The 50,864-nt window shown below is 63.3% G+C and carries 73 protein-coding genes, 1 tRNA gene and 1 other RNA gene (2 of these 75 only partly in view); 16 read left to right on the top strand and 59 right to left on the bottom strand.

The features are described from left to right. Positions 1-278 carry the 3' portion of a pilus assembly protein TadG-related protein gene (locus ASC66_RS01385; protein WP_235496623.1) on the top strand. 163 nt of this gene lie to the left of the window's left edge, so the window shows 278 of its 441 coding nt (coding positions 164-441); its start codon lies off the left edge, out of view; the stop codon is at positions 276-278. Here the strand turns inward: ASC66_RS01385 and ASC66_RS01380 are convergent. Further along, entirely contained in the window at positions 275-1,558 is a 1,284-nt protein-coding gene (locus ASC66_RS01380; protein WP_055833697.1) for an MFS transporter, read from the bottom strand. The two genes, ASC66_RS01385 and ASC66_RS01380, sit on opposite strands and share 4 nt — an antisense overlap. Before the next feature lie 110 nt (positions 1,559-1,668). On the opposite strand from ASC66_RS01380, the gene prfB reads away from it, so the two are divergent. From prfB to ASC66_RS01345, 7 genes are all read left to right on the top strand, one after another. Beyond that, positions 1,669-2,772, top strand: coding sequence for a peptide chain release factor 2 (gene prfB / locus ASC66_RS01375; RefSeq protein WP_055833694.1), 1,104 nt, complete (start codon positions 1,669-1,671; stop codon positions 2,770-2,772). A 49-nt stretch (positions 2,773-2,821) separates the two neighbouring features. Further along, positions 2,822-3,895: a cell division ATP-binding protein FtsE gene (gene ftsE / locus ASC66_RS01370; RefSeq protein ID WP_055833691.1), complete on the top strand. Its 1,074-nt coding sequence runs from the start codon at positions 2,822-2,824 to the stop codon at positions 3,893-3,895. Then, positions 3,892-4,806, top strand: a complete 915-nt coding sequence (gene ftsX / locus ASC66_RS01365; RefSeq protein ID WP_055833688.1) for a permease-like cell division protein FtsX — start codon at positions 3,892-3,894, stop codon at positions 4,804-4,806. The genes ftsE and ftsX overlap by 4 nt, the downstream gene beginning before the upstream one ends. A gap of 50 nt (positions 4,807-4,856) precedes the next feature. After that, positions 4,857-7,847 carry a hypothetical protein gene (locus tag ASC66_RS01360; RefSeq protein WP_157509593.1) on the top strand — a complete coding sequence of 997 codons (2,991 nt, stop codon included), beginning with the start codon at positions 4,857-4,859 and terminating at the stop codon, positions 7,845-7,847. Next, a complete protein-coding gene (locus tag ASC66_RS01355) occupies positions 7,831-8,484 on the top strand; it encodes an ATP-binding cassette domain-containing protein (RefSeq protein WP_055833682.1) in 654 nt (217 codons plus the stop codon). Before ASC66_RS01360 ends, ASC66_RS01355 begins: the two co-directional genes overlap by 17 nt. Positions 8,485-8,587: 103 nt before the next feature. Continuing rightward, the gene (smpB, locus tag ASC66_RS01350) at positions 8,588-9,064 is read left to right on the top strand and encodes an SsrA-binding protein SmpB (RefSeq protein ID WP_055833679.1); all 477 of its coding nucleotides are present in this window, start codon (positions 8,588-8,590) and stop codon (positions 9,062-9,064) included. A gap of 2 nt (positions 9,065-9,066) precedes the next feature. Continuing rightward, positions 9,067-9,807, top strand: a complete 741-nt coding sequence (locus ASC66_RS01345; RefSeq protein ID WP_055833676.1) for a tyrosine-protein phosphatase — start codon at positions 9,067-9,069, stop codon at positions 9,805-9,807. Between the two features lie 33 nt (positions 9,808-9,840). On the opposite strand, the gene ASC66_RS01340 is transcribed toward ASC66_RS01345, so the two are convergent. After that, the gene (locus ASC66_RS01340; protein WP_055833673.1) at positions 9,841-10,506 is read right to left on the bottom strand and encodes an SIMPL domain-containing protein; all 666 of its coding nucleotides are present in this window, start codon (positions 10,504-10,506) and stop codon (positions 9,841-9,843) included. 159 nt (positions 10,507-10,665) lie between these two features. Here ASC66_RS01340 and ssrA point away from each other — a divergent pair. Further along, positions 10,666-11,041, top strand: a transfer-messenger RNA (tmRNA) gene (ssrA, locus tag ASC66_RS17730). A gap of 92 nt (positions 11,042-11,133) precedes the next feature. Here ssrA and ASC66_RS01335 read toward each other — a convergent pair. After that, complete coding sequence (locus ASC66_RS01335; protein ID WP_162243460.1) at positions 11,134-11,658, bottom strand: septum formation family protein; 525 nt, start codon at positions 11,656-11,658, stop codon at positions 11,134-11,136. Between the two features lie 95 nt (positions 11,659-11,753). Then, positions 11,754-12,548, bottom strand: a complete 795-nt coding sequence (gene hisN / locus ASC66_RS01330; RefSeq protein WP_055836082.1) for a histidinol-phosphatase — start codon at positions 12,546-12,548, stop codon at positions 11,754-11,756. 139 nt (positions 12,549-12,687) lie between these two features. Between hisN and ASC66_RS01325 the strand changes: the two genes are divergently transcribed. Both ASC66_RS01325 and ASC66_RS17990 read left to right on the top strand, forming a co-directional pair. Beyond that, a tRNA-Lys gene (locus ASC66_RS01325) sits at positions 12,688-12,760 on the top strand. 152 nt (positions 12,761-12,912) lie between these two features. Continuing rightward, the gene (locus tag ASC66_RS17990; RefSeq protein ID WP_157509592.1) at positions 12,913-13,071 is read left to right on the top strand and encodes a hypothetical protein; all 159 of its coding nucleotides are present in this window, start codon (positions 12,913-12,915) and stop codon (positions 13,069-13,071) included. Here ASC66_RS17990 and ASC66_RS01320 read toward each other — a convergent pair. Then, positions 13,059-13,253: a hypothetical protein gene (locus tag ASC66_RS01320; protein ID WP_157509591.1), complete on the bottom strand. Its 195-nt coding sequence runs from the start codon at positions 13,251-13,253 to the stop codon at positions 13,059-13,061. The two genes, ASC66_RS17990 and ASC66_RS01320, sit on opposite strands and share 13 nt — an antisense overlap. A 512-nt stretch (positions 13,254-13,765) precedes the next feature. Between ASC66_RS01320 and ASC66_RS01315 the strand changes: the two genes are divergently transcribed. Beyond that, positions 13,766-14,086: a hypothetical protein gene (locus ASC66_RS01315; RefSeq protein WP_157509590.1), complete on the top strand. Its 321-nt coding sequence runs from the start codon at positions 13,766-13,768 to the stop codon at positions 14,084-14,086. Between the two features lie 87 nt (positions 14,087-14,173). Here the strand turns inward: ASC66_RS01315 and ASC66_RS01310 are convergent, their stop codons facing one another. From ASC66_RS01310 to ASC66_RS01300, 3 genes are read right to left on the bottom strand one after another with little or no spacing between them, the layout of a single operon-like run. Continuing rightward, complete coding sequence (locus ASC66_RS01310; RefSeq protein ID WP_055833661.1) at positions 14,174-14,449, bottom strand: hypothetical protein; 276 nt, start codon at positions 14,447-14,449, stop codon at positions 14,174-14,176. A gap of 8 nt (positions 14,450-14,457) precedes the next feature. Then, a complete protein-coding gene (locus ASC66_RS01305) occupies positions 14,458-14,739 on the bottom strand; it encodes a hypothetical protein (RefSeq protein ID WP_055833658.1) in 282 nt (93 codons plus the stop codon). A 27-nt stretch (positions 14,740-14,766) separates the two neighbouring features. Continuing rightward, positions 14,767-15,429 carry a M23 family metallopeptidase gene (locus ASC66_RS01300; protein WP_157509589.1) on the bottom strand — a complete coding sequence of 221 codons (663 nt, stop codon included), beginning with the start codon at positions 15,427-15,429 and terminating at the stop codon, positions 14,767-14,769. Positions 15,430-15,460: 31 nt separating this feature from the next. On the opposite strand from ASC66_RS01300, the gene ASC66_RS17985 reads away from it, so the two are divergent. Both ASC66_RS17985 and ASC66_RS01295 read left to right on the top strand, forming a co-directional pair. Continuing rightward, positions 15,461-15,607, top strand: coding sequence for a hypothetical protein (locus ASC66_RS17985; RefSeq protein ID WP_157509588.1), 147 nt, complete (start codon positions 15,461-15,463; stop codon positions 15,605-15,607). 32 nt (positions 15,608-15,639) lie between these two features. Further along, positions 15,640-15,927 (top strand): hypothetical protein, encoded by a 288-nt coding sequence (locus ASC66_RS01295; RefSeq protein ID WP_055833653.1) that lies wholly within the window; start codon positions 15,640-15,642, stop codon positions 15,925-15,927. A 213-nt stretch (positions 15,928-16,140) separates the two neighbouring features. Here ASC66_RS01295 and ASC66_RS01290 read toward each other — a convergent pair whose 3' ends face one another. The 23 genes from ASC66_RS01290 to ASC66_RS17965 form a co-directional block, all read right to left on the bottom strand. Then, the gene (locus ASC66_RS01290) at positions 16,141-18,063 is read right to left on the bottom strand and encodes an SGNH/GDSL hydrolase family protein (protein ID WP_082491927.1); all 1,923 of its coding nucleotides are present in this window, start codon (positions 18,061-18,063) and stop codon (positions 16,141-16,143) included. A gap of 3 nt (positions 18,064-18,066) precedes the next feature. After that, complete coding sequence (locus ASC66_RS01285; protein WP_055833647.1) at positions 18,067-18,534, bottom strand: hypothetical protein; 468 nt, start codon at positions 18,532-18,534, stop codon at positions 18,067-18,069. A gap of 58 nt (positions 18,535-18,592) precedes the next feature. After that, the gene (locus tag ASC66_RS01280; RefSeq protein WP_055833645.1) at positions 18,593-19,684 is read right to left on the bottom strand and encodes a hypothetical protein; all 1,092 of its coding nucleotides are present in this window, start codon (positions 19,682-19,684) and stop codon (positions 18,593-18,595) included. Continuing rightward, on the bottom strand, positions 19,684-20,802 hold the full coding sequence (locus tag ASC66_RS01275; RefSeq protein ID WP_157509587.1) for a hypothetical protein: 1,119 nt from the start codon (positions 20,800-20,802) through the stop codon (positions 19,684-19,686). Before ASC66_RS01275 ends, ASC66_RS01280 begins: the two co-directional genes overlap by 1 nt. An 8-nt stretch (positions 20,803-20,810) precedes the next feature. Beyond that, entirely contained in the window at positions 20,811-21,590 is a 780-nt protein-coding gene (locus ASC66_RS01270) for a hypothetical protein (protein ID WP_055833639.1), read from the bottom strand. Further along, the gene (locus ASC66_RS01265; protein WP_055833636.1) at positions 21,590-23,356 is read right to left on the bottom strand and encodes a tape measure protein; all 1,767 of its coding nucleotides are present in this window, start codon (positions 23,354-23,356) and stop codon (positions 21,590-21,592) included. The genes ASC66_RS01270 and ASC66_RS01265 overlap by 1 nt, the downstream gene beginning before the upstream one ends. Before the next feature lie 15 nt (positions 23,357-23,371). After that, the gene (locus tag ASC66_RS18605; RefSeq protein WP_353612506.1) at positions 23,372-23,737 is read right to left on the bottom strand and encodes a DUF5361 domain-containing protein; all 366 of its coding nucleotides are present in this window, start codon (positions 23,735-23,737) and stop codon (positions 23,372-23,374) included. Positions 23,738-23,754: 17 nt separating this feature from the next. Then, positions 23,755-24,090 carry a hypothetical protein gene (locus ASC66_RS01260; RefSeq protein WP_157509586.1) on the bottom strand — a complete coding sequence of 112 codons (336 nt, stop codon included), beginning with the start codon at positions 24,088-24,090 and terminating at the stop codon, positions 23,755-23,757. After that, complete coding sequence (locus tag ASC66_RS17980; RefSeq protein WP_157509585.1) at positions 24,087-24,551, bottom strand: hypothetical protein; 465 nt, start codon at positions 24,549-24,551, stop codon at positions 24,087-24,089. Before ASC66_RS17980 ends, ASC66_RS01260 begins: the two co-directional genes overlap by 4 nt. A gap of 94 nt (positions 24,552-24,645) precedes the next feature. After that, positions 24,646-25,476 (bottom strand): phage tail tube protein, encoded by an 831-nt coding sequence (locus ASC66_RS01255; protein ID WP_055833629.1) that lies wholly within the window; start codon positions 25,474-25,476, stop codon positions 24,646-24,648. 85 nt (positions 25,477-25,561) lie between these two features. After that, positions 25,562-25,930, bottom strand: a complete 369-nt coding sequence (locus tag ASC66_RS01250) for a phage tail termination protein (RefSeq protein WP_055833627.1) — start codon at positions 25,928-25,930, stop codon at positions 25,562-25,564. Then, positions 25,927-26,172, bottom strand: a complete 246-nt coding sequence (locus ASC66_RS01245; protein WP_055833621.1) for a hypothetical protein — start codon at positions 26,170-26,172, stop codon at positions 25,927-25,929. Before ASC66_RS01245 ends, ASC66_RS01250 begins: the two co-directional genes overlap by 4 nt. A gap of 336 nt (positions 26,173-26,508) precedes the next feature. Next, complete coding sequence (locus ASC66_RS01240) at positions 26,509-26,931, bottom strand: Gp19/Gp15/Gp42 family protein (protein WP_055833618.1); 423 nt, start codon at positions 26,929-26,931, stop codon at positions 26,509-26,511. Positions 26,932-26,997: 66 nt separating this feature from the next. Beyond that, complete coding sequence (locus ASC66_RS01235) at positions 26,998-28,200, bottom strand: SU10 major capsid protein (protein WP_055833616.1); 1,203 nt, start codon at positions 28,198-28,200, stop codon at positions 26,998-27,000. A 3-nt stretch (positions 28,201-28,203) separates the two neighbouring features. Next, complete coding sequence (locus ASC66_RS01230) at positions 28,204-28,755, bottom strand: hypothetical protein (protein WP_055833613.1); 552 nt, start codon at positions 28,753-28,755, stop codon at positions 28,204-28,206. Positions 28,756-28,845: 90 nt separating this feature from the next. Then, a complete protein-coding gene (locus tag ASC66_RS01225) occupies positions 28,846-29,574 on the bottom strand; it encodes a VG15 protein (protein ID WP_055833606.1) in 729 nt (242 codons plus the stop codon). Then, on the bottom strand, positions 29,574-31,031 hold the full coding sequence (locus ASC66_RS01220) for a phage portal protein (protein WP_055833603.1): 1,458 nt from the start codon (positions 31,029-31,031) through the stop codon (positions 29,574-29,576). Before ASC66_RS01220 ends, ASC66_RS01225 begins: the two co-directional genes overlap by 1 nt. Further along, positions 31,028-32,551, bottom strand: a complete 1,524-nt coding sequence (locus ASC66_RS01215) for a terminase (RefSeq protein WP_157509582.1) — start codon at positions 32,549-32,551, stop codon at positions 31,028-31,030. The genes ASC66_RS01220 and ASC66_RS01215 overlap by 4 nt, the downstream gene beginning before the upstream one ends. After that, complete coding sequence (locus ASC66_RS01210) at positions 32,514-32,759, bottom strand: hypothetical protein (protein WP_055833596.1); 246 nt, start codon at positions 32,757-32,759, stop codon at positions 32,514-32,516. The genes ASC66_RS01215 and ASC66_RS01210 overlap by 38 nt, the downstream gene beginning before the upstream one ends. 87 nt (positions 32,760-32,846) lie before the next feature. Next, positions 32,847-33,287 (bottom strand): HNH endonuclease, encoded by a 441-nt coding sequence (locus ASC66_RS18600; RefSeq protein ID WP_353612514.1) that lies wholly within the window; start codon positions 33,285-33,287, stop codon positions 32,847-32,849. Between the two features lie 878 nt (positions 33,288-34,165). Further along, on the bottom strand, positions 34,166-34,303 hold the full coding sequence (locus tag ASC66_RS17975; protein WP_157509580.1) for a hypothetical protein: 138 nt from the start codon (positions 34,301-34,303) through the stop codon (positions 34,166-34,168). Continuing rightward, on the bottom strand, positions 34,300-34,461 hold the full coding sequence (locus ASC66_RS17970; protein ID WP_157509579.1) for a hypothetical protein: 162 nt from the start codon (positions 34,459-34,461) through the stop codon (positions 34,300-34,302). Before ASC66_RS17970 ends, ASC66_RS17975 begins: the two co-directional genes overlap by 4 nt. 227 nt (positions 34,462-34,688) lie before the next feature. Further along, the gene (locus tag ASC66_RS17965) at positions 34,689-34,841 is read right to left on the bottom strand and encodes a hypothetical protein (protein WP_157509578.1); all 153 of its coding nucleotides are present in this window, start codon (positions 34,839-34,841) and stop codon (positions 34,689-34,691) included. A 56-nt stretch (positions 34,842-34,897) separates the two neighbouring features. On the opposite strand from ASC66_RS17965, the gene ASC66_RS01205 reads away from it, so the two are divergent. Beyond that, positions 34,898-35,101: a hypothetical protein gene (locus ASC66_RS01205; protein WP_157509577.1), complete on the top strand. Its 204-nt coding sequence runs from the start codon at positions 34,898-34,900 to the stop codon at positions 35,099-35,101. A gap of 409 nt (positions 35,102-35,510) precedes the next feature. On the opposite strand, the gene ASC66_RS01200 is transcribed toward ASC66_RS01205, so the two are convergent. From ASC66_RS01200 to ASC66_RS01070, 28 genes are all read right to left on the bottom strand, one after another. Next, positions 35,511-36,758: a metallophosphoesterase family protein gene (locus ASC66_RS01200; RefSeq protein WP_055833592.1), complete on the bottom strand. Its 1,248-nt coding sequence runs from the start codon at positions 36,756-36,758 to the stop codon at positions 35,511-35,513. Between the two features lie 241 nt (positions 36,759-36,999). After that, positions 37,000-37,755: a DUF7340 domain-containing protein gene (locus tag ASC66_RS01195; protein ID WP_055833590.1), complete on the bottom strand. Its 756-nt coding sequence runs from the start codon at positions 37,753-37,755 to the stop codon at positions 37,000-37,002. Continuing rightward, positions 37,748-37,999, bottom strand: coding sequence for a hypothetical protein (locus tag ASC66_RS01190; protein ID WP_055833588.1), 252 nt, complete (start codon positions 37,997-37,999; stop codon positions 37,748-37,750). The genes ASC66_RS01195 and ASC66_RS01190 overlap by 8 nt, the downstream gene beginning before the upstream one ends. A gap of 135 nt (positions 38,000-38,134) precedes the next feature. Next, positions 38,135-38,464: a hypothetical protein gene (locus ASC66_RS01185; RefSeq protein ID WP_055833584.1), complete on the bottom strand. Its 330-nt coding sequence runs from the start codon at positions 38,462-38,464 to the stop codon at positions 38,135-38,137. Between the two features lie 230 nt (positions 38,465-38,694). Continuing rightward, on the bottom strand, positions 38,695-39,141 hold the full coding sequence (locus ASC66_RS01175) for a hypothetical protein (protein WP_055833578.1): 447 nt from the start codon (positions 39,139-39,141) through the stop codon (positions 38,695-38,697). 81 nt (positions 39,142-39,222) lie between these two features. Then, complete coding sequence (locus tag ASC66_RS01170; protein WP_055833575.1) at positions 39,223-39,534, bottom strand: hypothetical protein; 312 nt, start codon at positions 39,532-39,534, stop codon at positions 39,223-39,225. A gap of 167 nt (positions 39,535-39,701) precedes the next feature. Next, on the bottom strand, positions 39,702-40,181 hold the full coding sequence (locus ASC66_RS01165; protein ID WP_055833571.1) for a single-stranded DNA-binding protein: 480 nt from the start codon (positions 40,179-40,181) through the stop codon (positions 39,702-39,704). Next, a complete protein-coding gene (locus ASC66_RS01160) occupies positions 40,182-40,469 on the bottom strand; it encodes a hypothetical protein (protein ID WP_055833568.1) in 288 nt (95 codons plus the stop codon). Beyond that, a complete protein-coding gene (locus tag ASC66_RS01155) occupies positions 40,466-40,903 on the bottom strand; it encodes a hypothetical protein (RefSeq protein WP_055833565.1) in 438 nt (145 codons plus the stop codon). The genes ASC66_RS01160 and ASC66_RS01155 overlap by 4 nt, the downstream gene beginning before the upstream one ends. Beyond that, on the bottom strand, positions 40,890-41,714 hold the full coding sequence (locus tag ASC66_RS17960; RefSeq protein WP_157509576.1) for a hypothetical protein: 825 nt from the start codon (positions 41,712-41,714) through the stop codon (positions 40,890-40,892). The genes ASC66_RS01155 and ASC66_RS17960 overlap by 14 nt, the downstream gene beginning before the upstream one ends. After that, positions 41,689-41,910, bottom strand: a complete 222-nt coding sequence (locus ASC66_RS01145; RefSeq protein ID WP_055833559.1) for a hypothetical protein — start codon at positions 41,908-41,910, stop codon at positions 41,689-41,691. The genes ASC66_RS17960 and ASC66_RS01145 overlap by 26 nt, the downstream gene beginning before the upstream one ends. Before the next feature lie 188 nt (positions 41,911-42,098). Continuing rightward, positions 42,099-42,686, bottom strand: a complete 588-nt coding sequence (locus ASC66_RS01140; protein ID WP_157509575.1) for a hypothetical protein — start codon at positions 42,684-42,686, stop codon at positions 42,099-42,101. Next, positions 42,683-43,534, bottom strand: a complete 852-nt coding sequence (locus ASC66_RS01135) for a PD-(D/E)XK nuclease-like domain-containing protein (RefSeq protein ID WP_055833555.1) — start codon at positions 43,532-43,534, stop codon at positions 42,683-42,685. The genes ASC66_RS01140 and ASC66_RS01135 overlap by 4 nt, the downstream gene beginning before the upstream one ends. A 102-nt stretch (positions 43,535-43,636) precedes the next feature. Next, positions 43,637-44,374, bottom strand: a complete 738-nt coding sequence (locus ASC66_RS01130; RefSeq protein WP_055833552.1) for a DNA methyltransferase — start codon at positions 44,372-44,374, stop codon at positions 43,637-43,639. Further along, a complete protein-coding gene (locus ASC66_RS17955; protein ID WP_157509574.1) occupies positions 44,371-44,778 on the bottom strand; it encodes a RusA family crossover junction endodeoxyribonuclease in 408 nt (135 codons plus the stop codon). Before ASC66_RS17955 ends, ASC66_RS01130 begins: the two co-directional genes overlap by 4 nt. After that, positions 44,775-45,038 (bottom strand): hypothetical protein, encoded by a 264-nt coding sequence (locus tag ASC66_RS01125; protein WP_055833550.1) that lies wholly within the window; start codon positions 45,036-45,038, stop codon positions 44,775-44,777. Before ASC66_RS01125 ends, ASC66_RS17955 begins: the two co-directional genes overlap by 4 nt. After that, the gene (locus ASC66_RS01120) at positions 45,035-45,283 is read right to left on the bottom strand and encodes a hypothetical protein (protein WP_055833546.1); all 249 of its coding nucleotides are present in this window, start codon (positions 45,281-45,283) and stop codon (positions 45,035-45,037) included. The genes ASC66_RS01125 and ASC66_RS01120 overlap by 4 nt, the downstream gene beginning before the upstream one ends. Next, on the bottom strand, positions 45,280-45,696 hold the full coding sequence (locus ASC66_RS01115; RefSeq protein WP_055833543.1) for a hypothetical protein: 417 nt from the start codon (positions 45,694-45,696) through the stop codon (positions 45,280-45,282). The genes ASC66_RS01120 and ASC66_RS01115 overlap by 4 nt, the downstream gene beginning before the upstream one ends. Then, positions 45,693-45,878: a hypothetical protein gene (locus ASC66_RS01110; protein ID WP_055833540.1), complete on the bottom strand. Its 186-nt coding sequence runs from the start codon at positions 45,876-45,878 to the stop codon at positions 45,693-45,695. The genes ASC66_RS01115 and ASC66_RS01110 overlap by 4 nt, the downstream gene beginning before the upstream one ends. After that, positions 45,875-46,081: a hypothetical protein gene (locus ASC66_RS01105; protein WP_055833537.1), complete on the bottom strand. Its 207-nt coding sequence runs from the start codon at positions 46,079-46,081 to the stop codon at positions 45,875-45,877. The genes ASC66_RS01110 and ASC66_RS01105 overlap by 4 nt, the downstream gene beginning before the upstream one ends. Continuing rightward, complete coding sequence (locus ASC66_RS18300) at positions 46,078-46,545, bottom strand: hypothetical protein (protein WP_200944667.1); 468 nt, start codon at positions 46,543-46,545, stop codon at positions 46,078-46,080. The genes ASC66_RS01105 and ASC66_RS18300 overlap by 4 nt, the downstream gene beginning before the upstream one ends. Further along, a complete protein-coding gene (locus ASC66_RS01095) occupies positions 46,542-46,988 on the bottom strand; it encodes a hypothetical protein (RefSeq protein WP_055833533.1) in 447 nt (148 codons plus the stop codon). Before ASC66_RS01095 ends, ASC66_RS18300 begins: the two co-directional genes overlap by 4 nt. Positions 46,989-47,441: 453 nt before the next feature. Beyond that, positions 47,442-47,708 carry a hypothetical protein gene (locus tag ASC66_RS01090; protein ID WP_055833530.1) on the bottom strand — a complete coding sequence of 89 codons (267 nt, stop codon included), beginning with the start codon at positions 47,706-47,708 and terminating at the stop codon, positions 47,442-47,444. Between the two features lie 429 nt (positions 47,709-48,137). Then, entirely contained in the window at positions 48,138-48,545 is a 408-nt protein-coding gene (locus ASC66_RS01085) for a hypothetical protein (RefSeq protein WP_055833526.1), read from the bottom strand. 112 nt (positions 48,546-48,657) lie between these two features. Further along, positions 48,658-48,948, bottom strand: a complete 291-nt coding sequence (locus tag ASC66_RS01080) for a hypothetical protein (protein ID WP_055833523.1) — start codon at positions 48,946-48,948, stop codon at positions 48,658-48,660. Between the two features lie 24 nt (positions 48,949-48,972). Next, positions 48,973-49,149, bottom strand: coding sequence for a hypothetical protein (locus ASC66_RS17950; protein ID WP_157509573.1), 177 nt, complete (start codon positions 49,147-49,149; stop codon positions 48,973-48,975). Between the two features lie 405 nt (positions 49,150-49,554). Further along, positions 49,555-49,863 carry a hypothetical protein gene (locus ASC66_RS01075; RefSeq protein WP_055833521.1) on the bottom strand — a complete coding sequence of 103 codons (309 nt, stop codon included), beginning with the start codon at positions 49,861-49,863 and terminating at the stop codon, positions 49,555-49,557. Beyond that, positions 49,860-50,573, bottom strand: coding sequence for a phage antirepressor (locus ASC66_RS01070; protein WP_055833518.1), 714 nt, complete (start codon positions 50,571-50,573; stop codon positions 49,860-49,862). Before ASC66_RS01070 ends, ASC66_RS01075 begins: the two co-directional genes overlap by 4 nt. A gap of 26 nt (positions 50,574-50,599) precedes the next feature. On the opposite strand from ASC66_RS01070, the gene ASC66_RS01065 reads away from it, so the two are divergent. Next, on the top strand, positions 50,600-50,864 hold the 5' portion of the coding sequence (locus ASC66_RS01065) for a hypothetical protein (protein ID WP_055833515.1). The gene runs 44 nt beyond the window's last position; the window shows 265 of its 309 coding nt (coding positions 1-265); the start codon lies at positions 50,600-50,602; the stop codon falls past the right edge of the window.

The raw sequence follows: 50,864 nt of genomic DNA, 5'->3' as shown, positions 1-50,864 counted from the left end.
GGGCCGAGGCGTTCGAACTCTCGGCGGTGAGCACGGCGGGGGAGGGCTTCACCGTCGCCCTTGAGGATGCCGCGGTTCACCAGGCGGTGCTGGAGCACCTCGCGGCCGTGCCGCGCGGCACGCTGGAAGAACTCGTGGTCGAGAGTGCCGGCACCCCGGATGGCGTCTCGGCCGAGGTGACGCTGAGCGCCTGGTGGCGGCCGCCGGTGCTCACGATGTTCGTGCCGGCCGGCATCCGCATCGAGGTGACCGCGACCGCGCGCTCGGTGCTGCGCTAGCGCGCTGTGCCGCCCGCCGTGCTGGCAGCGGGCTTCGGCGGGCGCGGCACGTAGCGGGGGATGTAGCGGGCGAGGATGCCGGCGCCGATGAGCCCAGCGATGCCCGCCACCCCGCTGGCCAACGCGAGTGACGCCAGTGCTGTGATGGCGGCGATCACGAGCGGCGCGGTCGCAGCGCCCAGGTCGCCTGCGAAGCGCCAGGCGCCGAGGAACGGAGCCGGGTCGTCGTGCGGTGCGAGGTCGGCGCCGAGCGTCATCATGATGCCGCTGCCGATCCCGTTCGCGACGGAGAGGAGCATCGCGACGCCGATGAACCACTGCACATTCGTCGGCAGATCGTGGGTGAATGACAGGATCAGCAGCCCAGAGCCGAGGCCGAGCATTGATGGCAGCGCGCTCCACAGGCGCCCGTGCCGGTCCATGATCTGGCCACTCACGTAGAACAGGGCGAAGTCAACCGCGCCGGCGATGCCGACGATCACCGCGGTGTCCGTCGTGCCAAGGCCGATACTCACGGCCCAGAGCGGCATGATGACGATGCGGGCCGCCCGCATGGCGCCGATCAGGCCGACGCCCGTACCGAGCCGGATGAGCACGCCCCGGTACTGCCACAGGGTTCTGAACAGGCCGCTGGTCTCCCGCTCCGCCTCTTCCTCTCCCTCGTTCCGCGTGCTGTCGGCCCGGTGCTGGGCCGGACCGAGGGTTTTCGCCGGATCGGCCAGCACCAGCAGAACGGCTGCGGCAGCCAGGCAGCACACGATGAAGATCCAGAAGACGGCCTGGGTGCCTCCGGTCAGCTGGATCACCGCCGCCGAGAGGAACGGCCCGACGAAGAAGCCGGCGCGGAAGACGCCGCCGAGCGTGGAGAGCGCCCGCGCGCGGTAGGCGAGCGGGACGTAGCTGGTCAGGAAGGCGTGCCTGGCGAGGGCGAAGACGGCGGTCGCGAGACCGACGATGAAGATCCCGACGCCGAGCACCCACTCGTTCGGCGCCGCGACGCAGATCAACACGGCGATGACCGAGAGCAGCGAGGCCCAGATCATTGCGTTGCGTTCGCCGATACGGCTGACGATGACACCGCTCGGGATGTCGCCGACGACGGTTCCGAGCATCACGAGAGCGCCGAGCAGGCCGGCGGTCGCGAGCGACGCACCGAGGTCGTGGGCGACCAGCGGGATCAGCGGGATGATGGCGCCCTCGCCGATCGAGAACAGCAGGGTCGGCAGGAAGACGGCGAGTGCGATGGGGCGCAACGAGAAGGGGCGCTCTGCGACAGACATCGATTCGATCGTACGCCAGCACGGTGGGCCGGATCGGACATGCGCTCCGCTCCGCCGGCCGTGTGGCTCGGGTAGGTCACGACCGACATCGCCAGTAGGCTGGTGCCGACATGATTGAGCTCGATCTTTCCGACCAGATTGCCGCACTGCGGTCCACCTTCGGCGACATCCGCGCCGTGCTCGACGTCGATGCCATCACGGCCGACATCGCCCGGTTGAGTGAGGCCGCTGGTGCCCCAGACCTCTGGGATGACACGGACAACGCGCAGAAGGTCACGAGCGCGCTCAGCCACCGCCAGTCGGAGCTCGCCAAGATCGCCAGCATCACGAGTCGTCTCGACGACCTCGAGGTGCTCGTCGAGCTCGCCAACGAGGCCGGTGACGAAGACAGTGCCCAGGAGGCGCGCACCGAACTGGCCGGACTGCAGAAGCTCATGGGCGAGCTCGAGGTGCAGACCCTGCTCGACGGAGAGTTCGACCCGAACCCGGCCGTCGTCACGATTCGCGCCGGCGCCGGTGGCGTCGATGCCGCCGACTTCGCCGAGATGCTCATGCGCATGTACCTGCGCTGGGCCGAGAAGCACAAGTACCCGACGCGCGTGCTCGACACGAGCTACGCAGAAGAGGCCGGCATCAAGTCGACCACCTTCGAGATCGACGCCCCGTACGCCTTCGGAACGCTCAGCGTCGAGGCCGGGACTCACCGCCTCGTGCGAATGTCGCCGTTCGGCGCTGCAGGCAAGCGCCAGACCAGCTTCGCCGCCGTCGAGGTGGTGCCGCTGATCGAGCAGGCCGAATCGGTCGACGTTCCGGAAAGCGACATCCGCATCGACGTCTTCCGCTCCAGCGGACCCGGCGGCCAGTCGGTCAACACGACGGACTCCGCCGTGCGCATCACCCACCTCCCCACGGGAATCGTGGTGAGCTGCCAGAACGAGAAGAGCCAGATCCAGAACCGTGCGGCGGCTCTCCGCGTGTTGCAGTCCCGCCTGATGCTGTTGCAGCGCGAGCAGGAGGCGGCCACCAAGAAGGAGTTCGCCGGCAACATCACGGCGAGCTGGGGCGACCAGATGCGCAGCTACGTGCTCGCGCCGTACCAGATGGTCAAGGACCTCCGCACGGACTTCGAGGTCAACAACCCGAGCAACGTCTTCGACGGCGACCTCGACGGCTTCATCTCGGCCGGCATCCGCTGGCGCAAGGGCGCCCACTAGGCGCGTCGCTGCACCTTTTCGCCCGACCGCTGCCTAAGCTCGGAGAGCCATGATTCGCTTCGACCACGTCACCAAGCAATACCCGGGAACTTCGAGGCCTGCGCTTAACGCGATCGACCTTGAGATTCTCCGGGGTGAATTCGTCTTTCTCGTCGGGGCTTCAGGCTCGGGCAAATCGAGCTGCCTGCGGCTCGTTCTGAAGGAAGAGAAGCCGAGCACAGGCAGCATTCATGTGCTGGGCCAAGACCTCGGCTCCATCTCGAACCGCAAGATCCCCTACTTCCGCCGCAACCTCGGTGTCGTGTTCCAGGACTTCCGGCTGCTGCCGAACAAGACCGTCTACGACAACGTCGCCTTCACCCTCCAGGTGATCGGCAAGTCGCGCGGCTACATCCAGGAAGCGGTGCCTGACACCCTCAAGATGGTCGGCCTCGACGGCAAGGCGCAGCGTCTTCCGCACGAGCTCTCCGGTGGTGAGCAGCAGCGCGTCGCCATCGCCCGCGCCATCGTGAACAAACCGCAGATCCTCCTCGCCGATGAGCCGACGGGTAACCTCGATCCGACCACGAGCGCCGGCATCATGACGCTGCTCGAGCGCATCAACGCCGGCGGCACAACCGTGATGATGGCGACGCACGAGGCCGGAATCGTCGACCAGATGCAGCGCCGTGTGCTCGAGCTGAGCGCAGGCACGATCGTCCGCGACGAGCGCCACGGCGGCTACGCCACGAGCGCCGTGCCGATCCTCGCCGTCGCCCCTGCCGCGCAGGCCGCACACACCGTGCCAGTCGCCCAGACCACCTCGGTCACCCCGGCGGCACCTGCGACGCCGGTTGTCCCCGTTCCGACGGCGACGATGGCCCAGCCCCTCTACGTCGAGCCGGAGTTCAGCGATGAGGTGACGGATGCCGCGGCCGCCGTCACCGCCGCGGCCCAGGCCGCCCCGATTGCCCCGCCGGCGCCCGACCCGGCCCCGAAGACGGGAAACATGATCCGCCCGCTGCTGCCGGTCACCAAGCACGACGTTCCCGAACAGTTGGGACTCGCCGAGAAGCTCGGCCTGCGCGCCGCAGGCGACACCCCGAACGCTACGGGCGAGCAGGAAGTGGGGCCGAGCAAATGAGAATCGGTCTCGTGCTCGGCGAGGCGGCCAATGGCCTCCGCCGCAACGCCTCGATGGTCGTCTCCGTCGTTCTCGTCACCTTCATCTCGCTGACATTCGTCGGCGTTGCCGTGCTCATGCAGATGCAGATCATGCAGATGAAGAGCGTCTGGTACGACAAGGCCCAGGTCGCCATCTACCTCTGCACCGGCATCTCGCCCGGTGAGTCGTGCGCCGGCGGCGAGGCCACGCAGGAACAGATCGACGCCGTCGAGGCGCAGCTGAACTCCGATGTGCTCGCCCCATTCATCGACAAGTTCTACTTCGAGTCGCACGAAGAGGCGTTCACGAACTTCCAGAAGCAGTTCGAGGGCAACCCGGTGACCGAGTATGTCACCGCCGACCAGCTCAACCAGACCTTCTGGGTGAACCTGATCGACCCGTCCAACGCGGCGGTGCTCTCCGAGAGCCTGGGCTCCATGCCCGGAGTCGAGACGGTGACAGACCAACGACGCTATCTCGACCAGATATTCTCGGTTCTGAACGCGGCCAGTTACACCGCGATCGGCATTGCGGCGCTCATGCTGATCGCCGCCGTGCTCCTGATCGCGACGACGATCCGCCTCTCCGCCTTCTCACGGCGCAGGGAGATCGGCATCATGCGACTGGTTGGCGCCTCGAACAGGTTCATTCAAACGCCGTTCGTGCTTGAGGGCGTGTTCGCCGCCCTGCTCGGATCCCTGCTGGCCGGCGGAGCGGTCGTGGCGATCGTGCAATTCTTCGTGCAGGGCTATCTCGGCGACACATTGCAATTCACCAACTTCGTCGACGTGAAGGATGCACTCATCGTCGTGCCGATCCTGCTCGTCGTCGGCGCGGTGCTCGCCGCCTTCTCCGCCAACTTCGCGATTTCCCGGTATCTGAAGGTCTAGTGCCCTCGGCCCTCCGGCGGTTCCTGCGTGCACCAGCGCGGGTGGCCGCCGTGGGGTTGTTGGCGCTGACGCTGCTGGCCGCCTGCCTCGTGCAGGGCGGCGCAGCAGCAGTGCTGCGCCACAGCGTCGACGCCTCGGCACGCCCTCTCTACGACATCCTGGTGACCGCGGCGGATGCCGGGGCGACCCGGCCGACGGTGCTGCCACCGAACGCTCTCGGCGGCTCCGGCACGGCCATGAAGATGGCCGATGTGCAGGCGCTGCGCGCGCTGGCCGATGTGGAGGTGGCAGCGCCGATCGCCCAGCTCCTGCTCCCGGTCCAACAGGGCTGGCGGATGCAGCTGGCCGCGGCCGTCGATCCCGCGCAGTTGACGCCGTCGGGCGAGAGCTACCGGGCGACGCTGCGCCTCTTGAGCGACGACGGGCTGGGCGAGCGGCTGCTCAGCGAGGAGCGCTACATGGTGGCGCTCGACCAGTCGAACGCCCCGCTGGACGTCGCCGCCCCCGGGAGCGGCCCTGAGTCGGGCGCGATGTGCAACATCGGTGACGTCACCATCGACTGCTCGCTGTTCGAATGGGGATTCGAGCCGAACCGCACCGCTGCGTGGGTTCTGGGCAGCGGAGGGGACTTGTCGAGCGGGCAGAGCGACGGCAGTGTCGTGACGGTGTCTCTGCCCCTGGCTTTCGCCCTCGATCAGCGGATGACGCTCATCGACCCGGTGGCCGAACAAGCACTTCTCGGCGACGCCGGGTCTTTCCTCAACCCGCTCGTGGAGCTGGGCGGTGCGCGAGGGCGTTCGACAGAGGAGCTCGGTGCCTGGGGGAGCGCGAACACCGGTTCGATCGCCAAAGCACTGGCGGAGGCGGCCGAGAGTGAAGCCGCATTTCGTCTGAAGATGGAGCAGGGCCCCGCCTACCAGGAGTATCTCCGTGTCAAAACGGAGCGCGGCGAGCCGGCACGGCTCGCTGACTACTTCGGCGAAGCGCAGGAGATGTATCCCGTTCTCGTCGCCGAGGAGCCGACTCCCGCCCCGCTCCGCGCGGAGCTGAGCGTCGAGTCCTTCGGCCCGATGGCGCTGCCGGGCACCGATAGCTACGGCGAGATGCCGGCATTCTCGACACCGCTCCTGAACGACTCGGCTGGCACACCGGCCGGCACCGTCGTGCAGGACATCCCGGAACTGCTCGATGCGTCCTCCTACGCGGCCGTCCCTGTGTGGTGGCCGGGCACCGGCGCCCTACCCTCCAGCGACGGCGGGGAATCCTATGCGGGATACATCGGATTCGGAGGCGCGGTGCTCGTCGACGCGAGCCAGCCGAATGCCGTCCGGCGTGGCGCGGATGGCGCCTACACGGCGCAGCTCGACGGAGTGGGGTTCCGAACGATCGCCGTGCCGAGTGGCGGGAGCTCCGGCCTCTCGACCCGCGCAGATCCGAGTGTGCCAGGGGCCGAGTCCGCATACAGCGAGCCGCGCGCTGCCGAGCGGCCCCCTCTCGGTGAGGAGTTCGAGACCGGTGCGTCCGTTGGAAGCTTCAGCGCGGACGAGCTGAATGCCATCGCCGCCGTCGCCGATGGCATTCCGCTCGGTGCATATGAGCCGGTCGACGCCGTACTCGTCGAGGACGCCGACGGCGAGCCCGTCGCTCCGACGCCGATCACCCCGACGCTCAGCGGGTTCGGTTTGCTCGGCGCCCAGACCAGCATCATCGGCGACATCCGCAGGGCAGGCTGGCAGGACGACACGATCGTCGAAGCGGTCCGGGTACGCGTGGCCGGCGCCGAGCGCTACGACGGCGCCGGGATTGCCGCCGTCGCGGCCGCCGCCCGCGACATCGAGGAGCTCGGCTACACCGCCACCATCGTCGCCGGCAGCCACGGCGAGTCCGTGAAGGTGAGCGTCGACGGTTACGCCTTCGGCACCACGGATGCCGCGGGGGAGCAGCGCGTCGGCGAGCTCGGCGTCGTAGAGCAGCGCTGGACCGTGCTCGGGCCCGCTGCTGCGCTCTCCACCGCGGTCGGAACGGGCACGATGCTGTTGCTGAACACCGTGCTGCTGGCGGTTCTCGGGCTTCTCGCACTCACCGAGTTCGGGGCGACTCCCGCCCGACGGCGCGATGCAGCCACACTGCGGGGGCTGGGCTGGAACCGGCCCCGCATCGCTCGCTGGTTCGCCGGCGAGCAACTGGTCGGGCTGCTCCTCCTCCTGGGCGTCGCCGGGATCGCGCTCGTCGCCGCGCCGGAACCTGCCGTTGCCCTACCGATCGTCGCGGCGGGGTTCATCGGCGCCGCGCTCATCTGCGTGATCGCCACCGTGCGCGCGACGCGGCCGAGCGGGGTGCGTGTCATCAGCGCAGAAGCGATGGAGCGGTCATACGCGGTGGAGTACCGGCCGGAGGCGCGGATCGTCGGCGGCGCAACGCACAGCAACGACCCAAGCGGTCGGGGCGCGGCAGGCGCGGCATCCGCCACACGCGCGCAGCGCAGGCTGCCGATTTCTACGGTCTCCTGGGGCCTCCAGCGGGCCTGGCGGAGGCCGGTCGCCGCGCTCCCGATGGCCCTCGCCGTGCTCACCGCCATGGCGACGGTCGCCGCCTTCGCCCTGGCGATAGCCGAGATCTCGGGCCAGGGCGCGCAGGCGCCGGTGGGTGGCCAGGTCCTGGCCGCGGTGCCGCAACTGCTCTTGGCGCTCTGCGGAGCGGGTGTCGCCGGCGCGCTCGTGGTGCGCTCACGTGGGCAGTCCGCTCAGGACGGACGCCGCCTGCGGGCCGTGCTGGCGGCGACCGGTTGGCCGAACGAGGATCAGCGGCGGGCGACGCTCGCAGCATCGCTCGCGGTGACCCTCGCCAGCGTGCTGCTCGGCAGTTATCTGCTCTGGTTTGCGCTCGGGGCGCTCGGCGTCACATCCGAGAACGCCATCGTGAGCTCGGCCCTGGCCGCCGGCATCGTCGTCGCCGTGCTGATCCTCGTGCCGCTGCCCACATGGCGCGGCGCATCCCGCCTCATGAGAAAGGCCGTGCCCACCGATGGCGATGCTGCTTGAGCTGAGAGATGTCGCGATCGCCTTCACCGGTCGAGCGGATCGCGTGAGCGTCATCGCCGACCGCCTCGACATCGGGCTGCGGGCCGGTCGCATGCACTGCGTGACCGGCGGGCGCGGAACGGGCAAGACGAGCGTGCTGCGCGTCGCGACGGGACTCCTGCGCCCGACGGCAGGCAGCGTGATCTGGAACGGAGAAGAGCTCGGCACCCTGAGCGACGACGCGGTGAGCAGCAGGCGCGGTGGGCTGGTCGGTTACGTCGACCAGCAGGCCGCGCTGATCGACGAGCTCAGCGTGCTCGAAAACGTGCTCCTGCCCGCTGTTCCCCGGCGCGCTGCCGCCGCGCTCGGCCCCCGGGCGCTCGATCTCCTCGACGAGTACGGTGTCGCGGAGCTCGCCGCGCTTCGGCCGGCCGAGCTCACAGCGGGCGAGCGGGCGCGGGTGGCGGTGGTACGTTCGCTGTTGCTCGAGCCACCGATCCTCGTGCTCGACGAGCCGACCGCGAATCTGGATCGGGCGGGCGCGGACGAGCTGATTGCGCTGCTGCTGCGACTTCGCGCGAACGGCGCCGCAATCCTCGTGGCCTCCCAGGAGCAGGCATTGATCGATGCAGCAGACCACCGATCGACGCTTGGCTGAGCCGAAGCAGAAGAGCCGCGGATGCCGGGGCTGCGGCATCCGCTAGACTGAACGGCTGCCCGGCACCTGCCGTGGCACCTCACGAACACAGAAGGAGCCCGTCGTGCCCAGGGAACGTGGCGAGAAGGTCGTGGCCACCAATCGCAAGGCCCGCCACGACTATACGATCGAGGACAGCTATGAGGCCGGCATGGTGCTCTCGGGCACCGAGGTCAAGTCGCTGCGAGCCGGTCGGGCGAGCCTCGTCGATGGCTACGCGTTCATCGAGGGCGGCGAGATCTGGCTCGATGCCGTGCACATCCCCGAGTACGTCGGCGGCACCTGGACGAACCACCCGCCGCGCCGGAAGCGCAAGCTGCTGCTGCACAAGCAGGAGATCGTCAAGATCAGCCACAAGACGAAAGAGGGCGGTTACACCCTCATTCCGCTGCAGATTTACTTCAAGGACGGCCGCGCCAAGGTCGAATTGGCCGTCGCGAAGGGTAAGAAAGAGTACGACAAGCGTCAGGCGCTGCGTGAACGTCAGGACAAGCGAGAGGCCGATCGGGCCATCTCGGGCCGGAAGAACCTCGGAGACTAACGATGAACCCACAGACACGAATTCCCGTCCCAGGAACGTTCAATTTTCGTGATGTGGGTGGCTACGCCACACCGGACGGTTTCGTGCGCTCGGGCAAGCTCTTCCGCTCGGACGGGCTGAGCAAGCTGGGATCGGCCGGCAAGGCGGAGATGACGCGCCTCGGCGTGCGCACCGTGATCGACCTCCGCGATGACTTCGAAGCCGAGATCATGCCCGACGACCTGGCCGGGCTGGACGTCGAGTCGGTCAGGTTGCCCGTCTTTGAGGGATCCGGAGCGTCGCAGGGCGTCGCCGGGGTGAGTCTCGAGGCGCTGTACGAGAAAATCCTCGGCCAGCACGCGGATGTCGTCGTCACCGCACTCCGCGAGATCGCGAGCACCGAGAACGGCGTGCTGGTGCACTGCACGGCGGGCAAGGACCGCACCGGCGTCGTCGTGGCGCTCGCGCTGCTCGTTGCCGGCGTCGACCGATCCGTGGTGCTGGCCGACTACGCGCGCTCGCAGACGAACCTCGACGGCGAATGGCTGGACGGCATGCTGGCGCTGATGGCCTCCCACGGTGTCGAGGCAACGCCCGAGCTGCGCGTGCTGATGGGCGGCAGCCCGCCAGAGGCGCTGGACGGGGCGATCCGCTTCATCGAAGACGCGCACGGCTCTGTCACGCAGTACCTGCTGGATTCCGGCATGAGCCTGAGCGATCTGGCGGCGCTGCGCTCGGCGCTCGTCGAGCCCAGCGCCGGCTGACCGGGCGGCCCTCGGCGCGAGCTCAGCCCGGGCTCAGCTCGCGCTGAAGCGGGCGTGCACGGCTGCCGTGACGACGATCTCTTCCGGGCTGAACTGCGCGCCCCCTGCCATGCCACGGCTGCGGAGGCTCACCGAGTCGGCCACGGCCATCATCGGCATCGGTCCGTTCTCGTCGCCTAAGAGACCGGGGTCGCTGAGCGCGAGCGGCGTCAGCGAGCCGAGCCCGAGGCTCTGCGCGAAGTTCTCGGCCTTGGCACGGGCCGCGCCGACCGCCAGCTGCTGTGCCTCGCGAGTGAGGTCTCTCCTGGTCTCCTCGTGCAGGGCCCAGTCGATGCCGTGAACGGTGACGCCTTCGAGCAGCGACGCGGCGCCCAGCCAGTCAGAGAGCGCGGCGAAATCGGTGAAGGTCGCGGTGACGGATGCCGCAGAGTGATAGACGACGGGCAACTGCTCTCCGTTCTGGCTCCACGGCCGCTGGCCCCACACGCGCAGCTGCTCGGTGCTCCACGCCGTCACAGGGCCACCGTCTGCGGCGAGGAGTGCCGCGAGCTGCTCGCTGACCACGCCGTGCAGCTCCGTGCTCGAGGCGAGCACCCGTTCGCGGACCGGACCCTCGAAGCCGACGGAGAGCTGTGCCGTCGCGCGTTCGGGGGAGTGTTTGAGCTCGGCTTCGCCGGAAACGGTGATGATGGTGGGCACGGGGGTCCTCTCGCGGGATCCGGCGCCTGAATGTCGCGGCGGCGGAATGGATTTCCTTGGGATGCTGTTCTAGACTGTAGGGCTGCATGAGGTTCTCGTCTAGGCGGGTGCTCGTGCGGCATTTGGAAACTCAACAGCGTGTGACAACGACCCACTCATGGGGATGATCGGTTTCGACATTGCCTGCATGACTGCGAGAAGCGGGTCGAGGATTCAGGGTTATCTCGTAAACGATCTCTGAAAAACAATAAGTGCCAATTCAAAGCGCACTGACTTCGCCCTCGCTGCTTAAGCGAGCGCACTAAAGAAGTCCGTCAGGCCGGGAATGCTCTCTACCCGGACCCTGGCGCCATTTAGAGAGATTGCTTCTACATTGAGCCGCGGGGTGTAGAGGGACTCAAACGAAGGCTGGGCTCGTCGGATTAGGTGCCAGTGGCAAATTCCGGAGCCGAGTAGAACGACTTCACTGGATACACCCGTAGAAGGCGCAGAACTACAGCAGTGGACCCGGGTTCAATTCCCGGCATCTCCACCACTGGTCGTTGTCACACGATGTTGTCCATGCGAAAGGCCGCCCAGTTTTCTGGGCGGCCTTTCGTGTTGTGCGGATCGACGCTGTGCCGGATGTCAGCGCGCGGCGCCCGCGAGCGATCCGGTCGTCTGGGCCGCCGGGTCGTAGATGATGCACGAGACGACCCGGTCACCGGCCTCGTTCCAGCCGATCTCGGTCGGGGTGTAGGGGTAGTAGTCCAGTTCGGACTCCTCGTAGCTGATCCCGGCGAACGACTCGAAGGCGCCGTAGCAGATCTCGTCCGCCTTGATCTGGACCTGCTCATCGCCGGGGAATTCCTCGCCCTCAAGGATTCCCTCGAAGTACGCCTCTTCGTCGTGTGGCTCGGCGCACGGGACGACCGGTACGTCGCTGACGGTGTCCCCGCTTGCCTCGTTCAGGCAGTCGCCGACCTTGATCGAGAAGACGTCGGCCTGGCCGGCCTCCGTGATCTCCTGCGTCTCGGCATCCCGGACCGGCTTCTGGCCCGATCCCAGCACGCCTTCCAGCACAGAGCATCCGCTCAGGCTGGCGGCGAGTACCCCGGCAGCGGCGACGGCAAGCGCGCGCGAGATTATTGTGGTTCGTGTTGAATGCAGCACTGTTGGCTTCCCCCGTAGTCTCATGGTGCGGGGAATGTACCCCCCGAACGGGATGCTAGCGCACCACGGCGTCCGGCGGGAAACGCGGGGAATGCTCAGCGAAGGGCGTCGAGCACCGCGTCGTGCAGCAGGCCGTTGCTGGCCAGTGCGTTGCCGTGCCACGGGCCGGGTTCGCCGGTGACCGAGGTGAAACGGCCGCCGGCCTCCTCCACGATGGGAACGAGCGCCGCGAGGTCGTAGGGCTTCACGTCGAACTCGCCCGCCACGTCGATCAGGCCCTCGGCCAAGAGCATGTATGACCACATGTCGCCGTAAGCGCGATCGCGCCAGACGGTGCGGGTCAGCGCGATCAGCTTGTCGAGGTAGCCGGCCTCGTCCCACTGGGCGATGCTGTTGAAGCTGATCGAGGAGTCGCTGAGCTCACGCACACCACTCACGCGCAGCAGGCGAGGCTCAGAGCCGGCCTCCTGGATGAAGGCTCCGCCGCCGGATGCCGCCCACCACCGCGTCTTCATGGCTGGCGCACTGACAACGCCGAGCACGGGGTGGCCGTCGATGCTCAGCGAGATGAGCGTGGCCCACACGGGCACCCCGCGCAGAAAGTTCGCCGTGCCGTCGATGGGGTCGATGATCCACTGGCGAGTGCTGTCGCCCTCCGTGCCGTACTCCTCGCCCAGGATGCCGTCAGAGGGGCGGGCCTCGGCGATACGAGCCCGGATCGCGCGTTCGACGGCCTGGTCGGCATCCGTCACGAAGGTCCTGTCGGGCTTGGTCGAGATCTCGAGGTCATTCGATCGGAAGCGGGCGAACGAGATCGCGTCGGCGATGTCGGCGAGTTCCTGGGCGAGAGCGAGATCGTCGGCCAGGGTGGCAGCTGCGTCAAGGGTCACACAGTCACAGTAGTAGGTCACAGTAGGAGGGAGGCACGGGCCGCCGGCGCGACACACCCGGGTATCGTCGATTCGCTAGCTTCGAAATCTGATGCTATTGTTTTATCTCGGCGCGGGATACAGAAACGGGCCAAGACACGCACCTCTAGCTCAATTGGCAGAGCAACTGACTCTTAATCAGTGGGTTCCCGGTTCAAGTCCGGGGGGGTGCACTGGTAAACACTGAGAAGTGTCACCATCGCACTTCGAGGGTATAGCAACCCTCACAGCAACAGGCCTCGTTCCTCATGAAAATGGGGGAGCGGGGCCTTTTGTTTTGCCTCCAACCTTTACTCATGGGTACATAACGTTGCAGGCTTATGTCATGGGTGACATCGACATCTGGGACTTCCCTGGCGATCAAGAAGTAGCCGCTACCGAGCTCACACCGGAGCAGCAAGCCGAGACGGATGCAGCGATCGCTGAGCATGCCGCACTCGAGGCTGCGAACGAGTCCATCCCCGAGTTGCGTCACCGGCCGTAGACACTCCGTCGCGCATCTTCCATCGCCCGTAGCAACTCAGGGTGACCGGCCGGATACTTGACCACCGCCTCGGCCAACGCCAACACGTATCGGTCGGTCGTCTCCTCGATTTCGACACCGGTTCCCGCGTCGTCGTAGCGTTCTTGCCACGGCGCCTGGCTCGGATAGTTGGTGGCGTACATGAGGAGGTCCTGCACGATCAGGTTTACACCCGTGGCAGTGATCGCGCTAGCCGGACTCCAAGCATCGGAAAGCCGATTGGTTCTTGTTGGTCGGGAATGAATCTGGTTGCTATCCGTTGTATAGCTATCCAGCAATCATGTTAAGGTTGCTCATCGACCTGAATTAGTGAGGGGCACCCGGACGGTAATCCGGATGCCCCAAGAAACGAACTAGCTCAGTTCCGTAAGAAACCGAACCAACCAAGCGATAGCCCTGACGGCGTAGAGCAAGATCAAAATCTTGTCTTTGTCGATCAGGGCTTTTCGTTTGGTCTTTCGCACGCTCTTTTTCTTATGCACAGTCAAGCCGTGCTCCTCTCACCTAGCGGGAGCCGTTCAAGCAGTTGCTCAAAGGCAGGGGTTGTAACGACTACCCCGGTAGGTGTTGAGGTGCTTGAACACTACTAGATGAGCAGCGGGAGTCACTGACGGCGCACATTGCAGTCCGACTCTCTCGAACGTATATTCGATGCATGGAGAGACGCGAGAACAGATGGTTTCCTATTCTCGCCGCGGTAGAAAACCCCACCGGCACATGGAAGATGATCGACACCCTCGGCAGCTGCTACGGGCTCATCCGCATCATGCGCCGCGGTGACGAGGTGTACTACAAAGCGCAGACGTGGGCTGAGCATGAGAACGGGCGCCGTGTGCTCGGGCATTTCCGGACTCTGCAGCAAGCATGTAACGCGACCCATCAGGCGTTGCTTGCGCGCGGCGTACCGGGGGCGCCTGAGTACCAGTACCTACACGGGGAGCCAACGCAAAAGAAGGCCCCCAGCAGCAACCCGTGAGGGCTACTGCTGGGGGCGGTTCAATGTCGACAGGAATCACACGCTGCCGGATGCTGGCACGAGTCCGGGCATCCGGTGTGGCGACAGCTACAGGCCTCGGGCACGGGGTGCGGAGCCAATCCCGGTGTTCTCGGTCAGCCACGCGTCGACAGCAGGCAGTGCCATGATCTTCGCGAGTGCGGCCTGCACGCTCACACCGACGCCGGCAGCAGCGATGAGCCACTGTGCGGGCCACTGATCCGCGAGGATGAGCAGGATCGCAACGAACGTCGGGATGAGCCCGACGATCGCCTGGACGGTTGTGCGCAGTACGCGCTGATTCGGATACCAGAGCGGCGTCTTGTTTGGTGCTGCGTGTGTCACGGTGTCTCCTATCGGGGAAGTTCGTTGGGCCACGGGAGGCGGTCGATACCGTTCGCGTCGCCGTGGTCGATGAGTGCGAACACAAATCGTCGGTAGCCGGCGTTCTCGGCCTCGAGCTTGTCTAGACGCGCGTTCGTGGTCTTGCGGTAACCGGCCAGCTCTTCTTGCAGCTGGTCGATCAGGGTGGATTCAGCTGAACGCTTGTCACGCTTGCCGGTCAACACGGTGCCGATGATGCCGAGCACGAACGCGATGGCGCCGGTAATGGCGACGTTGAACCAATCTGGCATGTGCCCTCCTCAGGACGTGGAGGAGGGTTAGACGGGGATCTGTGACCAGATCGCTTCGACGGCCTTGACCTTGGCGAGGGTTCCGAGCTCACCACCTGCGAGCATTTCCTTGATCGCGGCCAACTGGTCGGGGTTCGGGATGTGGATCATCTTCCGGCCGGCGACGCAGAGATAGACCGCCACCCCGTCGCTCACGATGTATGGCTTCATGTTGTCGTCCTCTTCGGGTTTGATGGTGATTGGAGTGATGTTCTCGCCCGCGGTGGACGAGCGGTTGAGTGCGGCCATGAACGTGACCGGGTTGCGCGCGTCGGCGTCGCTGCGCCAGGAGCCATCGAAGGTTCGGAAGCAAACGTGCGGCCCGGTAGTGAGGCCGGTTAGTCCGACTTTGCCGACCGCTTGCCCTTCCCTCACGACCGTGTGGAGCGCGATTTCTGAACCGTCCTCCATGTGGGGGTAAAGGAATTCGACCCCGTCACGGGTGCGCACGACGACTTGGACGCCGAGGGTTCCGTTGCGTCCGGAGAAGATCACCGTGCCCGGTTGCGCCGCATGGATGAACGTGCCGAGTGCCATCGGGATATCGACGCCGTAGTGGAACGAGCGTGCACCCTCGATGCCAGAGCGCGGCCCGTAGTTGTCACTGAGCCTTGGTTGAGTTGTTGACCCGGTGGGCCAAAGTGCGGTCATGGGCGCCTCCTGTTCGTGGTTGTATGTGGGTATGCCGAACCAGCCGAAGACGCCGATCACGACGATGCGGATTCCGGTCGAGTTGAAGGCGTCTGCGAAAGAGAAGGCAGCGGTCAGGGGCGAGACGCTCACCGATGTGGTTGTGCGTGCGCTCGAGGAGTATGTGGCCGAGGACTAGACGGGTGTATATACACCTGCTATTGTCGCCGCATGGATACGACGACAGCGACACCGGCCAACTATTGGCGTGCACGCATCGAGCGGGAACGCGCAGTAGCGATCACGCCCGCCCGTGACTACGACGACGTGTGGTTCGGTGCAGGTCTTGCCGGCATCCTCGCGCTCGCCCTGTTGTGGGCTTGGGCGCCGACGCTCGAGCACGGTTCAGTGGCGCTCGGTTACTCACTGTTCTGGTCGGGCATGTGGGTGACGCTCGTCATCACCGCATGGGTTGACGTGCACCGCTTCGACCGCGCAACGGATGCCGTTCTGCCGTAGGCTTCAGGGATGGCAACCCTGACCCCCATCGCGCGCATTGCCGCATGGGCTGTAGGGCGTGAGGATCGCGTGATCGCGTGCCGGATCAATCGGCTCTATGGGCTTGAGTGCCCCGAGACGGTGACCCTGCGCAAAAGCTATGCACAGGGTCACCGAGGGTACTGCTCGCCAGAACACGCCGAAGCGGGAAGCTCCGGCCTAGGCGATCCCTGATTACAGGAAACTGATCGTCACAGCGAAGTTCTTCTTCATGTCCTTCGCTGCAGCACTGACCGTGGTCGTCTTCCAGTTGAACCGCAGCGACTGGGTTGCCGCGACGTACTGCACCGACGCCAGCTCCCGCGAGAGCGTGTTGGCGTTCACGGCGGTAGCTCCCACAGGGGTCGCACGCAGCAGCGAGACCAGTTCGATGTTCCCTGACCCGGTTCCGCCCGACGCACCCACGACTACCGCCGCCTGATCCGATCCGGGCGTGATCGGCGACTGGTTGAAGATCAGCATGTACTCGCACACTGCCTGCCCGTACGACCGCACAGTGACACGCAAGGGCGGTGCCGCGTAGTGGGCGCCGGTCCACGGCGGGACCCCCGCCGAAGCGAGGATCGTCGGCCAGTGGAATGACGTGGTGAGAATGTCCGCCGATTCGTTGAAAGAAGCAGGGACAGGTCGGTGGAACTCACCGGCCGTTTCGAGCTGCTTTTGAATGAATAGCGTCTGGGACGACACGAACTGAACGCCCATGATCTGCACATCAGTTGCGGATGCGGACGCGGGGCGGTTCACCTTGACCCGGAGGGTGTGCCAGCCGGGAGTGACGACACGAATCGCCATCAACGTCGCCGTCCGTTTTCCGGGGAAACTGGCTGACTCGTTGTGCCCCGAGTACAGGAAGTTGAGATCGGTCCCGGCGCTGGTGAGCGACCGGGCGGCGGTTGCATCAGCCCGCGAGGTGGATTCTGCGGGCAGGCCCACCGCGTAGTCAGACGTGTTGTCGCCCTGCCCGATGCCGAAGTCCAGTGCGGCTTCCCAAGACACTGTGCCGGACCCATCCGTGGACAGGTACACCATCGGCACCACCCAAAGGTCTGGCGCGTCCGTGTAAAAGGAGTAGTAGGCGAATCCGTCGCTGCCGACCGGGGGCCGGAGAGCAACCGGCAAGCCCCCCTCGGGCGGGGTCCCGGCGTTCGGGTTATCGACCATCGAAATGTTGACGTGCAAACAGTTGTCGATGGTGGGCCGAGTCGCCAGCACGGTCCCGCCCGTGACCAGGAAAGGCTTGTGCGGGCCTTCACCGATGAGGCATGCAGCGAGACGTGTCGCGACCGTGCCGTACCCGGTCGTGTTCATGTGGATGCTGTCCGAGTAGATGCCTGTCCCATAATTCGCGGTGAACGGCTCCGTGTCGATGACGTTGATGCCGTATTTCGCTGCGAGCGCGTAGAGCGCGGAGCGGAAGGTTTCGAGCACGGTCGGGCTCGACCAGCCGCGGCCCTTCGTCGCCGTCAGGAAGACCACGGCGCTGCCCCACGCGAGATCGCGCAGCAGCATCCGCTCCATCCACTCGATGTACAGTTGCACGCTCCCGCGGTACGGCAGCGGCACGTAGTCCTTATCGGAATCATTGATTCCGAAATGGTAAAGCGTGAGATCGGCGTTTTCGTTTGCCAGCCAGCGATCGTAGGACTTCTTCACGTAGTCGCCAGAGAAGCCCTGATTGATGACTGAGACATTCGCCCCGTACACGTCCCGAAGCCGGTTCTGCAGCACGGCCGGATACGGCCCCGGCGTGCGCGTCGAGGTGTGAGTTGACCCGTTCGGCAGCACATCAGCCGGGGGTGGCACGATGTCAGCCGAGACGGTGTCCTGCCCGTACACCATCGAGTCACCACGGACGACGATGCGCGTAGCCTCACCGGTGCTGATCTTCTTCAGGTAGCTGCCATAAAGCCACGCCTGACGCGTTTGCGGAGAGAGAGTCGAGAGTGCCGTCTTCGTGGCGGACTCGCCCTCAGTGGAGATGTACCCGGCCACGGCCTCATCAGAGGGCGTTGCGTTCGTTCCGGGAAGACCCTGCACTCCCTGGATGCCGCGCGAACCCTTGATGTTCGCTACGAAAACCTTGATCAAACCTGGCATCGTTCAGCCCCTCTGCAGTCGGAAAACGTCGTCGGTAGTGGTGTTCCAGAGCCAGTCGCCGGAACGAGCGGGTGCGGGGATATCCCCGGTTTCGTTGGCCCAGAAGAACAGCGGGTTATTGCCCATCGCAGCGAGGTCGACAAGATCGCCGCCACCAGACGGCACGCGCAACTGAAGCTCGGGGAAGTCGACGCATGCATAGTGCGGGGTCTGCCCGGGCGGAAGGTTCGGGTCCGGCAGATACCAGATTTCGACCTTGAACCAGCAATCATTCTCGAGCTGGTCCGTGACTTCCAGGTCGACACTGAAGTCACCCGTACCGTCATCAATCGGGTACACATCCTTGTGCGCTTCCGCGAAGATGTACCCGCTCTTGAAGCCCACCCCTGACGGGATGAACCGGATGAACGGCGCACGCCCAGAAAGGTCGCGCTTGAAGAAAGTGCCGAGCCGACCAGTGACGATAGCCATGAGGCCTCCTGAAATGAAGAAAGCCCCCACAACGTGGAGGCGGAAGAAAGGGGAAGGGTTACGCGGCGAGTAGCTCGATCAGCTCGTTGACTTGCCGCTGCAGTGCGTCGATCTGCTTCTGCTGGGCGCCGAGTTGATCGGCAAGGATTTGCGTGCGGGCAAGTGCGAGACGGTCATACTGGACGCCCTCAAGCTGTCCGTCCGGGGCGTACGTGGAGAACGCGCCCGCACCGGCCGCCTCGACATCCTCAGCGATCACACCCGGTACACGCCGAATCGTGAGCGCCTCCCACTCCGAATCCTGCTCCCGCGTAAACGGGCGCGGCGCATGAAAGAGATCGACGGCCTGCGAGACTTGCCCCGCGTCCAGCCAGTCCTTCACCCGCACACCCAGCAACGCCGGGTCCAACTCAAGCTCGCGAATGTCCGACTTGAAACGGGTAGCCGACGACACCCGGTAAATGCGGCCCGAAGTGGCGTGAATAAACACGTTCGCCGCCGACGTGTCCGTCGTAATGCCCTGGTTGTAGAAGTTGCCGCGCGCATGAACATTCGCAGCAGAGTCAACGTTGCCAGTCGTTGTGAGGGCGCCGACAACTGCAGTACCGGTCGCGTTGTTCACCGACACCGAGTTGGCGCCACCCTGCACGGTTACGCCACCGATGCCGCCATAGACGAGCCGGTCGCTGACGCCCAACACGAAACCATCAGCTGCACCGATCAGCTTCGCCGCACCCAACTGCATCTGAGCAGCACCAGCGATCTGGCTGAGAACAATCGGGTTCGAACCCTCAACCGTGATCTTGCCGCCAGACTTGACCGCGAAATCGCCCTTGAGGTCAGTCGCGCCCTCAATATGGAACGGGCCAACCTGCGTCGTGTCACCCTCGAAGCGGGTTGTGCCCTTTGCGGTGAACGTGCCCTCGAACAGTGCCGCGCCCGTCCACGTAATGTTCCCGTCGCCATCAAGGCTGCCCTCGATGACAACACCACCGTCAGAGTCGATGAGCAGGATCGCACTGCCGCCGACACGCAGCCGGCCCTCAGTGATGGACGCCGATCGGAGGGGTGACTGTGTGGCAAGCTCCCGCACCTGGCGCTTGAGCTCGTAGAACTCCTGCTTACTGATCGGATCTTCGCGGACAGTCATCAGCTCACCGCCCTCAGAGTTGGTTTCACGATCTCGGACATGCCCCCGGAAAGTGCCTTCATCCGGAAGTCGGTGTACCCATCAGGGAGGAAGAAATCATCCCGGTAGTGGAGACGGAACGTGGAGCCGAGTACGAGATCCTGCACGTCAGCAATCTCCGGGTCGACCACGTACGAAACATCCGTCTGCGTCGCCGTCCCGATCAGTGCAGCCGTTGCAGCGATCGCCACGTTGGCCGCTTCAGGTGCCGTCTTCAGGTGCTTCCGGTCGATACGCGAATCCCTTGCAATGATCTGCGGCGGCGGCTCAGCGCCAACGGGAAGGCCACCAACAACCATGTCTTCCTCGGAACCTTCGCCGACAACGAACACACCCGTCAGCTGCTTCAGTGCGTCCTCGTCAACCACAACGCCCGTGAGGGGCTGTCGTGGGGCGTTCATGTTGAACTCAGCCATGAACCCCGTCAGACGAGGGGCTGCAGTCGAACCGACCCGCATCACGTACTCGAGGTACCCCGTTGTCGGGTTCTTGCGAGGCTGAAAATCAATCTCCGGCCCGCCATCAGTTGACTGGATATCCATCAGTGCGTCATAAGCCGTCTGAAAATGGAAGTTCTCGATCTTCAGCGACTTCGTGCCGGCCTCGTTCAGATCCGGCAGCACAATCGGCAACGCGTAGATCGGCCGCGGCCCGGTCAGAGCACGCTGCACAATCCGGCCAGCGATCGCCCGCCAGGACAACCCCGACGCCTCAAACGTGCCACCCGCATACGAACCAGTGCCGAATGGGAACCGGTCACGCAGGATCGTCCAAATGTCTGAATGCTTGAGCGTCAGAACCTTGTTGTCGAAGTCGTACGGGCGCCCCGTGATGAGGCCCGCATAAATGACGGCGCCGCCACGCTCCACCGTCAACGTCATGTTCCACGGAACGGTCAGTGCACGCCACGTCGACCGATCCAAGTACCTGCTCGGGTCGCCGTCTGCCAGGTGGAACGTGTGCGACTGTGCGCCGGCCGCAACACCCATCTCGCGCGCCCAAGTGCCCGCAGACGGCGCCATAGGGAACTGCGGGACACCCGTCGCCGTGGCGTACATGTGGTACGAAAACTCAGCCACGACGCCCCCTAAATGAATGTGTCAAGAACGGACGGCGCAGAGATCAGGCCAGACCCAGAAACAGGGGCGAGGGTGTACGCCACCCCGAGCGAACCGGCCGGGATGCCCCACGTCTCCGAGCGAGTAACCCACCCGACCTGCAGCACGCCATTCCGATACAACCGCCCCGTGTTCATGTCGATCCGGTGCGTCTGCCCAGTCGTGAGAGCCTGCGTGACCGTGTACTTGCGCCCATCAGGACCGTTCACCGAATACCCGGAAGGCATCGATCCCGTCACCTCGAGCACAGGCAGCGACAGGAAGTTCCCGTAGTGCCTGAGCGAGAGAGACGTGGCAGCAGCGAACGGCTTCGAATCACCGAACAGGCGCGGGTCAGCGAACTTCAACTGCAGCTGGAACCGCGCGTGTGTTGAGCTCGCCGCGTCCACCTTGAACTTCTTCTGCACACCCGGCGCCAAACCGGCACGGCCCCAGACGGTGGAACCCAGATGCTCGAACACGACGTTGCCCACTGAGCCCACAAGGAGGCCCGTGAACTGCCGGCGAAGAGTGCCAAGGCGCTCCGGAGAGTCAGCCAAACAGTTCCCCGACAGCGACACGATGCGCGATTCCAGATACGTCGGCAGCTCGTAATCGCCGTGCTGCGAAGGGCGAGAGATTGTCTCGCCCTTCACGACCACGCCGTCATCGAGCCCGTCGAGCCCCTCAGTATCGATTACGAACCCGTACCCCGCAGTTGGCAGGTGGCCCCAGAAGGGCAGGCCAGCAACATCAGCGCGAAGAGTCATCACAGCCCCCGCAGTTCTTCGTTGAGTGCATTCATCGAGATCTGCCCGATTTCAGCCGCGGACTGGTTCTGGTCGCCGTAGATGTTCTGCGTAATTGAGGGGCCAGAGCCACCCCCGCCAAGCTGCGAAAGCACGCCAGGCGACAACGGGACAACCGCTTCGTCGTAGCGACCCTCACCGATGTTCGCCATGATTCCGCCCGGCCGGCGAGAGACAACGCCACCCTCAGCGAGCCGCGGGATCTTGCCCAGACTGATGTCCAGCCCGAACGCACCACCGACCGCGCCAGCCACATCACTGATGCCACCGATGGCACCATTCACGGCGTCGATGATCCCGTTGATGACGCCCTTGATGACACCCACAACACCGTCAAAAGCGCCAGTCACAATGCCTGCGATCGCAGAGAACACGATCCCGAAAGCCGTCTTGACGTTCTCAATCGCAGCGAGGATGCCATCCCACACGCCCGTGAAGAATGACGCGATGCCATCCCACAGGCCGTTCCACCAGCCCACAATTGCGGCGCCGATTCCGATCATCATGTTCCACAGCAACGTGAACGAGTTAGTCACCCCGAGGACGATGAAGTTCCAGACGGAAACAATCCACTCCCAAACCGAAGTCCAGAGGCCGTTCCACCAGCCGAGGAAGCCGTCCATGAGCCCGACGAACCATGAAACGAACCCGTTCCACACGTCGCCAAGCCACGCCACAACGGTGTCCCAGTTCTGAACGAGCAGGATGATCGCTCCGATGAGGAGGCCGATAGCAACGACGATCAGGCCGATGGGGTTCGCCGTCAGAGCCACGTTGAGCAGCCACTGAGCGACCGTCCACAGCGCGATCGCACCAGCAACGATTCCGATACCCGCAGCGAGCGGGCCAATCCAATCGATGTTGTCAACAATGAAAGTCACGAACGCTGACATGCCATTGATGAAGTCCGTCAGCATCGGCTTGATCTTGTCGATAGCACCAGCCAGACCACCAACGATCGTCGCGCTCAGGCCACCAAGCGCACCCTCCATCGTCTCCGTCGACTTCGCAGCCTCCACAGCGATCGGGTCAGTACCCAGCTCCATCAGCGCTGCATTGAACTCCTCAGCGGTGATCTCGCCCTTCTCCATCGCCTCACGGAAGTTGCCCGTGTACGCGCCAGCCTTCTCGAGCGCATCCTGCATGACACCAGAGGCGCCAGGGATCGCGTCGGCGAGCTGGTTCCAGTTCTCCGTCGTCAGCTTCCCCGCACCGGCTGTCTGCGTGAGCATCATCGCGACAGACCCGAACGTGTCCTGGTTGCCGCCCGCAACAGCGTTCAGGTTTCCGGCAGCCTCAGTGAGCTTGTCGTAATCCTTCACACCATTCGCGGCCAGCTGCGCGGTCGTGTTCTGCACCGTCGCGAGGTCATACACGGTGTCATCCGCGTACGCCTTCGTGGACTTCTGCAGCGCATCGATCGTGGACGTATCCACACCCGCGAACCCGAGCGTCTTCGAGAACTTCGATGTCGCATCCGACGCCGCAATGGCTTCCCCGACAAGATCAGTCAGAGCAGAAGCAGCACCCGTCGCGAGAGTCGCAACAAGTCCACCAACAGCACCAGCAGCCGCGAAACCCTTCGTGTACCCGCCCGCGGTCTGCTTGCCGAGATCCTGCCCAACCTTGTCAGCATCCACCGCGCCCAACTGGCCCGCGATGTCATTCTGGACACCCGGCATCTTCGCGTAAAGCGTCAGATACGCGGAGGCAATTTCAGTCGACATGCGGCCCCCTCAGAGCTATTCAGTTCGGCGGCGTTGCCGTGCCTCCCACGCAGCAGCACGGGTCGACTGTTTCGATTCCTCCTCCCGCGCCTCATGGGCGAGAGCAGGAGACTTGTGGGGCTTCGGCGGGTTCTTCCCCTTGCTGCCGTCACCCGTTTTGCGCCAGTCGAGAACGCGAAGACGGAACTCCACCTGATTCAGCAGATGCGTTTCCGCCGACCACGCTCGAGGCCCACCGACCGACTGCCACAACGCACACCCGTCAGGGAGGAACGCGACAAGATCAGCGAGCTCGAGCGCGCCCAACTGCGCACGAACAGCAGAGAGGCGAAGGCCGTATGTGGCTTGTAGTGACGCCCGCAATGCGCCCTCGTGATCCACGAGGACGTACGCGAGCGTCAGGAGTTTGGGTTGAGTACCCCGAACAGCTCCTCAATGAACTCGAGGCCCGCCTTGACGGGCACTCGACCATTCGTGCCGCGGAGGCCATCGAGCACCGCCTGCCGGCCGTCATCGCCAACGAGGCGGCGCAGCATCAGCGGCAGAGAGCCACGCTTCTTCGGGTCAGACTGCAGGGCTGCGAGGTCCTCGAGCAGCTCGAAGTCGTCAAGTGCTTCGTCCAGCACGGTCACGGTGATACCGGAGATTGTGACCTTCTTGCCGCCCTCGATCGTTTCGACAGAGGGCTTCGGCTTCTTGTGATCCTGGGGCTGGCGGCCCTTTGCTTGAGTCATGCCGAAATCTCCTGTCGGTTCCATGTGCGGCGGGGTGTCATGAGCGCGTCGCTCACGCTCCACTTGTGCTTGTCGATTCGTTGCCGGATGACCGCTGATGGGACACCAGTCCTGGTCGCCCAGTCAGCGACTGTGAGTGATTCGCCGTCGAGTTCGAGGCGGCGATTGCTTCGTTTGTTCCGCGCCTGATCGCGCATAGAAGCCCAACGGCAGTTCTCGGGCGAATATGGGCCGTCATTGTCGATGCGGTCCAATGTGAACCCATCTGGCCGCGGCCCCATGTCCGCTTCGAACGCTGCGAAGGAATCCAGCCACCGAGCGCAGACCCTCACCCCGCGCCCGCCATATCGTGAGTAGTTGTGCTTGCGCGGGTTGGCGCATCGCTGCTTCATCTCCGCCCAGACGTTGTAGAGCGGGTGATCTGCGCGGTAGCGCCGTGCATGATCCAGATTGCTTGTCATTTGCTGATGACTCCTTTTCGATTTACTGACGGCTCCTATAGGTCATGACCGGGTGGGGCGAGCCATCAGCATTGGTTCCCCACCCGGTCACGAATTACGGAGTCGCGACGACGGTTGCTGCCGGCGAAGTTCCGCCCGTCAGCGCAGATCCGTTCGCTGTCACCGCGGCAGCAGCAAGGAACGTGATCGCAATCGGGGATGTGCCCGACGCGGAGACACCCGTGACGCCAGTCACGCCAGCGAGAGCATTGATCGCCGCGGCAACCGCAGCAGCGTTCGCGTTGTATGCGATCGGTGCTGTCGCTGCCCCGTTGACAGCCAGCGTGTACGTGCCACCAGCGGGGACGCCACTGATCGTCAGGTTCCAGACGGTGTCGAGCTGGGCACCGGCACCTTCGTACGAGTCGTAGTCACCGATGACCTCACCGATGAACGGGAAGCCAGCGATGTCGTTGTTCACGAACACCCGATCGCCATCAGTCACGATCTCGAGACGCTCAATGCAGAGACGTTCCTTGACGGTGACGTTGTCCGCATCGAAGATGTCGATCACTGCGGCCCGAGCGGAAACCTTCTGCCCCGAACCGCGGCGAACCTTGCGGACGCCAGCGGTGACAGTGACGCTCTTCTCGTCGTAGCGGAGGCTCTTCGTCTGCGGCTTCGACTCGAGGGCGGTGAACGCGACGGTCGTGCCGGATTCACCCATGCGAGTGCGCACAACGCGCCCGCCCTGGTGGCCACGAATGACCTCCTTCGAGCCGGTCGCCGACTCGGTGATGCCATCTCCGTGAAGCCATCCGACATCCTCGAACGCCGCAGCGGGGATCTCATCGATGGTCGTTGGGAGGTTTGTCCCGAGCGGCGCGAGGTAGATCGCGTCGAGGTCTGATCCGAAGATCCGAGCGTTGCCTGCTTCTACGGTCATGTTGGTTCCTTCCATCTGGCCGGACACATGACCGGCAAAAGAGAAAGCCCCCGCACGTTGCGAGGGCCAAGAGTTAGAGAGTGGGTCAGCGGCCAGCGCGAACCGAGAGGCCGACTGTGAATCGGTACCGGGGAGTGTTCGTGCCCGGATCTGGGTTGAGGTGCAACCCGCCGACTTCGGTGGCGCCGCGCACAAGCTGCATCTGAGACGCGTTGTTCAAGAGCGCTTCACGACACTTCGCAGCGAGCTCGAAAGCGTCAACCTCGTTCGCCGCCCACGCGTCGACCGTGATCTGTGGCTGATCGAGAACACGATTCAGCGCGGCACCACCCGTGCGATACACCCGCACAAACGATGCAGGACGAGTTGCGGGAACCTTCGTCGCAACCTTCACAGGTGCGATGACCGGCTTGAGGAACGCCACCACGAGCGCTTCGACATCAGGGAGCCTCATGTGCGCCCCGCATCCATCGCCCGCTCGAGCACAGCACCCTCTGCCTGCCGTTCCCGCGCTTCAGTCGTATCCGTCTGCACGAACGCACGAGCCGTATACCGGTGCGGCTTCACCACTGCGATGAACCCCTCGCCTGCAGCGGCAGCAATGCGACTAGCCCGCCGTGCGAGATCCGACTGAACCGGCCCAGACTTGAGCACCTGGCGGACGCCCTTCATCTTCAGTTTCACCTTCACAGTCATCAGCCGGCCACCCTTCGAAGCGAAACGACAGAACCCGGTGTGAGGCCCGATGGATGCTTCCAGTCACGGGTCACACCCTCGACCTCGAACGCCTCCCCACGAGCCGCACAGCGGTCGCGAGGCTCGAATGGGAGCCCGAACGGGCCGTAGATTGTCGGCTCGACAATCACACGGTCGTGACCGGGCAAGCGAGGCTCAGAAGTGGATCCCGGATCGAACACGTAGATGCCAACCTGCTCGGCTGGCCCCCACGTTTCGGTCGCATTCCCGTGGGCATCTTCCGCGCCAGGGATGAAAGGAAGTCGACCCACGTACTCGGTAATTCGACGGCCCATATCAGCCCCCGTAGAACGGTGAAGTCGTCGGAATCATCGAAACCGTGAACGCGCCACGAGCCCGAACACCCTGCAACTTCGCCAACTCGTCATCCGTCAGGCCAAGACCGCCAGGAGTGTCGCCGCCGTACGTTGCCGACTCCGTGAATGGGCCAGTCGTCGTATTGCGCTGCCGGATGCCCTCGGGGTTTCGGAACACACGCGTCACCATCGAAACGACAACATCTTTCGCCGTCTCGAGCAGATCAGTCACAGCCGGGATGAGTGCGGCTTCTGCGTCGATCCGAGCCTGGATGTCAGCCACCCGGAAACGGATCTCGCGCTCAGCCTTATCGACCCAGATCTGCGTCTGCTCATCGTCCGTGGGCGCACCCTCACCGATCCACGCGAGGATCACGTCATCGGGTGAAGTCCATGAAGCCATGTGGCACCTCCGGTTAAATGCGGGTGGGCGGAACCGAAGTCCCGCCCATCCCACAAATTGACTTGCTTAGACCGCGAGGCCGCGGATGACACCGTGCGCGAGCGCGTTGCCGTACTTCAGGCCGATCTCGCCGTAGATCTGCGTCTTGTCAGACGAGCCGGTCTTCGCGAGGTCTTCCTCGAACAGGACGCCCTTGCCGGGAACCTCGAGGAACACGGGCTGGATCTGCTCGAGCGAGACGACCGCGAGGGTGTCAGGCGCGAGAGCGCGGTCGATGGCGACGTTCAGCGTTCCGAAGTCGGTCTCGATCGTCTGCAGGTTCAGGCCGCCCACGTTGCGAGTGCCGGCGTAGGGGTCAGCCTTGCCGTACTCGGCCGCGTACGCAGCAGTCAGGGCACGCTTCTGGCGAGACGAGCAGAACAGGGTCGCGGTGCCCTGCTCCGAGATGCCGCCGTTGTCGAAGACGCGCTGCATGAGCGTGCCGAGCCCGTCAACGGTGAGCGTGGTGCCCGCCTTGATGACCGACACGGTTGCGGTTCCGATGACGATTGCAGATCCGCCCGAGGTGGCCGAGACCTTGAACGAGACGGTCGTGGAAACCGACTGAACGTAGTACACGCGGTCAGTGCGGATCGCGGTGGAGGCGCCCACATCGGTGAACACGACCTTGTCGCCAACGCTCAGCGAGTGAGTCGCGGTGATGGTGTCGGTCGCAGCCGAACCGCCCACCATCTCGCCGGTAGCGATGCGGTTCGCGGTGATGACCGACAGGAGGCCCGCGGTCTTGCGCGGAGCGGTGTTGTCGGCCGGCTTGGCCAGAACGCCGTGCCAGAACGTGTAGTTCACGTCACGGGCGATGGTCTTCAGTGCGTTCGCGACCTGGTGACCGTGCTCGTCAGCTACCGGGTTGGCGCTGCCGTCAGCGCCATAGAAGGGGGCGGATCCGGGGGTCTTGTACTGACCCGTAGCGGCCTGCTTGGTGTACGACGTGGCGACCTGCTCGTGGAAGATCTGCGCCACGTTCTCGACGTTCGCGCGGACTCGCGACTCCGCGGTGGGCGCATCTGCACCCTCGAGGCGTGCACGGATCTCAGGGTCGCGGAGGTCCTGCGTCTGCCACTCGAACGACGGCGAAGTGGTCTGCCCTCCGCCCTGGCTCAGCCCGCCAGCACCCGAGAGGAGCGGGGTGTCAGACGGCGTGATCTCGATGAGCTCGCCGTGGAAGTTGGGAAGGTTGAAGGTCGTTCCCAGACCGGTGATTCCAGCCATTGATTAGCCTTTCGTCTGGGCAGCTTTTTGCTGCCGAAGGGTTGCGACAAGTGCGAAGTTCCGGGAGCTGCGCGCTGCCTCAATGGCAGAGTCGAAGTCCGTATCCACGGTCGTCTTGTTCGTGTTCTCGATGAATGGGGCGGCAGACGGTTTCGCCGGCTCCCCCCGAAATGCGACAAGCGCATTCGCTGACGCCTCAAGCTCTTCCTGCGTGCTACCCGTGAGCAGTGCAGCAGGGACACCCTTAGCGGCGGCCACTTCGGATCGTGTCTTCGCGCTCCGGAGCTCGGCGTTCTCGCGCTCGAACTCCGCAAGCCGCTCAGCCTGCTTCTCAGACTCCGACTTGTCTCGGTCCTCGAACTCCTTGACCCGAGCCTCAGCCGCAGCAGCGCGCTTCTCAGCGGCAGCCTTCGCTTCTCGCTCGGACTTCAGCGCCGCGAGCCCAGGCGCGCCCAGTGGTTCGGCATCAGGTGTCGCACCCGGAGCCTCAACCGCGGGAGCAGTTGGTTCGATGATCGGATCAGCCGGAACGGCCGGTGTAGTTGGCGTAGACATGTGTCCTCCATGTGAATGCGGCAGTCGCGCCGCGTGAATTTCCGCGCCATCGCAGCCCGGAAACGAAAGAACCGCCCGGAGGCGGTTGGTCTAATTGATAGGGAAGAGTGCTTTCTCTTCCCGGCCCGTGCTCGGGTCCGTCCACTTGTCGATGCGGTAGAACGTCGGTTCAGCTCGGCAACGGCAGAAGTCGTGATAGTCGACCGAGCCAACATCGCGCCGGCCCTTTCCTCGAGCTTGAACGCCCTTGCCCTGACCTCCGCGCTTGCCTGCTGTTGCGGACGGGTCAACGCCCGCGCCAATGACCATGCCGGCCGCTTCAGCGGAACGGTAAACGTCACCGCGGCCAGCGAGATCACGACACCATTGGCAGGCATCGGGGCGCGCTACACGGGCCCACGAGGTTGAGACGACATCCTTGCGGGCGTTCGCCTCAATAGTGGAGCGATCGGCGCCCGCAATGATCCGCTGCATGCCCCCGCCGAGTAATGAGAGTGGCGTGGACTCCGACTGCATGTAGAGCGGCTTGATGCCCCAACGAACGAGGGCATCGATCCGCGAGGGCGAGACATCCCCAGCGGTGACCGCCGTGAATGATCCGCCCACAGCCGCCGCGCGCATGTCCTCGTACCAGACGGCCGAAAGTTCGCCCGCCTGCGTGACGTAAGGCACCAGCAGCTCGGGCATCACACCGAGCAGGGCGTCACGCACCATGTCGGCACGAACGCCCTGCAACGAGTTGAGCAACCGGTTCAGATCAGCCACCGCGAGGGTTGTCAGATCGTCAATGTCAGCGCCATGCTGAGCGAGGGAAACCATCACTCACCGCCGCGAGCAACAGCCACAGCCGCCACCGCAGGATCAGCCGCAGCCGCCTCAGCGGTCTGCCGCAGCGACGACACCAACGTGCCAGCCTGCGCGCGCCGCTTGTCAGACAGCAACTCGTCAATCTCGGCCTTCGTGTACCCCAGCCGGCGCAACGTGACGGTCGACTCAGCAAGCCACGGGATCGCCGCAACCTGCTTCACCATCGCATCCGAAGCCTCGCCCACCGTGGGCTCGTGTGGGCGTCGGAAATTTGCCGACATCTGCGACAGATCATCTGCCGCTCGAGCATCGTCATCGCGAACCATGACTGCCAGGCGCATGAGATCAGCCCAACTGCCCTCGAAGCCCTTGATCGCCTTCTCGGCGCCCGCGTTCAACTTCTTGTAACGAGCATCGACACCGGATGCAGACGATGGGTTGTCATGGATCACGCCGAGCGTGTCAACGGGGATGCCAGTCTCGCCAGAGAACAAAGCAGCATCCGACCGGATCATGTCCATGTGGGGCTGCATTGTGGCCTGCTGGAACTGCTGAACGGTCGGAATGTTCCCCTCATCATCGCGGCTCAAAGCGAGCAGCTTTCCGATGGTCACTTCCCAGCCGGTCTTCATCTGGCCCGTTGCTGAATCGACAAAGTCGCCTTCGTCGGCACCGAGCACCGCGCGCTGCGGAGAGCTGTAGAACTCTGCCGACACCTCCATGCGGAGAAGCGTGCGAACTGCGCGCTGCGTGATGGAGATGACCGGACGCGTGATCCGCGACGTTCCAAACTCCCACTCAACAGAAGGGTTATGCACGAACGGAACTACCGGAACGCGACCAACGTTGTGGACGCGGCGATCGACCCTCCACTTGCCGTCAACGTGCGTGCACTTGATCATTGCTTCGGGAGTGAACAGCGCAAAGCCCGTCACGAGACCGAATGTGTTCTTGCCCGTGATGGTCAGGAACGAACTCAGCCGGCCGCGGATCGGATCCCATCGGCCAGTCGACGTCGTGGCTGAGTAAGCAGGAGTGAGCACGTCCGGCTCGTCGTTGCCGCCGCGAATTGCGCCAGCGAACGACACCGCGTACTTGTATGCCGACGTGTGAACCATCGAAGCCAGAAGCGGCAGGCGGTTGTCCGACCAAACCGCATCCAGCCCAGACGATGCCCACGTGTCGCCCGGAGTCACGAACCCGTCAAGCGTCGTGCGCTCTGCCAGGTCATCAACCGATCGCGCGGGCCAACCCAGAACAGGTGCGACCTCCTCGAGCTGCTGCGGAACTGCGATGCCAAGGTGCTCGACCGTGTGCTTCGCGTCGTACCAGAGCGTGCGCTCACGGTTCATCGGAGCAAAACGCCCCATACGCATCGCGAGCACGGTCGCTTCCTGCTTCTCCTGCTGAGAGAGCTCATTGCTATCCCACAGCCCTGCCGCGAAACGCGGAACGATGGCAAGTTTCATTGGAAGACCACAGCCCTTCGTTCGCCTTCTGCGCGGACTTTCCGCTTACTTGTTCGCGCACCCCACAGGGCCAGCGAAACCGCCTCAACAGGCGTCTCGTCACCTTCTGGCACAGTCGCCATCCAGCCACCCCGCTTGTCTTTGTCAACGATCGAAATCGCGTCATCAAGGACCTTCTGGCCCTCGTGCGCACGGTGAGTTGCCTTGCGGTCAGTGAACGCGTCATCAGTCATCGCGCACGCCTGCAAATACTGCGGAGTAGACACAACACGGATGCGCTTCTCAGGCACGCGGCGCTCAATTAGGAGCTGCTTCAGGACGCCAGCACCAGCAGAACCACCGAGGACAATCGCGCCGGCAGAACGCCAACGAGCAACGCCATCCGGGCCCTTATCGCACAGCCAATTAGCGAGCGTGGAAAGGCCTGCGTCATCGTCAGCCTGAGCGATGAGCTCGACGTGAACCTCGTCATCGCCATGAGCAACAGCACCAGCGACAGCAACACGGGAACCATCGATCGAGAAAGCGACACCGTAGGACTTCATGCCCTCGGGGGCTTCAGCAACGCCAGTGTCAGACCACAGATCGGCAGAGATCGCACGCGACCCCGCCTGATCCTCATCCCAAACGCCGAACGCCTCACGACGCATCGACTCAGGCCGAAGATTTTCCAGCATTCGGAGCACAGCAGACTTCGGTGTGCGCAACGGATACGACGGGTTCGCAGTAGACACCGCAGCCCAATCGACTTGACCCATAGGCCACTTCTCCGGGCGAACATTCTTGTCAGCCGAGAACTCGACATAGACCATGTTGCATTCAGGCTTTTCGCCCGCCTGTTTCCGACGCTCAACCTCCAACGCTTTACGGCGCCGAGCCTTGAACTCTTCGCCGCTATCAGTCGGCCGCGGAGGTGTCCCAACCATGAACAGCAACGGGTTATCCGCCTGGTTCATCGTCGGGATCAGGTCATCCATCGTCTTTTCGGTCACACGCTGGGCCTCATCGAGAACCAGCACGCCAACCTTCGTGAAGCCAAGGCCGAACCCGCGCTCGCGAGCACCGAACAGGATGCGCGACCCGTTCGAAAACTCGATCGCCTCATCACCGGACCCGAGACGCACCTGCTTGATGAACGGGCGCACCTTCGGCTGCTTCGCCATGCCCTGCATCGAACGAAACGTCTCGCCGGCAGTAGCCAACTGGTGAGCAGTCCAAATGACCAACATTCCCGGGTTCAACATGCACAACGCGAACGTCACGGCGCCGATGAAGAACGTCTTACCCACCTGGCGCGGAATAGACATCACAACGCCACCGATAGAAGCCGCATACGTGCCATCAGCACGCTTACCGAACACGATGCTTCCCGCACCGTCCTGCCACGGATCAAACTCAAGGCCAAGCCGCCTGCACTCAGCCCGAACACTCGGCCAAGAAGTCGTCTTGATGCCAGTCGGAATCACAACATGGCGAGCAGCCTCAGAGAGCTTCGGGGTCGAATTCCTCGTCTTCGACATCCGCGCCACCCTCAGTGTCTTCCGCATCCTTCGCCATCAGCGCCTCAATCTCTTTCGACAGCAACGACAACTGGCGGTGCAAGGCAGCCTTAGCCGGCCCCTTCTCATCAGGAAGATCCGCAGCAATCTCACGCCGCTGCGCCAACAGAATGTCTAGATAATTGCCCGACTCGATCGCCTCAGCGAGAGTCAAATGCGAATCAGCCATGCCCTCACCTCCAAGAAAAAAATGCGATAGATAGAACGGCCTTATGCTGGGGGTGGGCCTCGGAGGGCGCTTGGGGGGTTCCCCGCCCTACCCTGCTTGGCCGTATGAGATGCGGTTCAGCGCTTCATGCTTCGGGTCAACTGATCGGAGTGCAGCCTCGAGCTCGGCGATGCGGAGTTCGTACGATCGGCGGGCCTTCATCTCGGCTGCGTTCTCTGCGTGGGTGGCTGCTTGCATGTGCTCAGGGTTGACGCAGCGTGTGTTCGCGCATGTGTGGTGAGCCTGTTGCGTGCCGAGCGGCTTCCCGTGCTTGGCTTCAAGTGAGAGCCTGTGCACCTGGTAGCTCCTCCCCGACCATCTAAGGACGGGGTAGGGGGAGGCGGATTTGGAGGGGGTCCGGGTTTGGCCTTGCCAGTCCCAGCACCCCTCGGGTGTCACCTGTACGCGGGTTCGCAGTTCAATGATGAAGTCGGCCCAGCGTCCGTCTTCGAATGCTGCACGGAACTCGGTTCGCTTGGATGCCCACATGGCTTGCAGTTCGGCCGGCGTCTTTAGCACGGGCTTCGCTTTGGGCTTCGCAGGCGGGCGGGCTTCTGCCGCTCTGGCGCTGCCACATTTGACTGAACACACGGTCGACTCGGCACGGGAATTGGTGTAGCTCTTGCCGCATGCATGGCATGTCAGCTCGTGTTGGTTGTTCTCACGGTGCCAGTAGGAGTAGTGCGTTGAGCACATGCCTCGAGCGAGGACGGTTCGTGTGCACTCGTCTGCATTGCAGGACTTGGTGGACACGCCGACCTCCTCTCACCAGATGGGCGATGCTGTGACTGCCACTCGTTCGACAGCGCCTTGTGCGCGTTTCGCTCGAGCTTCGGCCAGCGTCTTGTTTGACTTAAATTGATTGCACTCTCGGTGCATTAGGCGGCAGTTTTTGCGGTCGTATGGTGAGCCACCTCGTGATCGGGGTAGGTCTTCATCGACTTCGCCGCGCATGGGGTGTGGGCTGCATCCAAGGCAGTCGCCGCCTGGGCATTTGGGGCCGTGCTTGCCGGCACTCATCTTGAGCGTCTTGTCTACGGGCTGGTCACACAGCGCACATGATGACTCTTCGGCTTTGACTCGTTTGGTGAGTTCTCGTCGTCGGTGTCCGTTGGCGTTGTGCATCGGGGTTGCCATCGTGCGCCCCTTGCTTCAGCAGCTACTCGCGCCCTCGATCGCGTGCACATGACAGTTCGCAGGCCAGCATTGCGCTGACACTGGAGTATTGCGATGTGCAGTAGCCGCATTCGTATGGGGCGTGAGTGTGTTCAGTGTTGGTCACGGTTTCTAGCGGGAGTGAGTAGCGGTCGCCGGCTTGCTTCAGCGCTTCGATCATGGCGTTGACATTGGTCTGCATCCATTGACCGTCAGACATCCGCCCCAACCTCCTCAGCCCCGAGCAAAAGCCACGAGCCCTCTTCGTCAGCAATATCCAGCCGCAGATACCTACTCGGCGGGTAGTCTTTCGCCCATTGTTCGGGGTTCTCGGTCGCGTTGCCGGTCATCGGTTGCCCTTGAACCAGTTCTCGATCATGAGGGCGCGTCGCGCTATTCGCTCACGGCGAATCTCGGCAGCGACCTCTGAGAGCGTGCGCTGTCGGCGTGCTTTTCGGCGTGCTGCCCTCGTCGCTATCAACTCTTCGGCCAGCTTGATCGAGGTCATGGTCACTCCCTTGTGAGCCGTTGCGGTGTTGTGTCGTGGTTCCATCCGTAGCGTTCGCGGTCACGTTCGCCTTCGCACCAGCAGCCGTCGCATGAGTGCGGGCCGGGTGGGTGATGGTAGCCGTGCGGACACTGCCGGAAGTCAGCCATTGCCCGCCCTCCCTAAGTTGTCGCACACGCCGATTAAATGACGAAAGCCCCGATGGTTAGTCGGGACCGACCGCGGGGCTACGCAATTACGATGCCGCGCGCTTCGCAGAACTCGTTCAGTTCGCATTCCGTTGCCCATCCAGCGATGAATATTCCGTTGCTGTAAAGGAAATACTGGCCTGCGCTGATGACGCTGGTGAAGTTGGTCTTGGTGTTCTGCGCGTTCGTCATAACTAGAGTGTAGCGCGCTTTACGCATGAGTGTCAAGCGTGATGTACGCTTTACTTATGATCGATGAAGACGACGCCGAAACGCTAGCCATCCACGTTGCCCTGATTGAGCAGCGGACAGCCGAAGTTGCCGAAGCGGTGAAGGGCCGTGACGAGCAGATCAGGGGCATGCTTGCAAAGGGCGCAAAACCTACTGAGCTTGGCCGCCTGGCTGGCATGAGCCGCGAACGCATCTACCAAATCAAGGATGGTCGCCGCTAGAAGTTTGTTGGCCTCGATACGACCCGTCGAGACTCGCGCGGTAATTGATTTGTGGGGTCTGCTTGTGCCTTGCTGCGCAGTCAGCGTGAGAACGGGTCAGCGTTCAGGCGTTCGCCCGTGGGCCGCGAATGTGCAGCGACTTAGCGGGGGAAGCGCAGAGGCAGAGCCGGTGAGGGATGCCAATGGTGTTCTGCCAACGCGGGACGGTGTGAACCCACCCGCTTTGAACTACTCGACATGATCGAGCCGGGACTTGAACCCGGAACCGTGCAGGAAGGCGGGGCTCGAACCCGCGTGGCCGGCTCAATGCCTCCACCCACTCCCCAGCCGTAGCTGGTTCATCCCGCCGCCAGGTTCTTGCTCTTGTGCCTGACGCACTCAATGGACGGCACGAGGCCGTTGGCAAGTCTTACAGGATCGTCAGCGAGCTCAGGTCGAACCCGTCTGCGGTCACGTCAAACACGAGAAGGCCCGGATCTGAGTCGCGTCCGGCTGTTTGCCGGAACCAGTCAGATCCGTTGTCGAGTGTTGGTGCACCTAACCACCAGCGTTGGCGGTTGTTGTGCGGGTTGCGACCTGCGACACCAGCACCGAATGAGTGGTAGTGCGCGGAAATGAGTACATCGGCCGATGCACAAGCACCGGCACCGAACGCCTGCTTTTCCCACCAGGAGATCGCTTGGCCTGCACCGAACTGGTTGCCGTGCACGAGTCCGACGCGTGTGCCGGCGAACTCGACTGCAACTGATTCGTCGTATGGTGCGGGCGTAACCCAGTCGACGTCCATGCCGCGGTCTTCGGTGCGCTTCGAGACTTGCTTGTGCATGAACAGGCCGAGGTCGTCGGCGGGGATGCCGAGAGTCTGCTTGCCGCTGCGCCATGCAGCATGGTTTGACGGGACACCCATGACGGTGACGGGTGCATGTTTGTGGCAGACGTTGATCCACTCGAACAGTTCCGTGCCGTACAGGTCGAGCTGTCCGGCCAAGGAAAGGTCGTTGGTGAACATCGGGTTTCCGCCCGACTCGAACCCTTCGATGCCGTCGCCACCGTCTGCGATGAGGATGCGTTCCGGCTGGCGTTTGGTGAGCTCTGCGGCGAGCTTCTCGCGGATGATGTTCGATCGTTCAATGAGTTCGGGGGTGCCGCCTCTGCGGCCTGTCTTTCCGATCTGCGGGTCGGCCCACACGACGACGGTTGCGCGGCCTGTGGGGGCTGGTGAGGGCTTCGGGGTGGCGTTCCGTGCGGCCGCGTAGAGCGCCGGCAGGTCGACAGTGAACTCTGCCGGCGCCGAAGCGATCGGCTTGACGTTGTTCAGCTTGTTCCAGCAGCCACCTGCAGGGTTGGATGTCCAGCCCCAGGTGAACGTGACCTTGTCGGGGTCTTGGCCTGTTGACCGGATGAACTCGCGGTACTGGTCGAATCCCCACGGCTCTTGGGAGAACCGCACATAGTTCGCGGTGCCGTCTGCTGCGTGATCTTCGGACTCGCCACCGATGAGTGCCGCCTTGGTGGTCTTCGGTGCGGGTGCAATCTCGAGCACCTTCTTGGCGCGGCGCACGCTCTTTTCAGAGGTGCCCCACTTCTCACCAATGGCAACGTTCGTCATCTCTGACCGCAGATCCGCAACGTATTCCGGCTTGTCTAGCAGCGCCACGATGCCCCGCTTCCGTGAGAGTGTTTCCCCTGCTGCTGAGTCGCTGACCGCTGTCGTTGAGGGCTCAGCAGTCGCTGGCCTGACTAGAAGGTGGAGCGGTTTGGCTCGAGCAGGGGAAGTCTGGGTTAACGCAAAAAAGGCGACCACCCGAAGATGATCGCCTTTCTCGTGAAAGCAATGAGGCTACTTGCCTGTCCGGATTTGGACACACTAGTAGCCGATTACCTCCATTATGCATCAATTAAGAACGCGGCGCAACTGTTTCTTTCGGCGTGCCGTTCAGGAACATTGCGACCGCTTCGGGATCGGGCGTGAACCCGCAGAGGACTGCAAGCCGGGGAAGCTCTTCCACCTCCCAGTGCTTCCCGCACGCCCCGCAGTTCGCCCCGAGCAGTTTCCGTGTCTCGCGCTCGATGCTGTTGCTGAGTGCGTCCGACCGCATGGTTACGCCGTCGACTTGGCGGAGCGCATATCGTTCCCCGCATTCGGGCACTGGGCAGGCAGCCGGGATGGGTTCGCTGATCGTCGCCGGAGTGAAGTAGCTTTCGATACGGTTCACCCAGCCGGCGACCAGCTCGAACGCGGTTGTCTCCACCTGGGCACTGAACACTCGAGGTTGACTGCCCATGTCGATGTGATCCCCGACCGTCTCGCGCGACGTGACCACGACAGGCGTATCCGCTTCGACCAATGCCGACCACATGCGCACGTACTGCTCGGTGTGCCCGAATGGCGTCGGCCTGGCGTCGACTTGGGCGAGCGCTTCTGCTGCCTGTCTGTCGATCACTTCGATGATGTCGAGTGCTCCGGCGTCCAGTGGCAGCTTGGCCTTTCCTTGCGTGCCACCGCCGCCGCTTGCCCCACCGAAAACGGCCTCCCTGATTCGCTCGAGGAGACCGTCTGAAGTGGTGAGCACTTTGCCGTCATCGGTATCAACGAACTCGTGCCATTCGCTCGTGAGCTTGTCCACGAGCTCACTGAATGAGTAATCAGCCATTCGGGTTCTCCTTTCGTCGCGTGATGATGGTGACCCGTTTCCCGAGGAAGTAGTGCCACCTGTTCTGGATGCTGGGGAGGTGCTGGTTGCGCTCGGAGAAGAGGCGGCGTCCGTGCCTACCGAAGCGGATGCTGAATAGCGTCTTGTCAGCCCAGAAGACGTGCGCGATCCCGTCGTAGCCGCTGCCCCTTTTGACCCGCCAGCTGCCGAGCTTCCACACGCGGATCAGATTGATGTCATCCATTCGCGTCCTCCTTCTCTCGTTTCTTCCACACGGCGAACGTTGCGCCTTTGTGGAACGCTTTGTGCACCCCGTCGTGCAGTTGTGGGAGCCCGCATGTGTGACCGGGAACCATGGACGGGGTGCTGCAGGTGGCGGTCATCCGGCCTCCTTCGAGGGGGTGCTCGGTTCAGGGTTTGCCCGGTATGGGTTGCCAGCACGCGCGGCAGCCGTGTTGATTTCGTATCGCTCAATTGCATTCACACACGCATCCCACGCAACCTCTGCGACAGCCCGGTCATGCTCTGTTTGGCTTTCGAGCAGATCCTCGATTGCGCCGAGCGCCTCGAATGCTTGCCTGCGCCGCTTCTCCGCAAGCTCAGCTTCCGCAGCGTCGTAGCCAGCGTAGAAATCCGTCCTGGATGCGTCGCCGTGATACCTCTGCGCGAAAAGCTGCCAAGCCTGCTCGCGTGCCTCAACGTCCCCCACTGGGAACCTCCTGCCATGGCCCAGCGGGCACAGCCTTGATCCTTCGCAGGATCTCGACTCGCGGGTAGCTGGACATGAGGGCGCGCCACTCCCCAAACTTCTCGGGTGTGAGTTGGTTGTTTTGAATCCTCAGGAAACCGTTGGCCTCGTACGCTTGGCCGACCCATTCCCACTCGACCCCCGTTACTGACGCCTGATCGCCCTCTGCGATCAGCGCAGCGCTCTTGCTCTCACTCATTGGGCACCTCCTTCCACGGGGTCACTTTGCGGTTGATGAGCGTGCGCCCCGGCTCACTTGCCCGTTCGCGCGCCATCTGCTCTGAGGCATGGCTGATCCACACTTTGCCGCCGACGGGAAACTCGTTCGCCCACTCGACTTCCGTTGCCGCCTCCTGTGCGGAGAGGGCGAGGTGAGCGATCACGGCATCCGCTTCGGCCGTGTAGACCTGCTGCTCGCCCAACTGCACGTCAGCCCAGTTGCGCTTTCCGAAGTCGCGCGAGAACAGGAAGAGTGCGAGCGCTTCCCGGTCGATGGTCAGCGGCTCAGCCTTCGCAGCGTTGGTGCCGCATTGCCCTGGCCCCATGACGTCGAACCCGCATGTGGCACAGAACGTTGGGTCGCCCGGGCAGTCGATCAGATCGTGCCCTTCATGTGCGTACTCGCGCTTGTCGTTCATCGTTTCTCCTCCTCGGAAACGTTTGAGGCCCTGACCGTTTGAACGGGCAGAGCCTCAAGGGTGGGGGTGGGATGGGTGCGGTTAGGCATCGGGCGCCTCAATCACTACGTCAGGCTCGACGATCGTGTATGTGACAGGAACCCACCCGGCATCCGTGTGTCGTTCGAACGCGAAGACGTTGGTGACATGGGGGTAGATTTCGTCGTTCTTGCGCCATATCCGCGCCAGCCGGGTGCGAGTCGTAGTTGGTCGATCCGAGTAGGAGAGCATGTCAAGGTGCGCGGCTAGGAGGTCGGGCTTTGCTTTCTCGATGTCCTCGAAGTAGCGCCAATCGCCGCCACTCCCGCTCCCCGAGTAGTTCACGCCAACCCTCAGACGGTAGATCTCATTCATGGCTGTCTCCTGTCTCTTCGGCGTCCAGGCGGTACATCTCGACCGTGAATTTCGATTGGTGGTGAGTGCGGAACTCGGAGGCGCACTCTCGTGCGGCTTCTCGTGTGGAGTGACCGCACACGATCGACTCCTGCCAGTTCCTCACGACCCACTCAACGGGCGGCTGGTCAGAAAGGCGTGTCATTGCTCCACGCCTCCTGTGCGCCCTCCGCGGCGGCAGGGGTAGACGGTGCCCACGCTTCCTCCACGGGGGCCGCAGAACCACGCTGAGCGCCGCCCTGAGACTGTGCACGCGTCACCGAGGCGGTCGCGTAACGCAGCGATGGCCCGATCTCGTCAATGTCGAGCTCGTACGAAGTGCGCTTCTCACCCTCCTTGGTCTCGTAGGAACGCTGCTTGAGGCGGCCGGACGCGATGACACGACTGCCCTTCGTCAGCGAACCGGCGACGTGCTCAGCGAACTCACGCCAGACGGAAGCTCTCAAGAACAACGCGTCACCGTCGATCCATTCGTTCTTTGCGCGATCGAACGTGCGGGGGGTCGAGGCGATGGTGAAGTTCGCCACCGCCAGCCCGTTCTGCGTGTAAGAAAGTTCCGGATCGGACGTGATGTTGCCCACCACAGTGATTACAGTTTCGCCAGCCATTTACTTGCTCCTTCGTTCTTCGACCAGTGCCGCAAACCGGGCCGGGTCTTTCTTGTATCCGCTGTCCTTGTCGAACCCGGACGCTTCTTCCAACATTTGGCCGATCTGGGACCGCAACCAGAACCCGGCAGCCTTCGCCCGATGCTCACGACGCATACGCCGATCATCAGGCGAACCAGGCGCTTCCGTGAGTGACGGCATCCGGTAACGCTCGGCCTCCACCGCGGGAGGATCCAGTGATAGGCGAGCGAGGAACATGTCCATCTCGGAGAAGGTGGTCGCGGTCATGGCCGCAACCCCACTTCGCCAACATCCACCGGGACACCCTCAAGCTGGTCGAACTCAAACCGTTCAGCGGCCGCTCTCCTCTCGCCCTCACGCAACGTGAACAGTGCATCAGCAACATCAGTCGGGAGTGGTGCGCGTGGCTGCCATGAGGATTCGATCAGGCCACGAGCTTTCGCAGACCTGACATCCGCCTCGACTGCGGCAACCGTTGATCGGCCACCCAGCCTGAGTGCAGCCACGATGTGACCGACCGTCAGATACTCGCTGCGATTCGGCCCAGTCTGATGCGCAACAACCGCAGCCTTCGCAGCCTCGTAGTCGGCGCCGGCCATCTCAGGCACCAACGCCCACGCCTCAACCGTCATCCGATCCACCTTCCGGTTATCGAACCCGGCAGCGAGCGTCAGCAGCTTCCCGATCTCAATCTTGTCCATCCGTGATCTCCCTTCTTCGGCCTGATTCCTCAGATGCCAGTTCGACGAGGAACGCCAGGTTCTCTTCGCCTCGAGTTGGTGCGCGCTGAACGGTGCGCGCTTGAGGCAGTGTGTCGTCCCATCGCTCGCGACCGATCCACACACCGAGCGCCGGAACGTACTGCGGTTCCGTTGTTGCTGCGTACGCGTCACCGAACTTCGCAATGACAGCGGCGAGCTGATCGGGGTCATGCTTCTTGGATGCAACCTTGAACTTCGCGAGGGCGTCTTTCCGTTCGACCTTCTTCGGCCAGTGACTCCATGCATTGGTGAAGAGAGCTTCGAGGTCGACACGCACAAGAGAACTGTTCCCCTGTTCCTCTGTTCCCCTGTTCCCCTGTTCCCCTGTTACAGGCGCGAGGGCTCCTGCGTCAGTAGCTACTCCTCGCGAGGACTCGCGAATCACGCTGTCCTTGTAGTTCCAAGTGCCGTCTGGTCTGGGGTTTCTTCCCGCCTGCGCCTTGTCGATGCGCTGCACCGTCTCCCAGAACGACACATAGAGCAAATTGCGGTCATTCCCCTCGTACCGCCACACCAAACCGGCCTGATGCAGTTGGGAAATGGCTTCGGATACCTTCGCGAGGGTTCGCGAGGGCTCGCGAATGAGGTCATGGAGGAAGCAATCGCCCACCAAAACGTTCACGTCGTCCTCGCCCACGCCGTTGTCATCGACATACGACTCGAGCGCCTTCAGAACAAACCGCGCCTCCCACGGCACGGACGCGATCAGCTTCGATCTCCAAAACTCAGGCTTCGTGCCTCGGATTCTCACCGGCTCTACCTCCTTCCTTTCTCATGCGGTACTCGAGGTGCTCGATGCGTTTCGTGTACGCGGCGTATTTGCCTAGGTCACGGTCGGTTGCTGCGTCCCGTTTGCGGTCGGCGCCGTTCGGTTTGCGTCGGATGCCGGACAGCGTGCCGTGATCGAGCGGGCCGGCATCTGGGTTGAGCCGGTCACGCTTCTGCACGAGTGCGTCGCGTTCTTCCGTGAGATCCGCCAGGGTGCGACAGGCACGCGGGGTGGACGCTTTGGCCGGCTGCGGTAACTCCCTGAAACCACGTGTGGCCGCCTCCGCAAAACCAGGCAGAGACGACCACGTGTTGGGGTGCAGCTCCGGGATGAGGACAGTTGCCCACGATCTCGGAGCGCCGGCAGTCACCCTTCCGCCCCACTCTCAGCCGCCAAACCTGCAGCCTCAACGCGTCGGTATTCGGCCATGATGGCGTCGATGGTCGGTGCGCTTGCGTGGGCTGTTCGTGCTGCGATCCCGAGCGCTTTGATTGCGTCCAGGTGGTCGCCGGCCAACTTGAGTTCAGCTACCCAGTCGCGCCCGGATGTGTCAGTGGGCTGCGGGGCTGCGGTTGGGAGGGGCTGGACGGTGAACTTTTCGCGCTTGCCACGGGTTGTCTGGATGAGAACTGTTGTGGCCTGGGCGATGTGCGACACGGCGCGGAGACGGATGCCGCCCGGAACGTCGCGCCCGAACTTCACGGTTGGATCGCGGTACAGCTCCACGCGCCGCCCAATGAAGTCGTCGCTGTCTTCGGTGCCCCACACGTCGTTGAGGAGTTGGATGACCGTGTTCGGTGGACGCCAGCACTTCCCCTCGCCTTCGACCAGGTCGATGTCGTACGGGCCTTCCTTCGTGCCGTCACGAACGCCTGCGATGGTGAAGACACGGGATGCCACCGCGAAATCGTCTGCATTCCATTGGTCTGTGTTGCGCTTGGGTGCAACTCTCATTGTTCGTACTCCGTCTCGTTCATGTCGTAGTCGCGCAACCAGAAGGGGGCTTCGAGGGTTACGACGTCGTCTGAATAGGTGGGCCATTCGCCAGTGGCGATGCCGTGTGCGTATCGGCGTTTTGCTTCGCGCACGTCGCGGATGGCCCGCAGCTCGTATTCGAAGTCGAGCTCATAGACGCCCACCCCGATGCCATGTAGCCGGGAGGTTTCGACGGCCACGAAGTAGAACCGTTCGAATCGTTCGCCTGTTGCGCGGGTGTGTACGTCGCGGTAGAACTCCTGCTGGATGTCGTACCGGTACGTTGCGACCGACTTGCCGAATCCGCGGGGTGAAGCATCGGCCGCAGATTTGAGGTCGATCATTGCGTTGCCGCTGATCCGGTCGAAGCGTGCCCGTAGGTCGATGTCGAATTCGTCGTCATGGGCGAATGCGGTTGCTTCCGAGATGCCGTCGCTTTCGAACAGGGGGCCCGCGAACTTGTGAACAAGGACGGCTTCGGCGGATGCGTTCACCTGGTCAATTTCGGACTTCTTCAGCGGGATCAGCCCTTGTGCACGCGCCTCAGTGATGAATGCGCGTGCAGCATCTGTCCCCGTTGTGCCCGTCTTTGAGAGCACGTCGACCGGGATCTCAACAACGCCCATGCCGATACCGAGCACCTTCGCGTGGATTGCGTGCCCCACGTCGAAAGCTTTCTTGTCGGTGCGGTTGCCGTCGAGGATCTGGTGTTTGAACAGCGCCGGCGTGTCTTTGATGAGTGTCTTCGCGCCGGTAGACGACAAGGCCGGATGCGCGTGGTACTCCGCTTCCGGCATGTCGAGGATGAGTCTGGTTTCAAGCGTCATGTCCCGCCTCCCATCGTTCTTCGAGTTCCGCAACGTCAACGCGTTCGTGGTCTGTTGGTTCGTACGCTTCGGTGTCGTCGTAATAGGCAGGGTTCGTGTGGGTCACGCGAGGGCCTCCAGATCGAATGCTTGCTCTGTGCCCGACCACCCCGACGAACGTGGCTCTTCCGGCACGAGCGAGAACGTCTGCTGCTGCAGGCGCTTCACCGTGGTCTCGCAGTGGCGTTCGTCAAGCTCCACGGCGATGATCTTTCTCCCGAGGTTCCGGGCGGCAACCACTGTGCTGCCCGATCCGGCGAACGGCTCGGCGATGACGCCCTTGGGCGCAGACAAGATCAGTGACTCCATGAGCTGCACTGGTTTCGCGTGAGCATGCTGCGCCTTCTCCCAAGACCCGTTGCCCGAGGGAAACGAGAGGATCGAGAACGAGGATGCGCTCTGCCTTTTCCACCCGCTGCCACCCACGAAAATCAGTTCGTGGGTGTAGCGCCACGGCCCGCCGTTCAGTCCGGGTTCGCGCTTGTCCCAAACGAGACGATCAGCCCATTCCCCGGGCGGCTCGGGCATGCGCGGGGTGGCGAATGCTAACCGCGGCTTCTCTGCGCCCCAAAGCGCCAGGGCCTTGTCTCGAACATCGGTTGTGACGTCGTTTGCAATGACTCGGCCACGGAACCCCGTTGCCGCATCAACCTTCCGGCCGTAGCCGATCTTGTCTGAGTTCGGCTGCGATCCGTACGGCGGGTCGGTCACCAGCACATCGGCGGCCAACCATTCCGTGATCTCGAGGCAGTCGCCGTGGTAGAGCGTGACAAGTTCGTCTTGGTAGTAGGGCGTGCTCATCGAATCTCCTCAATCCGTAACTCCATGTGCGCTACAGCCCCGGCCCGGTATTCGATGAGGGGCATGTCGCGTGTGACTTGTTCTTGTGTGTCGTCCTCGACAATTCCGGCGTCTACAAGGCCGTCGATCATCGGTTTCAATGTGGGTGTGATGTTTTCGCCACCGTCACGACGACGCCGGTCTTTCACTACCCACACGAGCGACACCCGGATGCGTCCCAGTTCGGGGATGCGTTTCGCGAGCTCGGCCGTTTTGGCGCGAACTTGTTTCGTGAGGCGTGCTTTGTGCGCCCAGTGCGTGCGGTCGTTCGCTGCAATGGGCGGGCGCGGGTAGTCGAAATGCAGCACGGTCACGAACGGTTCCGGGGGCGCTTGCGTGTAACCGTTGCCATCCCAGGCGCTCATGCGATCGCCTCGTCGCCTGTTAGTGGGATGCCCAGCGCCCGCAGCGTCTGACGCAACAGGTCACTTGCGCTTCCCGGCCCCTCGTTGGGAAATGCTGTGAGCTTGAGATTCGAAACCGCGATCAGGTTCGCAATCCGCTGCTGTTCAGCGAGGTAGAGAGTGGCCGATACCTGCGCCTCCATCAGCGTGCGTTCGTCGCGGTACTGACGATCAGCGAACAGGATCGCTTCAGCTTCTGCCTTGTGGTCGATGTCGCTCATGCTGTTTCTCTCCTGACGTGTGCGGCATGCAGGCTTTCAACCCACTGCTTCGATTGGGTGGTTGATCCGTCTGATTCGCATGACCAGCCGAAGCAGGAGCAGAAGCCGAGCACGCGGTTGTTCTCGGTGCTGCTGGTGAACTCGTGCACGACGGCGGGTGCGTGTTGGGCGATGATTCGGGCGGTGATGCTGTCGATCGTTGCGTCCGTGTCGTGCGTGGCATCGATGATGAGCAGGTCGGTCATGCGTTCGCCCCCTGCCCGCTCTCGTCCAGATCGATGCGCATCCAGCGCCCTCCTCTGCACTCGTAGACGCCATCGATCAGGCTGCTCAGATCCGCTTGGTGCTGGCCCGTGTTGCCAGCGCCGTACCCAACTCCCGCCTGTTCCGCGATACGCCACGCGGCAGGCCAACCGTCGACTCTCGCGTTCGGGTGGGTGAAGATCGAGCCCCGCCCGCGGTAGTCCCAGCCTTCGTTCGCGACCGCCTCGTGGATCATCCCGATACTCACCACGTTCACTCCGAGGCTCTGTGCGATGCCGAGCAGGCTCTCCGTCTTGAGCTGCGCTGCACGGATGCGCTTTCGGAGCGCGGTTGCTTCGTTCGCCACCCGTTCGGTGCGTGTCTTGAGCTGTTCGAATTCGTTCTCGATGTTCAATTGGTTCTCCTTGTCTTTGCCGCAAGCGCCGCACTCAGCACCATCACGGCGATGATCAGCAAACCCATGCCTGCGATCATCAGGTGGTCGGAAAAGTAAGGGCCGGCACCGTATAGAACGGAACCGGCCAGGATGAGGGTGAGCAGGGTGCGCTCAGGAGGGGTGAGTTTGCGGCGAGTCATCGGTGCCACCTCGCTTCGTCCCAGCAGTAGGCCGTGAGTCGCGCGAATGCGACGGTGAGTGCCGCTCCAATAGGAACGGCGATCAGTGCCAACGGATTAGTGGTGACGCCGAACGTAACGAGGGCGAGCGCCATCGACCCCGCGCAAGCCAGCACGTTCAGCGCGTTGAGAACGGCTGCTACATCGAACAGGAATGACTTCATCGCTCCTCCTTTGTCATGGGGGACTCCTCGCTCGGTGGCGCGATCTTGGGATCGATGCTGAACGTCCCATCGGCAGCGAAGAGCGCCTTGAGATCCGCAATGTTCTTCCCCTCAAGCGGCACCCAGCATGAACACGGCGTGGCCATGGAGTCCTTGCCGCCACAATCCGGGCAATCCCACGGCGGGCAGAACCCGCAATGAGTAGGGGCAAGCCCATCCGGGGTGACGGGAATGTTGCAGCCCTGACAGAACGTCGGCGTGAACCACTCCTGGCGCATCGCCTCAACCGTGTAGAGGTGCGCATTCGGCCCGAAGCCGTCATTGCGCTCCTGTGCTGCAGATGCACCCCTAAGTGCTTCAATCGCCCGGAACTCGACAGGCTCGCCATCAATGAACTCGGCAACCTCGTTCCCCTGCTTGGCCAACTCCGCAATAAGGTCGGCGTAATCTTCGAAGCCGCTCACTTGTTTGCCTTCCACAGGGGACTGGCTTCGAGGATGCCGCGCATCTGCCCGACGATCCACATGAAGTCCTTATCGCGGTGGTTGTCCTCTACCCTCGCGGCCTGCTTCATCGTCGCCAGTGCTGCGTCGCGTTCGGCCCTCGCAGCGTGGAGCTCGTCAACCCATTCGTCGAGAACGTTCAGCCGAGCGATCCGCTCCGCCGCAAGCGATGCGACGCGGGCGAGGGCAGCAGCGAGCTCGCGCCCACTCTCTTCAGCGGGAGGGCGGTCGGCGTCAATCAGCCAACCCAGTAGCTCAGCAGTTTCATCGAGGGAATCAAGTTCGTAGCCTTGTTCGCCGAGGAAGTTGCACACCGCTTCAAGCAGTGCGGATCTGCGGGTTTCCATCTGCTCGGGTGTTTCCGGTTCGTCCTGCTTGAGTGCAAAAGAATCCGTTTCGCTCATGTCTCTAGTTCCCTTTCTCTACGTGTTCTCGCTTTGTCAGCCACCACCCGATCAGCGCCCCTAGGCGTCCAGCGGCGGCCATAAACAACCCCACGATGCAGGCTTGCCAGAACAGGGGCAGATCGCTCAGCATCCGCGCTCTACGTGTTCTTGCCCACATTCGGGGCAGGTGAATCCGTGCTCGAACGTTTCGAAGTCCGACCAGTAATCGACGGGGCCGGAGTGACCACACGGGCAGTCGATGAGTGCGGTGTCCCATTCGAGGCGGTTGTTACTACTGGTCACGCGCCCGTCTCCTTGCCGCCGCTTTCAGATGGCAGATGCACGCCTTGTTCGGTCGACCGCACTTAAGCGCATGAGGACCACCAGAACAACGAGCGCAACAACGTTCGGGCGACTCATGCGGGTACGTGGCTGGTGTTCCTGCGCCACCACTGATCGGGGATTGGAAGGTCATTTGGTTGCCTCCGATGCGATCGGCTTAGCAACTACGCGCTGTGCCCGCATCTTCGAGTCGAATGTCTTCGAGTCGAAAGTCTGCTCGCGGTGATCCGGGCAGAAGTCCTGCAAGATCGCTCGGTGGGCAACGAAATGCAAGGTGTTGACCCAGCCAGCGCGGCCAGTGATCGTCCGTGCTGCGGTCAGGCCGACACCCGAGTGAATGGCCGCTTCACATTCGAAGTTGTCGCACGAGATCTTGATGCGCTGCTCGACGCTCATGACATCACCGGCCCCAGCATCATGGCGGCCAACATTGCTGCGTCGTCCCCACCGAGCCGGTTCACCTGACGCATGATCAGGCGTCTCTCATCCGCGGTCGGTTCAGGGATCGGCTTGTAACCAAACGCGCCCACATCCAACGTTGAACGAGTCGTTACCCGGCCACCAGAATTCGCAGCCTTCACACACATGTCACAACGCCCACGACCAGACGCACGAACCGTCCCCGGATTATCAGCCAGGAGCGCACGAGTAGGACGCATCGGTCGGGTGCAAGAGGTGCACGTTGAGGCGGTCATCAGGCACCAACTTTCATGTTCAGCAGCAAGTACCCGAACAGGAGGATCGTGAATACTGCGGTGATCAGAACCGCGACCGTGATCGGACGCCACGGGTTCGGGGCAGTGAACGTCGAACGGTGGCGGGCGGTCACAGGGCCACCATCGCAACGGCCGCCTTGAAGCTCGCAACGAGGTCGTCATCGAGGTACGAATCCGTGAGGCCGCCACCATCGAGGTAAGCGATCGCATCCGCAACCGAGGCGAACCACTTGATGTTGCTCTTGAGATCGCTCTGCAGCCGGTCGAGGTCGGACTGATTCTGGACCGCCTCAAGCGAGTCGCACCCGCTGCATGACCCCCAGCCGAAAGTGAGGATGCCGATACCTTCTGGCCGGCGGATCAGGAAGAGCGAGTCGCCCTGGTAGCTGCCGTAGTTCTCCGAGACGAGAACCTCACCGAACGTGCCGACAATCTCGGAGTAGGTGGGTGTCTCCATGTACCAGTCGGCCTCTTTGGCGACGAGCTGAGTGGGTGTGAATTCTGGAACGGTGATCATGTCTTTCTCCTTCGAAATCAGCCACACGAGTGGCGGGTAGGTGGGGGTTAGTGACGCCGCCCGGTTCTACGCCGGGACAACCGATCGCAGGCTCGGCGCCGATGGGGCTGACCTACAGGCCGGCGAGGAAGCGCTGCGGGAGCGTGCAGTCGCTGTGTGCAACTCGAGGCGCGGCCCAGCCGACGACGATGCCGCCGTTTGCCTTCTTCGGTTCCGCAGCGATCTCAGCCGCACGTCTCTCCGAAAGGGTCAGCGCGCGCAGGTCTTCCAGAACGCGCCATGCTTCGTAGTCGCCGGCGTTGTCGAACCCGGCGCGCTCTACCGCTTCCTTGTGCTCCCGCTCTTCCTTCTTGTCGCGCAGGTTGGCGAGTCGTTCCTGTGCGTTCTCAATGTCGTGTGCCATGTGTTTCCTTCTCTCGGTTGACGGCTAGCGGCGGAATCGCGACGACGGCGTGCGCGGCCATTCGTCCATGTCGTTCGACATCTTCTTGAACTGCCTCGCAGCGAACGTCGCGATTGCGATGTAGGCGATGAGCCAGAACCCGGCGATGGTGACGGCTGCCCAGATGACGAACCAGATGATTGCGTTCCAGTCGATTTCCATGTGCTTCTCTCTGTTGTTTGGGTTGTCTTCTTGCTTGGCCTGTCTCGTCCCGTCAGCGTTGGGGCACGACTTCTACCCACTTACGGCGCTCCATAAGAACGAACCGGCCTTCCACCCCGAGCAGCCGCCCCCATATTCCGGACGGCCACCAGTCGAAACTTGTGGGGTGATGATTCACGCTGTGGAGTTGTCAAGAAACTGACGCGTCCCCCGTTGGCCTTGCGAGCTGTTCAGAGGAGCTAGGTGGAGCAGGTGCGACACCCTGTTTTTGGCAAAGGCGTCGCCAGAGCCCCTGTGCAAGCGGGCAAGAAAATGGGGGTGGTTAGTCGGTGGTGGCGAGCCAGTACATGAAGTTCCCTACGAGGCCAGCGATGATTGCGGCCAGGATGATGCGCTCAACCCGAGTCATGACATCCACCCCGGCGTGCGAACGTTCTTGATCAGCAGTAGGAAGCACGCCCACGCCGGGACCACGACGGCGGCGAGGGCGATCCACCAGAACGCAGACCATGTGCCGGTGTCGAGTCCAGCCGCGACGACCGCTTCGTGTCCCATCTGGACTAAGCGACCGCCGAGGTAAGCGACGAAGACCATCAGGTAGGCGATGAAGAACCGCCAGAACGGGATCGCGCGACCCGCAGCCTTCTCGGCCGCGATGTGGGCGAGTTTCGCGCGGTTGCCGCACTTGGCGCACTCGCACTCCGCGGCGTTCATGACCCCACCGCCACAAGTCCGAGCTTCTTCGCGATGAAGTCCAACCCGGACGGGCGAACCTTCGACGTGAACGACGTGTGCGGGATCTCCTCGCTGTCCGTGTACGTGTGCGCCGTCACATTGAAGTGATGCGCGTAACGCTGATACGGGGTGCGCTGACCCGCCTGGATGATGCCCTCAGCACGCAGACGGTTGAAGAGAGTCGTGCGGCCGATACCGAGGATCTTCGCCGCCGCATCCATTGAATAGGCGCCGTCCGCGTCCATGAGGGTTTCGTACGCCTCCACCTTCGGGGCGTCGATCGCGATCTGCGCCTCGAGCGCAACACGCTGGCGAACCTCAGCCGCCGCGAGCTCAAGAGCCTCCGCGAAATCAGTCGGGAGGGCGGAACCAAACTGGCCCGTGCGGTTGATCGCCGGCAGAACTTCGTGCCGCACCCAGCGCTGGAAGTCACGCACGACCGGTGAACGGCTGATGAGCATCAGCGCGAACAGCCCCGGCTCATTCACAGCGGCCATCATCTGCAGGCCGCCAAGGGTGTCCACGGCCACGGACGCCCTTTCGTCGGGGTCCAGCTGCGCAACGGCGTCGCGGTACTTGCTGATGCCGACGACATCGCAAGCATCCTTCGCAACGAACCACGGCTCACCGTCAACGATGACTGTCCGAACCTGCTGGCCGGAGTACGTGAAGATGTCGAGGGCGGTCATGGCCGGGCCTCCGATACGCTCGCACCATGGGAAAACTTCTGCACGGGGCCAAGTTCGAGCTCGAGGTTGACGACGAGTCGCTGTTTCATCTCGACATGGCGTTGACGATGCTTGGCACCGAGGGGCTTTCCATCCGCGTCCACACCCTCATGGGCGGGAGTGTTATCTCGTTCCCGAGCGATGGCATCGTCTTCATTTACGAGAACGCACCGCACCTGAAGATCGATGAGGCGCTGCTCGACGTGATCCTCGCCAAAGCGCGGGAGGCCGGGCTCCTGAGCCTGCCGTTCC

Origin of the sequence: Leifsonia sp. Root4, assembly GCF_001425085.1 — a bacterium.
GTDB lineage: Bacteria > Actinomycetota > Actinomycetes > Actinomycetales > Microbacteriaceae > Microterricola.
The sequence above is the reverse complement of the archived record's forward strand: the minus strand, read 5'-3'. Positions and strand labels throughout refer to the sequence as shown.

What these genes read in the sequence shown, in the direction of transcription:
- ASC66_RS01380 (WP_055833697.1), bottom strand. Translation starts at nt 1,558, where the DNA reads ATGTCTGTCGCAGAGCGCCCCTTCTCGTTGCGCCCCATCGCACTCGCC.
- prfB (WP_055833694.1), top strand. Translation starts at nt 1,669, where the DNA reads ATGATTGAGCTCGATCTTTCCGACCAGATTGCCGCACTGCGGTCCACC.
- ftsE (WP_055833691.1), top strand. Translation starts at nt 2,822, where the DNA reads ATGATTCGCTTCGACCACGTCACCAAGCAATACCCGGGAACTTCGAGG.
- ftsX (WP_055833688.1), top strand. Translation starts at nt 3,892, where the DNA reads ATGAGAATCGGTCTCGTGCTCGGCGAGGCGGCCAATGGCCTCCGCCGC.
- ASC66_RS01355 (WP_055833682.1), top strand. Translation starts at nt 7,831, where the DNA reads ATGGCGATGCTGCTTGAGCTGAGAGATGTCGCGATCGCCTTCACCGGT.
- ASC66_RS01345 (WP_055833676.1), top strand. Translation starts at nt 9,067, where the DNA reads ATGAACCCACAGACACGAATTCCCGTCCCAGGAACGTTCAATTTTCGT.
- ASC66_RS17990 (WP_157509592.1), top strand. Translation starts at nt 12,913, where the DNA reads ATGGGTGACATCGACATCTGGGACTTCCCTGGCGATCAAGAAGTAGCC.
- ASC66_RS01320 (WP_157509591.1), bottom strand. Translation starts at nt 13,253, where the DNA reads ATGTACGCCACCAACTATCCGAGCCAGGCGCCGTGGCAAGAACGCTAC.
- ASC66_RS01315 (WP_157509590.1), top strand. Translation starts at nt 13,766, where the DNA reads ATGGAGAGACGCGAGAACAGATGGTTTCCTATTCTCGCCGCGGTAGAA.
- ASC66_RS01305 (WP_055833658.1), bottom strand. Translation starts at nt 14,739, where the DNA reads ATGCCAGATTGGTTCAACGTCGCCATTACCGGCGCCATCGCGTTCGTG.
- ASC66_RS01300 (WP_157509589.1), bottom strand. Translation starts at nt 15,429, where the DNA reads ATGACCGCACTTTGGCCCACCGGGTCAACAACTCAACCAAGGCTCAGT.
- ASC66_RS17985 (WP_157509588.1), top strand. Translation starts at nt 15,461, where the DNA reads ATGCCGAACCAGCCGAAGACGCCGATCACGACGATGCGGATTCCGGTC.
- ASC66_RS01295 (WP_055833653.1), top strand. Translation starts at nt 15,640, where the DNA reads ATGGATACGACGACAGCGACACCGGCCAACTATTGGCGTGCACGCATC.
- ASC66_RS01290 (WP_082491927.1), bottom strand. Translation starts at nt 18,063, where the DNA reads ATGCCAGGTTTGATCAAGGTTTTCGTAGCGAACATCAAGGGTTCGCGC.
- ASC66_RS01285 (WP_055833647.1), bottom strand. Translation starts at nt 18,534, where the DNA reads ATGGCTATCGTCACTGGTCGGCTCGGCACTTTCTTCAAGCGCGACCTT.
- ASC66_RS01280 (WP_055833645.1), bottom strand. Translation starts at nt 19,684, where the DNA reads ATGACTGTCCGCGAAGATCCGATCAGTAAGCAGGAGTTCTACGAGCTC.
- ASC66_RS01270 (WP_055833639.1), bottom strand. Translation starts at nt 21,590, where the DNA reads ATGACTCTTCGCGCTGATGTTGCTGGCCTGCCCTTCTGGGGCCACCTG.
- ASC66_RS01265 (WP_055833636.1), bottom strand. Translation starts at nt 23,356, where the DNA reads ATGTCGACTGAAATTGCCTCCGCGTATCTGACGCTTTACGCGAAGATG.
- ASC66_RS01260 (WP_157509586.1), bottom strand. Translation starts at nt 24,090, where the DNA reads ATGACTCAAGCAAAGGGCCGCCAGCCCCAGGATCACAAGAAGCCGAAG.
- ASC66_RS17980 (WP_157509585.1), bottom strand. Translation starts at nt 24,551, where the DNA reads ATGACAAGCAATCTGGATCATGCACGGCGCTACCGCGCAGATCACCCG.
- ASC66_RS01255 (WP_055833629.1), bottom strand. Translation starts at nt 25,476, where the DNA reads ATGACCGTAGAAGCAGGCAACGCTCGGATCTTCGGATCAGACCTCGAC.
- ASC66_RS01250 (WP_055833627.1), bottom strand. Translation starts at nt 25,930, where the DNA reads ATGAGGCTCCCTGATGTCGAAGCGCTCGTGGTGGCGTTCCTCAAGCCG.
- ASC66_RS01245 (WP_055833621.1), bottom strand. Translation starts at nt 26,172, where the DNA reads ATGACTGTGAAGGTGAAACTGAAGATGAAGGGCGTCCGCCAGGTGCTC.
- ASC66_RS01240 (WP_055833618.1), bottom strand. Translation starts at nt 26,931, where the DNA reads ATGGCTTCATGGACTTCACCCGATGACGTGATCCTCGCGTGGATCGGT.
- ASC66_RS01235 (WP_055833616.1), bottom strand. Translation starts at nt 28,200, where the DNA reads ATGGCTGGAATCACCGGTCTGGGAACGACCTTCAACCTTCCCAACTTC.
- ASC66_RS01230 (WP_055833613.1), bottom strand. Translation starts at nt 28,755, where the DNA reads ATGTCTACGCCAACTACACCGGCCGTTCCGGCTGATCCGATCATCGAA.
- ASC66_RS01225 (WP_055833606.1), bottom strand. Translation starts at nt 29,574, where the DNA reads ATGGTTTCCCTCGCTCAGCATGGCGCTGACATTGACGATCTGACAACC.
- ASC66_RS01220 (WP_055833603.1), bottom strand. Translation starts at nt 31,031, where the DNA reads ATGAAACTTGCCATCGTTCCGCGTTTCGCGGCAGGGCTGTGGGATAGC.
- ASC66_RS01215 (WP_157509582.1), bottom strand. Translation starts at nt 32,551, where the DNA reads ATGTCGAAGACGAGGAATTCGACCCCGAAGCTCTCTGAGGCTGCTCGC.
- ASC66_RS01210 (WP_055833596.1), bottom strand. Translation starts at nt 32,759, where the DNA reads ATGGCTGATTCGCATTTGACTCTCGCTGAGGCGATCGAGTCGGGCAAT.
- ASC66_RS18600 (WP_353612514.1), bottom strand. Translation starts at nt 33,287, where the DNA reads ATGTGGGCATCCAAGCGAACCGAGTTCCGTGCAGCATTCGAAGACGGA.
- ASC66_RS17975 (WP_157509580.1), bottom strand. Translation starts at nt 34,303, where the DNA reads ATGACCGGCAACGCGACCGAGAACCCCGAACAATGGGCGAAAGACTAC.
- ASC66_RS17970 (WP_157509579.1), bottom strand. Translation starts at nt 34,461, where the DNA reads ATGACCTCGATCAAGCTGGCCGAAGAGTTGATAGCGACGAGGGCAGCA.
- ASC66_RS17965 (WP_157509578.1), bottom strand. Translation starts at nt 34,841, where the DNA reads ATGACGAACGCGCAGAACACCAAGACCAACTTCACCAGCGTCATCAGC.
- ASC66_RS01205 (WP_157509577.1), top strand. Translation starts at nt 34,898, where the DNA reads ATGATCGATGAAGACGACGCCGAAACGCTAGCCATCCACGTTGCCCTG.
- ASC66_RS01195 (WP_055833590.1), bottom strand. Translation starts at nt 37,755, where the DNA reads ATGGCTGATTACTCATTCAGTGAGCTCGTGGACAAGCTCACGAGCGAA.
- ASC66_RS01190 (WP_055833588.1), bottom strand. Translation starts at nt 37,999, where the DNA reads ATGGATGACATCAATCTGATCCGCGTGTGGAAGCTCGGCAGCTGGCGG.
- ASC66_RS01175 (WP_055833578.1), bottom strand. Translation starts at nt 39,141, where the DNA reads ATGAACGACAAGCGCGAGTACGCACATGAAGGGCACGATCTGATCGAC.
- ASC66_RS01170 (WP_055833575.1), bottom strand. Translation starts at nt 39,534, where the DNA reads ATGAATGAGATCTACCGTCTGAGGGTTGGCGTGAACTACTCGGGGAGC.
- ASC66_RS01165 (WP_055833571.1), bottom strand. Translation starts at nt 40,181, where the DNA reads ATGGCTGGCGAAACTGTAATCACTGTGGTGGGCAACATCACGTCCGAT.
- ASC66_RS01160 (WP_055833568.1), bottom strand. Translation starts at nt 40,469, where the DNA reads ATGACCGCGACCACCTTCTCCGAGATGGACATGTTCCTCGCTCGCCTA.
- ASC66_RS01155 (WP_055833565.1), bottom strand. Translation starts at nt 40,903, where the DNA reads ATGGACAAGATTGAGATCGGGAAGCTGCTGACGCTCGCTGCCGGGTTC.
- ASC66_RS01140 (WP_157509575.1), bottom strand. Translation starts at nt 42,686, where the DNA reads ATGAGAGTTGCACCCAAGCGCAACACAGACCAATGGAATGCAGACGAT.
- ASC66_RS01135 (WP_055833555.1), bottom strand. Translation starts at nt 43,534, where the DNA reads ATGACGCTTGAAACCAGACTCATCCTCGACATGCCGGAAGCGGAGTAC.
- ASC66_RS01130 (WP_055833552.1), bottom strand. Translation starts at nt 44,374, where the DNA reads ATGAGCACGCCCTACTACCAAGACGAACTTGTCACGCTCTACCACGGC.
- ASC66_RS17955 (WP_157509574.1), bottom strand. Translation starts at nt 44,778, where the DNA reads ATGAGCGCCTGGGATGGCAACGGTTACACGCAAGCGCCCCCGGAACCG.
- ASC66_RS01125 (WP_055833550.1), bottom strand. Translation starts at nt 45,038, where the DNA reads ATGAGCGACATCGACCACAAGGCAGAAGCTGAAGCGATCCTGTTCGCT.
- ASC66_RS01120 (WP_055833546.1), bottom strand. Translation starts at nt 45,283, where the DNA reads ATGACCGACCTGCTCATCATCGATGCCACGCACGACACGGACGCAACG.
- ASC66_RS01110 (WP_055833540.1), bottom strand. Translation starts at nt 45,878, where the DNA reads ATGACTCGCCGCAAACTCACCCCTCCTGAGCGCACCCTGCTCACCCTC.
- ASC66_RS01105 (WP_055833537.1), bottom strand. Translation starts at nt 46,081, where the DNA reads ATGAAGTCATTCCTGTTCGATGTAGCAGCCGTTCTCAACGCGCTGAAC.
- ASC66_RS01095 (WP_055833533.1), bottom strand. Translation starts at nt 46,988, where the DNA reads ATGAGCGAAACGGATTCTTTTGCACTCAAGCAGGACGAACCGGAAACA.
- ASC66_RS01090 (WP_055833530.1), bottom strand. Translation starts at nt 47,708, where the DNA reads ATGAGCGTCGAGCAGCGCATCAAGATCTCGTGCGACAACTTCGAATGT.
- ASC66_RS01085 (WP_055833526.1), bottom strand. Translation starts at nt 48,545, where the DNA reads ATGATCACCGTTCCAGAATTCACACCCACTCAGCTCGTCGCCAAAGAG.
- ASC66_RS01080 (WP_055833523.1), bottom strand. Translation starts at nt 48,948, where the DNA reads ATGGCACACGACATTGAGAACGCACAGGAACGACTCGCCAACCTGCGC.
- ASC66_RS17950 (WP_157509573.1), bottom strand. Translation starts at nt 49,149, where the DNA reads ATGGAAATCGACTGGAACGCAATCATCTGGTTCGTCATCTGGGCAGCC.
- ASC66_RS01075 (WP_055833521.1), bottom strand. Translation starts at nt 49,863, where the DNA reads ATGAACGCCGCGGAGTGCGAGTGCGCCAAGTGCGGCAACCGCGCGAAA.
- ASC66_RS01070 (WP_055833518.1), bottom strand. Translation starts at nt 50,573, where the DNA reads ATGACCGCCCTCGACATCTTCACGTACTCCGGCCAGCAGGTTCGGACA.